Below are 43,326 nucleotides of genomic sequence, written 5' to 3'. Positions count from 1 at the left end.
ACGTGAGCCGGTAACGGGCCTCGCGGACGTGGAACGCGAGTCCTCATGGCCCTCACGAGGGTTCTCAACCGGAGCATCCGTTCGAGCTGCTGTTCGGCCTCGTCGTCCTCATGGCCCTCACGAGGGTTCTCAACCTTCGAGGTCCTCCATCCAGGTGCCCCACGCGGTCCTCATGGCCCTCACGAGGGTTCTCAACTTGTCCGGGAAGAGCACCACGCGGTTGGTCCGCTCCAGGTCCTCATGGCCCTCACGAGGGTTCTCAACTGAAGATCTTGAACGCGCGGCTTGAGGAAGAGAACCGGTCCTCATGGCCCTCACGAGGGTTCTCAACACGGGTTCGTCGGCACGATCGTCGCCCCTCACAAAGTCCTCATGGCCCTCACGAGGGTTCTCAACCTGACCGTCCGCAAGACGCTCAAGATCAAGTCGCCGGTCCTCATGGCCCTCACGAGGGTTCTCAACTGGACGTCTTCCAGGGTGGTTTCGGTCCCCTTGGCGGTCCTCATGGCCCTCACGAGGGTTCTCAACCCTATCCCCAGTTCGAGCCGGTGCCGCTTTTCTTCAGTCCTCATGGCCCTCACGAGGGTTCTCAACTTTCATCCTGGCCGTGCCCGCGGCCGGCGACGCCGGTCCTCATGGCCCTCACGAGGGTTCTCAACATCGCGAACTCCTTGATCGCGTCCGCGGCCACGTCCGGTCCTCATGACCCTCAAGAGGGGTCTCAACTTCGGCGCCTCGGTGTACGCCGTCAGCTTCTTGGCGGTCCTCATGGCCCTCACGAGGGGTCTCAACACAGGTACGCCCGGGTGGCGAGCGCCCACGGCCGTCCAGTCCTCATGGACCTCAAGAGGGTCGCAACGCCATGCACCACTCGCCGAGCACGTACCGGCGGTACCACAAGTCCACATGGTCCTTGAGAAGGGTCGCAACTAGACGGGACGCAGATCGTCGGTGACGAGGAGCTAGCGTTCTCATCACCCCTGTGAGGGGTCTCTCCGCGCGGCCACAACGATGTCCTTGTGGCGATTGGGAGGATGTCAGCCCAAACACACTCGTCGATGGGTACCTCGGGACCGTCGCCGAGCGCAATGGCGTTGGAGCGCCAACTCACCCGAAGCCCTCTCCCGTCGTCCATCTGTAACTAGTGAAAGGACGAGAACGGGAGGAAACACAAATGGCGTTGCCCAGAGGGCCTGGGAACCTCTTGGAGAAGGCGTCGAGTTGGCTGATGGCGGCCCTTGCGGGTGTGGCCGCCGCTGTTGCCGCCGGCACGTTGCCAGATGTGATCAAGGGATGGCTGGGGGAGCAACGGTGGTTGCTGACGATCCTGTGCCTGGGAGCGGCCGGGATCTTCACCGCCATCAACCTCTGGCAACAACGTACGAAGGGCGTGGGCATCGTCATCACGTTGCCCAGGACGCGCTGGCGGGACCCGTGGAACACCCAGTGGACCAGGGCGGCGATCGATCACGCGAGACGGCACAACGACTCCTGCTTCACCGTCGAGCGGGACATCGCGAGCCCTTCGCCAGAAGACGACGCTGAGAACCGCTCCGCCGCGCGGCGGCAGCGCGCGGACACGCTGGAGTTGGTCCGTAGCCTGGTGATCGCCCGTCTTACGGAGCTGTCCGAGTCCGACCCGTCCACGCCGGTCTCGATCTACATCAACGCGGCGCTTCCCGACGCCTTCGAGATAGGCACCAAGCTCAAGTTCCACGTACATCGGGAAGTTCGGGGGCTCGGTGCTGATCCGGACGGACAAGACAGCAAGACGACCGCCCCTGTCGTCCCGCAACGCTCGGAGAGCATTGATGCGGACTTCTTCCCTGCCATTCGCCTGAGCAGCCGGTTGAAGGATCCGCTGACTCCTGAGGAGGCGGCACGCGCGGCGAGGCTGGCAACGGTGGTCGAGGAGCCGGCTTTCGAGGCGGATCCCGACGGTCAGGCGATCGCGCTCATCGTGCATCTGTCGGACAACCCGCAGATGGTGGCTGAGTCTCTGCTGGCCGCTCAGCATGGCTGTGTAGATGCTGATGGCCGCGCGGAGAAGTGCCGAGCCGCGCTGGTCATAGACGGTGGCTCGGCGAACATCCCGGAGACCACGCGCGAATTCGAGTTGGCGGTGCGTCTGGTCTACGCGACCTGGCGAGCATGGAACGCGGCCCACCCCGAGTACGCCCCCTTGCGGCCACGGCTGTTCATCGCCGCTCCGGCCAGCGTCGCCCTGGCTCTCGGTTGGCTGCTCGGCCACAAGGTGGCAGCCGTCCCCTATCCGTTTCAGAGATTCGAGGCAGAAGAGTCGTGTACCTCGTCGTGATGGCCACAGCGGGCAACCAGCGCTACATCTTCTCCTCAGGCAAACGCCAGGAGATCGTCGGAGCGTCCGACCTGATCGCGAGGGTGAACGGCATCTGGGTGCACGAGGCGCTGGCCCAGGTGTTCCAGGGATTCGACCGGCACACGTGGCGCATCGAAACTCACGACGCGGAACTGCTCGTAGCCGCTGCCGGTCGGGTCTCTGTCCTGGTCAAGGACCGTGTCGCCGGACAGAGCCTGGTCACGATGCTGACTTGCCGGGCGCTGGAGGAAGCTCCTGGACTGGACCTCTGCGGGGCGGTGTTCGAGTACGAGGAAGGCGAATTGGGGAAGCTGCTGAGCACCGCCCAGCCACAGCTCGCCGCCGTGAGGCATCTGCGACCGGGTACGGCGGGGCGGTTCCTGCGGCTGCCGTTGGTCGCCGACTGCGCGTCCAGCGGGTTGCCCGCGGAGGGGCTTCGACGAGAAGGGGATGAAGGGCCCGCGCCCAGGTCGGCCGAGGCGATGAAGAAGCTGGCCGCCTACCCCGGGGCGCTGAATCGGCTGAGCGGGAGTGTGCCTCCTGATCCGCAGAGGATGCGAAAGACGGTGGATCGGCTCGGCTTGGAGGCCGACTGGGTGGCGATCGTTCATGCCGATGGGAACGGCCTGGGCGAGGTCTTCCGCAGTGTGGTTGAGTCCGAGAACGGCCATGATGACCGTACCCGGGCGGACGCACTTCGGAGCCTGTCGCTGGGCGTGGACGAATGCGCCGCACGTGCGCTGGCCACGGCCCTGGTGGAGACGAACAGGGAGATGGGCCCCTACGACGTGGTTCCCGTACTGCCGCTGGTGGTGGGAGGCGATGACCTCACAGTGGTCTGTGAGGGTGAGGTGGCGCTGTCCTTCACCCGCCACTATCTGGAGGCGTTCGAGGACGAGACGGCGCAGAACGAACGGCTCAGACCCTTGCTCGACGCATTGGAGCGCCCCTACCTGGGAGCCGGCGCCGGTGTGGCGATCGTCAAGCGAAACTACCCGTTCCACTTCGCATATGAGCTGGCCGAGCAACTGGCCACCGAGGAAGCGAAAAAGGTCAAGCAGTGGAGCTCCGCACTCGCCTTCGTGGCGCTCTACGAGAGCTCGGCGCCGGATTTGACGCGCATCCGGACGAGCGTCTCCTTGTCCGGCGGATCGAGCCGCTCACCCTCGCCGTACCTGGTCGGGATGGGATCACGGGATGAACGCGCCCGCGGACGTACGTGGGACGACCTGCTTCGGCGAGTGAGGGCTCTGCGACGGCGGGACGAGCAGGGCGAGTTGCTCATCGCCCGCGGGGCGGCGCACGACCTTCGAGAAGGAGTGTGCCTGGGCCGTAAGGCGGCGGCCTCCCGGTTCGAACTCCTCCGCACCCGCTACTCCGGTGACCGCTTCAGAGCCGAAGCCCTTGAGCACCTCACGTACGACGGCGATCTGGTGTGGACGGTCGGCGACGGAAGCGAGAGCAAAGAGGTGACAGGCCTGCTGGATGCGATGGCCGCGTTGCCGTTCGTCCCGGAGGTGACCCGATGAAGCACCAGGGAGAGTTCACCATCTCGCTGCTCATGTTGAGCGACTGGCACGTCGGCACGGGGACGGGGCTCCACGGCTATGTCGATCGCGTCGTGCAGCGGGACACCGAGAACGGCTCTGGTCTCCTTGCCGCGCCCGTCATCCCTGCCAAGACTCTGATCGGCGTGTGGCGCGACTCCTGCGAGATCGCGGCGCGGGCACTCGACAGTGGACCCTCCGGGGTGTGGCACGAGTGGCTGGAATTCCTGTTCGGCGGCCAGTACGCCACAGGCGGCTCCGTCTTGCGGCCGGCGAGCCTGACGATCGAGGGGCCGCTCCGCCTTCCGGAGAGACTGATTCGGCTGCTACGGGACAAACCACGGCTTGCTTGGGCGGTCACCTTCCGCAAGCCGGGCGTGGCCATCGACTCGGCTTCGGGGACGGCGAGTGACAAGAAGCTGTGGTTCGACGAGATGAGCAGAGCGGGTCTGCGGCTGGAAGGCCATGGCCGCGTCGAAGGCTTCGCCGATCTGGACGACGAGCAACGTCGGGCCGCAGTTCTGCTGCTGGCGGCGGGAGCACGACTGCTGGAGGGCATCGGTGGCAAGCGACGGCGAGGCGCGGGCCGCTGCGTGATGTCTCTCGAGGGACCGGGCTTTGTGCCGGACTGGTCGTCCATGACGGTCGTGGACGTGCCCAGCCCACCGTCGACTTCACCGGATTCCGTCCCCGTTCAGGTTTCGGCGCCGCGCCCGCAGCAGCGAGGCTGGGAGCGGGCGGAACTGGTGATCGCCGTGGAGCAGCCGATCTTGGCCGCTACCACGGTCCTGGGCAACGTCACGATCGGTGAGGGCCATGTCCCCGGCTGGTGTCTGATGCCCGAGGTGGTGCGCCGCCTCGGGCGAAAAGCCCATGCCCTGGTACGGACGGGCGATCTCGTCGTCACAGCGGCGACTCCCCAGGCGTCGGACGGCTCTCGTACGCTGCCCGCACCGCGCGCACTCATCTGCGCGAAGGGCGGCCACGAAGTCATCGGGAACCGAATGGCCGGTCCTGTCGGGCCGGGAAAGCCGTGCAGGGACGGCTATGCCGTGCCCGAGACAGCGGAGATCGTCAAGCCCCGCACCACGGTACGGATGCACAACAGCATCGACGACCGCACGCAGCGGCCCACCCGTGAGATCGGCGGGATCTACGTCTACCGAGCGCTGGCCGCCGACACGGTCCTGCGTGCAGAGGTACGCGTACGAACCGGGCTCCTGGAGCCAGGCTGGGAACAGCGGCTGCCGGGCCGGTGGCGCATCGGTCGTTCCTCCAAGGACGACTATGGTCAGGCGCGGGTGACCGTGCGCCGGCTCGTTGATCAGCACCACGGAAGTGCAGCCGGTGATCGGCTCACGGTGTGGCTCCTCTCGGACCTCCTGGTTCGAGATGTTCGGCTACGGCCCAGCACGAACCTCGATGACGTGGCCCGCGCCTTGCAGCAGGCTCTGTCCCGGGCAGGCGCACCCGATGTTCGCCTGGAACCGGTGGTTGACCATCAACTCGACGGTCCCGCGACGTTCGCGGCCGGCGAGCGCCGCACCGAGAGCTGGCATCGGGGCTGGCGGATGCCCCGTGCCACGTTGTACGGCCTGGCCGCCGGTAGTTGTCTCACCTTCAAGGTGATCGGTGGCCTCATCGACGCCGACGTCCTGGCGGAGGTGCGTGCCGCCGGCGTCGGAGATCGCCGCAGCGAAGGCTTCGGCCAGGTCGAGCTGGACCACGATCTCCTGACGCGTCCTGTCACCGCGGGAGGGGCAGGTGGTGGGCGTGCGGAATCCGCCGCCGTCCGGGAACCTCTTCTGTCTCCCGGCGAAGAAGGGTACGAAGAAGCACGGATCTTCGAGCGTGCGGCATGGCGTACCGAGATCCGGCGCCGCTGTGACGGCATTCGCGGCGACCAAGACCTCCGCGCTGAGATCATCCCTCAAGGCGTGACGAACACCCAGCTCAATGCCCTCCGCGCGATCGTACGCGAGCCGACTCCCGAACGGGCGCTCGCTCGTTTCCAATGGCTCACCAGGAACAAGGCCGGTCGCGCCGACTGGCCGGCCGCAGCGGTCTCGACCTTCCGCCGGCTGCTCGATGATCCGAACGCGGTCTGGAACCTGCTCCAACTCCCCGAGGAGAAACTGGTCGCCACGACCGACGGAGGAGAAATCCTGCGGGCCGACCTACGCGCGGAGGCGCTCAGAATCCTCGTCGACTCCTGTCTCGCCGCGCATGGCCGGGCGGAAGCGGCCAAGAACCTCGAAGGAGGCAGGCGTTGACCGCCGTGGGCCGTCCGGTGAGCAGCCGGATCAGAGTACGCGGGTGGCTGCGTACCGAATCACCCCTCCACGTCGGTGGTCTCGAACACGAACCGTCGGAACCTTTGCCGATCGCCATGGACGGAAGGGGGCACCTGTACGTGCCCGCCACCACCCTGGCCGGCGTGCTCCGCGCCTGGTGCCTTGGCTCGGGCGAGATCCCCTCGGCCATGGACGAGGTATGGGGATACGAAGCCGATGGAGGGGCCGGCGGGCAGGCCAGCCGCGTGGTCGTCGCGGACGCGCTGGTGACACGGACGACGGTGACCGACGAACGTGGCGTTCCGGCCCATCCGCTTGAGCATGACGTCCTGGAGTACCGGCCCTCGGTAGCCATCGATCGGGTGACCGGAGCAGCCGTTCCGGAGTTCCTGCACGGCAGAGAGGTCATCCCGATCGGCTGCTATCTGCGGCTGGAGTTCCATATCGAATCGAACGAGCAGCCCGATCGTGACGAAGCCCTGATGGGCGCCTTGCTGGCCGCGTTGAGCGGCCGGCAGGTACGCCTCGGCGCCGCTACCGGCAAGGGTCTGGGCCTGGTCAGGCTGCTGGACGAACCTCTTGACGTGATCGTGGATCGGTTCGACTCGCCCGAAGGACTCTTGGCCCTACTCAGGAACGACCCCTCCAGGAATCGGACGGTCGTCTCCCTGCGTGCGGGAGAGGCGGCGCTGCCGCCTCGACGTGAGGTGCTCGACGTACGCATCACCTGGAAGCCCACCGCGCCCGTCATGGTGCGATCGGGAGCGGCTGGGCTGCTCGCCGACACGCTCCCTCTGGTCACCCGGATCGATGGAAGGCACCTCACGCTGGTCCTGCCAGGGTCTTCGATCAAAGGGATGCTGCGTACTCATGCCGAACTGATCGAACGCACGGCCCGTGACCTGCCCGCACCCGCGGCCCCGCCTGGAGAGCCGGCTGCCAGGCATGGCGCGGCGTTCCGGGCTCAACTCGCCCAGCTGCCCGCGGTACGGGCGCTGTTCGGCGCGGCACGCGACGAGGCCGCCGGCCACCAGGCCGGAGCGTTGCGCGCAGAGGAGTGCCTGGCGAGCTTGAGCATCCCTCATGAGCTGTGGGATTCAGTGACCGGTTCCGGGGAGACGCTGAGCCCACCCGAAGACGGTCGGCCGTTCCAGGTGCCGGAGCCGATTCGTGACCGTCTGGCCGATGTGGGGCTGGAACGTGCGGATCACGTCGCGCTCGATCGGTGGACCGGTGGTGCCGCGGACGGACGGCTGTTCAGCGTGCTCGAACCCTACGACGTGTGCTGGGAGCCCATCCGCCTGTCGGTGGACCTCACGCGCCTCGATCGCGCAGTCGAGCGAGACGTCGGTCTCGGCTTGTTGCTGCTCGTCCTGCGCGATCTGGCGGAGGGCCGGATCCCGGTGGGCGCGGCGACCAACCGTGGATTCGGCGACGTCGACATCAGTGACATCGCGTTGTCCGGGGGCCACTGGGCGGAGGAGACGTCGCTCACCGACGTTCTCCTCGGCCCCGAGGCGTCGAGCGTGTCCGAAGCATGGACCAGATATCTGGACCAGGGAGCATCATGACGACTCTCTACACCGCATACGCGGATGACCTCACCCTCGCTGAGGCGCTGGGAATGGCGGATGTCGAAGGAGGCTGCGCCCTGTTGACCGGCCCCACGGCATTCACCGTTGCCAAAGTGAGCGCCGGAAGCTGCCAGGTCCCCGGGCGCGACATCGACCTGCGTTCCGTGTACGAGGCACGAGTGTTCACCCCACGGCTCGAACTCCGCTGGAGGGAGGAGGACAAGGCCGTGGCACTGACGGAAGAGGAGAACCTGCTCCCACCGAGCTTCCCGGAGCGCCTGGACCCGCTGCAGGCAGTGGCCACCCTGCCGGCCCGCTATCTGATTTGGGGCGATGTCACCGGCTCGACACCGGAATGGACGACCCTCCGATCCAGACAGGTGGGCACGGTCACGCTCCCCATGGCGGGCGTGACGACAAGAAGAGTCCGGTTGACGGCTCGCGAGTACATCACCGCTGATGATCTCCATGGCAACGCGTATGTCGCTGAGGAGCGACTGATCGGTTTCGAGCCTTATGCAGTGGAAGGAGCGGAATGATGGCCGAAGGGTTCCTCAATCCCTACACGTTCGTCCCGGCCTTTCCCCGAGACACCTTGCCGAAGCCGCTTCGGGACAACCCGCCGCCCTCGCGAGACCAACGACATCCGGACCGCTGGAGCGGGCGCATCCACGTGAGCCTGACCACCGAAACCCCGCTCCTGCTTCTGGACCCGACCCGAAGTCGTGCGCCATCGGACGGTGAGAACGACCACAGCGTCTATCCCGTCCGGGTGCGCAACGGCCGACCGCACCTGGCAACCACCGCCGTCAAGGGCTTGCTCCGATCCGCCTTCGAGGCGGCCACGAACTCACGCTTCGGAATATTCGAGGGCCACCAGGAACCGCTGGGCTTCCGGCGCGACGCAGGATTCGCGCTCAAGCTGGTGCCTGTCCGCGTGGCGGGAAACGGCAGGCTGGAGCGGTTCAAAACCGCGCCTCTTGAGATGTACGACGTGCACGGGAACCTGCTGCCCGGGCGTTCGGTCGCCCACATGCAGAAGACCAAGGCGTTCCTTCAACGTACCGGGAAGAATCGCCTGGAAGCCATCGTGGCCCGGCCCGGAGAAGCACCTAGAGGGCGTCGCGTCGACGGCATCGCCTATGTAACCGGGCCGACGATCGAAGGTAAGAGGTTCGAGAGATTCTTCTACCGGGACTCGGGTGAGTGCATGCAGCTGGCCCGTGACTGGAAAGAGATCGAAGCCGACTGGCACCGCCTTATCGCCAACTACCGGAACGCGCACAACGATGAGGAACTCTACGAACGGCCGGCAGGCGAAGGCCGGGTCGCCATGCCTGGGGAACGGATCGGAGGCAGCCCGGGAAAGCTCGCTTGGAGCCCGCACATCTACGATGCCGACCACCAGAACCTTGCGGTCGGCACCTTGTGCTACGCCCACGTGAACGGGGGCAAGGTGGAACGGCTGTATCCCGTACTGATCCCACGGGATGTCTACCCGGTGTCTCCCGCCGACCTGCTGCATCCATCCCTGCATCCCGCTCGCTGCTACGGCGAACTGTCCCCGGCGGATCGCCTCTTCGGCTGGGTCGCCCCTTCCGGCGGGGACGCGAGACCCTCCTCTTATCGAGGGCGTCTGCGGGTCGGTCCCGTGACATGCTCCGGCGATGCCGACGCCGCCGTACGCACATTCACGGGGAACGGCCTTCCGCTGGCCATCTTGAGCGCACCAAAGCCACAGCAAGGTCGCTTCTACGTCGCCGAAAGCACAGATCGCCCCGATGAACCGATCAAAGACCGGACCCAGAAGGCGGATATCTATCGCCGTGGGCGAGGGCTGCGCGGGCGAAAGGCGTACTGGCATCATGCGGGGCTGGACACGAAGCGCCACTGGGAAGTGCCAGCCGGTGGCTCCGACCCAGCACAAGACCTGGTAGGTGGGCGCTATCGCGAATATCTACGACCCCGCACCATCGCCAGTGAAACCGACCCTTTGACGCGAGACAGAAAACACTTCGCCACCGCATATCCCGAACAGCGGGACTCGCAGAACCAGTCCATCGGTGGATGGGTGAATCCTGGCACCACGTTCTACTTCGCCGTCGAGGTCCGCGATGTCGACGCCTGTGAACTGGGAGCTCTTGTCTGGCTCCTTACGCTTCCTGCCGGCCATTTCCACAAGCTCGGCCACGGGCGTCCGCTCGGGTTCGGCAGCGTCCGCCTGAACATCGAAAACGCCGAACTGCACAACGGAAACGAGTACAAGTCTTACTACCGCACGCTGTCCGGTTCCCTCCCGGACCGGGATTGGCGCGCGATCACCGACGCGGCTCGTGAGCAGTTCGACACCATCGTGGAATCCTCGCCGGCCCTGAGAACGGTTCGCCAGGCAATGCTCGCCGTGACACGAGGTGCGCCCGACCTGCCCGTCCACTACCCCCGGGTCCGGGACCAGGGTTTGGACGACACCGTTCCCACGCCACCTGACCCGCGGGGACTCCAGTACAAATGGTTCACCGCAAACGAACAGATGAGCGATAGAGCCATCACCCGCGGGCGGGGACGCTCACTGCCGCCAGTCGACTCTCGACGCTCGCTGGAGATCTACAGGGACGAGGAAAAGGAGGATTCTCTGTCAAAAGGTGCAAATGGTCGCAAGCAATCAACAAGCGGGAGTTCTCGGCATCGTGCGCGAAGGCCCGGCGGCAAGCGACAGTAATCGCTCCCGATCTTCGGAAAATGTCGGTGCCCGGGATTATGGTCGGCTGCATCTGATCCGGCATGCCGTCCCGGGAGGTCGACATTCCACAGAACGACGTGCTCCTGGTACACGCGATCGGCGACGGTGACCTGGGTTTCGCTCCGCCCGGGTCCCCCGCTGACATCGAAGGCGACCCGCAGGAGGTGGGCAGAGAACGTCGCCCCCTACGGAAGATCTTCGACGCGATGGCCGCCGGGCTCCGAATCACCCGCATCGTCCTGCTGGGCACCACCAACAGCCGCGAAGGGCATGCGAAGACGTTCGCCGACCACGCCACCGACGTCAAAACGGCCTTGTCCTCGAACAAAGGGCTCTGCGGCGCGCGCTTCCCCGCCTCGGCCGTCTCGGTGGTCGAGGTCGCCAGCCCCACCATCCGTGATGCATCAGCAGCCCTCGGCGGCTGGCTGGACGGGAATCCGGCTGCCGAAATCCTGGTCACCTGCGGGTCGGGGGCCTTCGCCCTGAGTGCCGGTGCGGTTTGTGCGGCGCTGGAGACTCGGCAGGCTGTTCGTATCGTCTCCATCGATGCCCCGACGGAGTCATACACGCTGAACCAGCCGACCGATCCAGACCTGCACCTTCGATCCTGGCTGCAACGGCACCGGTTCTGGGACGCCCTGGTCGAGGTCGATCCCGTCCATGCGGATCTGTGGCGAGTCCTGGCGGCCCGCCAGGCCGCCGACCATGGCCTGATGCAACGTCTCGCCGCCGGCCAGGCGGAATGGGCTTCTATGGCCAAGCCATGGCCGGCCGTACAGGCAGCAGTGTCCGAACGCATCGGCCGCGGCGAGGCCGCCGACTACGGCCTCGTACGAGCCTGGTACAGCGAGCAACTGAGCCGGGCCTACGAGAAGGAAGAAGGCAGGCTCTCCCCACGTTCCCGCGACGAGATCAAAGGCCTCATCGACGCGCTGCGAACGCGTCCCGACGGACGCTTGTCCGCACATATCCGGCAGGTCGCCCGCTTTCTCGACAACGACCTGGACTCACTCTGCGTCCGCATGATCCGTGACGCCGACCTCACTGCGCTCTACACCAATGCCGCCACGCATCAAGCACATCTCAAACCGAGTCCTCAGACCCCCGGACCGCTCCCGCCCACCTTGCTCGCCGCGATCGACGGCTGGGAGAACGGGGATCCCGCTGTTCGGCTCGTCACCCGCGCTGGAGAGGCGCCGTGGCCCGTCGCGGGCAGCGGCGACGTCCTGGCCCTCCTGGCCGTTGGTCTCGATCGCCCAGGCGTGGAGACCGAAGATCGGCAGACCGCCGAGGCCATACTGGCCGAGATGTGGGAGCGGCGAGAGCGGCTCCTTCGCCGCGGCGCCCTGCGCTTGCGCCTTCTCGCCAGCCCCGAGAGCCTGGAACGAGCCCGCCGCATCGCCCACGACGTCAAGGCCGTCCACACCAACGTGGACATCCGCGTGGTGCAGGAAATAGCAGGAGGGCTCAACCAGGTTCGGGACGCCGTCATCGCCGGCCTGAGGTCGGAAGCGCAGCCCACCGGCCGTACCGGATCGGGCAGTCTCCGAGACGCGGACGAGATCGTCCTATTCCTCAACCCCGGTCCACCCCTGACCAACTACGGCATGATCGCAGCAGGAGTGGCATGGTCCCTGATCGCCGGATGCCCCCTGTCGATGATGGAACTCACCCGCGTCAACTCCACCACCCAGGTGAGGGGCGGTCGGCCGGTCCTGGCCCGGCTCGGCGCCGATCGCATGCTCGCGCGCCTCGCCATCAGCGCGATCGATCGGCTGGACCTCCGGACCGCACGCCGTCTGCTGGAAAGAGGCTCCACCCGGTTGCAGGCCCTGCTGCCCTCTGTCGAACGGCTGGAATCCCACCTGTACGGCCCCTGCCCTCGCAACTCCACGCAGATCGACCGGCTTGCGCTCGCCCGGCAGCGCATCCTCCTCATCGCTCACGTGCACCGGGACCATCCTGACCTGGCGGCCTACCTGACGGTGACGGCTTTACGGCCTGCACTGTTCTCATGGGATGCCTGGACGGAGATGTGCAAGGAATACCCGGCGCTCGGTCGGATCTCACAGCTGGCCAACCGTTCAGCTCACGGCCATGCTCTCGACCGGCAGCAACGGGGACGCGGCCGCCGACGTGCTGGCGACGGATCGTTTCCCGAGGTCCACCAGATCATGCGCGAGGCTGTACGTGAACTCGCAGAATCGCCTGAGACGGATACAGAGCTAATAAAACACCACAATGCAGCCCTAGTAGCCATTGAATCCATAATTCGGGAACCTGGTTGACGAGCCGGGAACGTTCCTGCCAATCTCATCTTGTCCAACGGCCAGCGCCAGCGGACCCCGAGCGATTCATGCCGCTCCATCTGAGGGTTTCCGGACTTCGGAGGCCGATACCGCAACGAGCGTCGATTTCGACGTCTCCATTGCCGTACTCGGAGGGGCATCGTCATGCACATCGTCAACGAGGCGAACAAGCAGATCGACTTCGACTCGTACGCCGCTTTCGTCGCGCCGGCCCTTCGCGCTGCCGCGGCCCCGTCGCTGCGCCGAGCGCGTCATCGTGGTCAGGCGTGTCAGGGCGTACATGCCGACCGCTGGTGCGACGAGTGCGAGCAGACGATCTGCGACCTGCTCCTGAACGGGTACAACAGGTTGTCCAACGCCATGCGCGGCGATCACCCCAAGACGAAGTCCGGCGAACCCATCCGAGAAGTGCAAACCATCGTGCAGTGGCTGACCACGCCGTTGAGCTTCGAAGACTTCCAGCGCGCCGGGCGCAGGCTCCGTCAGCGTCCAGCGCCGCACGACCCGCCGCACATCCGCGCCGCCCGGGCGCAGCTGGTGTTCCACGAGTTGCGGAGCCTCGAAGCCAAAGTGGCCCGAGCCGACGCCCAGGCCGGCGGCGCTTCGGCTCAACCGGCTCGGGACCTCAAGACGGCGGACTGGGCGGAGCCGCTCCGGGCGGATGGCTACGCCTTCGAGCTGCTGCTCAACGCCATCCTCCGCCTGAGGAGGGGAGCCAGCGACCCGTTGGCCATCCCCGACGATCTCATCGACCGAGCACCCAGTGCCTGCCGCGCCCAGGCCGAGCGCCTGCTCCGGAACCACATGGAGATGCTTCGACAGGCACGTCCGGACTTCTACTGCGCCAACGTGATCAAGTTTCTGTACGCCACGGAGGAGATCTCTGAAACGATCCAGAGCACCGCGCCATCTCCAGAAGAGGTGATCATCCGTTTCGACGACGCCTGGTTCGCTCGCCGAAAGCTTGCGGCGTTGATCGGTGACGATGGAGTCCATCGGTCTCGCGAGCACTACCGCGCATTCTTGAGGGACATCTCAACCACCGCCCTTCCGAACGGGCCGCAACTCGTCGCGAGAGTGGCCCGATGGCTCGACATCGACGCGAACGTTGCCGAAATCTTCATCCGCAGGATGATCAGTCTCGCGGTCTGCGCGGGATTGGACTGGGTCGCTGAAAACTGTGCGTGACCTATCGAGATGCGGGGCGCCGCAGTCCTGGCTGCCGGGACTTGGTGGCCCGCCTCTCCGCTGTTTCTGCAGCGAACCGCCGGGGTCATCTGCACTACCGGAGGTTTGCTGCAGAACTCCTTGTTTCGGGAAGCGTCTTGCAGGTCGTGACCTGGGACTTTACATTGGGGTCCTCAGCGCCCCTACGAGGGGTCTCAACATGCCCAGCTCGTAACGCAGGCGTTGCAGCCGCTCCGGGTCCTCAGAGTGCAGTTTGCGAGTCTATGCCTGTGATATCGCAGTGTGATCGTAGGGATTTGTAGCGTTACCGCCGGTTGGCGAGCGAGGTCGTGCTGTGATGGTTGAGTGACTGAGCGCAAGTCCTATCCCAGCGACTTAACCGACGCGCAGTGGGCCCTGATTGAACCGGTGCTCACCGCGTGGAAGGCCGCGCATCCGTCGGTCAGTGGTCACGAGGGCGGCTACGAGTTGCGCGAGATCGTCAACGCCATCCGCTACCAGGGCCGGACCGGCGTGCAATGGGACTACCTGCCGCACGACCTGCCGCCCAAGAGCGCGGCGTACTACTACTTCGCCAAGTGGCGCGACGACGGCACGGACAAGACGATCCACGACCTGCTGCGCTGGCATCTGCGGGAGAAGAAGAAACGATTAGCCGACCCGAGCCTGGTCGTGCTGGACACCCAGAGCGTCCGCGTCGCGGCCGGCGTCCCCGCCTCCACCACCGGGAAAGACGCTGCCAAGCGCGTGCCGGGCAGGAAACGCGGCCTGGCCGTGGACGTGCTGGGCCTGGTCATCGCCGTGGTCATGCTGGCCGCCTCGGCCCACGAGAACACCGCCGGGATCGCGCTGCTTGACCGAGTCGCCGCCGGCACCGAGGGCACCGTGGCCAAGGCGCTGGTCGACCAGGGCTTCAAACAGGCCGTCGTCACGCATGGCGCCGGCCTGGGCATCGATGTGGAGATCGTCGAGCGTAACTCCGCCGGCAAGGGGTTCGTCCCCCAGCGCACGAGATGGGTTGTCGAGCAGACTTACGGCATTCTGATGTTCCACCGCCGCCTAGTCCGCGACTACGAGCACCTGCCGGCCAGCTCCGAATCACGGGTGTACTGGGCGATGACCGATGTGATGTCCCGCCGCCTGACCCGCGGCACGGCGCCGCCGTGGCGGTGGACATGACCGCACCCGACGGGCACCCGGCCGACCCCGGCAGCTGGCTCCTGAGTCGGATCGACGCCCGCGAGCACCGGCTGACCTGCCAGATCGAGCAGACCCAGATGGAGATCGACACTCTCACCGCACGCCTGGGCGAACTCAGCGAACAGGTCGAGCACCTGCGGATCACCCGCAAGACCCTCATCTCCCTGGCCGAGGAGGACCCCGCCCCGGCCGAACCGCTCGCAGCGCCAGCGGTCCCCGGCCACCCGGCCTACCAGCAGATCCTCACCGTCTTCGGCGAAGCCGGCGGCTCCCTGCGCGCCCGTGACGTGGCCGTGGCCCTGGACCTGCCCCTGACACGCAACGACATCCAGAACCTCCGCGCCAAGCTCAAACGCCTCGCCGACCGCGGCATCCTCATCGAGACCGAACCGGGATTGTTCACCCAACCGCGCCCATAGCCCGAATGACGAGCCTCTGACCGGGCGACCTAAGCCAACTCCTCCGACAAAAGGGGTATCAGCTCGCGAAACGCACTCTCAGCGCCCCTACGAGGGGTCTCAACCGAGCGGATCGCCGAGTGGGAGGCGCTGCCGACCCGGTCCTCAGCGCCCCTACGAGGGGTCTCAACCCCGACACCACACCGGAAGGCAGGGAGATCGAGTAGGTCCTCAGCGCCCCTACGAGGGGTCTCAACGTGGTGATGGCGCCGTCGATGGCGGCGAGGCCGCGGTCCTCAGCGCCCCTACGAGGGGTCTCAACTTCTTGCCGTCCTTGACGAGCATCGGCCCGGCGAGAGTCCTCAGCGCCCCTACGAGGGGTCTCAACGCAGGGATGACCACGGTGAGCGGGCCGTAGCGGTGGGTCCTCAGCGCCCCTACGAGGGGTCTCAACACGCGCGACTACCTGCGCTGCCGCCCGTTCGCGCCCTTGTCCTCAGCGCCCCTACGAGGGGTCTCAACAGGACTTTAAGGGCTCGCCCGGCAGCCGTTCACTGAAGTCCTCAGCGCCCCTACGAGGGGTCTCAACCGAGCATGGCCCGCAGTAAGCAGGTGAACCTGTTCGGTCCTCAGCGCCCCTACGAGGGGTCTCAACAGCTCCAGGCAGCCGTACGGCCAGGCCGCCCACCGGTCCTCAGCGCCCCTACGAGGGGTCTCAACTCGTCCAAGGACGTCGTTTCTGTGTCGAGGAAGACGAGTCCTCAGCGCCCCTACGAGGGGTCTCAACTCAGCTCGACGGCGGGGCTGCCCGCCGCGTAGGAGTCCTCAGCGCCCCTACGAGGGGTCTCAACGCGTTCAGCTCCACAGCGAGGCCTCGCCGGCGCAGGTCCTCAGCGCCCCTACGAGGGGTCTCAACCTCTCCAGCCCTCAGGCGTGGACGTGGCGGCCGGAGGTCCTCAGCGCCCCTACGAGGGGTCTCAACACGGGTTCGGGGAACGGCACGCAGTCGGCGACCGCCTGGTCCTCAGCGCCCCTACGAGGGGTCTCAACAGGCCACGCGCGACGCCTGGGGGCATCTGGCCGACGTCCTCAGCGCCCCTACGAGGGGTCTCAACATCGCATCCTTCGTCGACGCGGCGACCGTGCGCCGGTCCTCAGCGCCCCTACGAGGGGTCTCAACCGCGGGCCATCCTCGGGAGGCGGCGATGAGCCGCAAGTCCTCAGCGCCCCTACGAGGGGTCTCAACCCTTGCCCGCGCGGTTCTGCTTGCCCCACACGTCCAGTCCTCAGCGCCCCTACGAGGGGTCTCAACCCTCTCTCAAAACCCACATGCGCAAGCACCATGGGGGTCCTCAGCGCCCCTACGAGGGGTCTCAACGTGCTCGCGCTCATCGTCCATCCGCCCATCGTGGCCCCGTCCTCAGCGCCCCTACGAGGGGTCTCAACATCAGCACCAGGTCAACGACGTCGCCGGCGGCGTCCACGTCCTCGGCGCCCCTACGAGGGGTCTCAACTTCGCCATGTGCTGCATGGCCAGCGCCAGGCATTCGCCGTCCTCAGCGCCCCTACGAGGGGTCTCAACTCCTCGGCTGGCGGCTGGCCATCATCATCCGCACGTGGTCCTCAGCGCCCCTACGAGGGGTCTCAACAGCGCTACCAGGTGGTGTACGGCACGAGCATCTGGGAGTCCTCAGCGCCCCTACGAGGGGTCTCAACGCAGCGGCGTCGACGAGCCGACCGGCATGGTGACCGCGGTCCTCAGCGCCCCTACGAGGGGTCTCAACTCCTCCTCGGGTCGGGGTGCGCCCTTGAGCACCCAGTCCTCAGCGCCCCTACGAGGGGTCTCAACTCCTCCTCGGGTCGGGGTGCGCCCTTGAGCACCCAGTCCTCAGCGCCCCTACGAGGGGTCTCAACCATGCACTGGCCAGTACGGTCACGGCCGCGTGAAGTCCTCAGCGCCCCTACGAGGGGTCTCAACGCGACGCGCCTGTTGGGGACCGGGATGACGGCGCCGAAGTCCTCAGCGCCCCTACGAGGGGTCTCAACCGGAAGGTGTGGCCGTTGCCGACGCCGGGCACGTTCGTCCTCAGCGCCCCTACGAGGGGTCTCAACAGGTCAGAGGGGGAGCCGTGCTCGTACTCGGCAGTCCTCAGCGCCCCTACGAGAGATCTCAACCTAATGCCGTCCAGGGTGTACTGGCCGTGGGCCCCGGTCCTCGTAGCCCTTGCGAGGGCCGCCACCAAGGTCCGCTTTGATGGCTACAGCGCCTGTCGTGAGCCTGGAGATCGCGTGCTGAGTTGTTGCAGTATGGCTTGGGTTTCCGGGGATGGGGCGACGCCTAGCGTGTTGAGTCGGGTTCTGAGGTGGCGTGCGCGTTGGCGGGCTTCGTCGGTGCGGCCGAGGGTGGCCAGGAGGCGGATGGTGGAACGGGCGGCGCTTTCCATGTCGGGGTCGAGGGCGTAGGCTTGGTCGTAGACCTCAAGGGCTCGTTCGTTGTGTCCTGCCTGTTCGTGCAGGGCGCCGAGCTGGAGCAGGGCTTTGACGCTGGCGATGGTGAGTGGCCAGCGGTGGTCTTGGTCGAGCCAGTCGTATTTGAGGCCCTGACCGAGCTGTCCCAGGCATAGGGATGCCGCGGCTTCCAGAGCCATGAGCTTGTTCTGCTGGCTGGTGGCGGTACGGGCGTCGGCGAGAGCTTGGTGGAACGCCCAGAGGTCGACGTTGATGTGCTGGGGGTCGACGCGGTACGTTCTGCCGCTGCGTTCGATGAAGTGAGCTGTCTTGCCGTCGGAGGTAGAGACCTCACGCAGGGCGGTGCGCAGGTCTTTGAGTGCGGCGTGGAAGCGGTAGCCGGCCAGGGTCTCTTCCAGGTCGGGCCAGAGATGCTCGCAGATTTCCTCGCGGTCGAGCCCTTTCGGGCGTAGGGCGAGGAGGACGAACAGTTCGAGTGCCTTGGTGCGTCGGGACAGGTCGACGGGTGTGCCGCTCACGTCGATGGAGGGTTCTCCCAGGAGGACGAACCGTACGGGCCGGGGCGTCGCGCTGGACGGGGGGATGGGGAGGTCGGCCGGCTGTTCCGGGTGTTCGGTGGGCATGCCGTTGCCGGTGGCGAGCGTGTGGAGCATCGATGCTGCGGCGTCCGGCGGCAGGTGGAAGAGCGTGACGTCGCGGAGTTCGGTGGCAAGGGGGCCGGTCGCTTCGGTGACGTGGTGTGCCTGGTTGATGGCGCAGCTGGTTCCTGCTGTTGTGCGGCCGGTCAGGACGGCTCCGAGCCCGAGGTCGGCGGCATTGGTCAGGAGGTTGTCCAGGTAGGGGTGGCCGTCGGGGCAGGAGGCTGCTAGCAGCAGGGCAGGGAGGGGTTCGCCGGGTTCGGCCTGGCGGAGTTGATGGATGTCATCGACCTCGTAGTCCTGGAGAAGGCCACGGCGACCGACGAGTTGTTCTTCCAGCTGGTGGATGGCTTCGTCGAGTGTGGCGATCAATTGCAGTTCGGGCAGGTGGTCGGTGAGGGCGAAGATGGTGTTCCCGAACCAGCGCTCGGCGTCGTGGGTGGGGATGAGGATGCTGGTGCGGTAGGCGTCGGCCTGGGTGAGTAGGTCGAGCACGATAGCGCGGATACCGTCGTCGGCTCCTGGGCCGGTGAGGGCCAGGTTCAACCCGGACAAGGGCAGGTGTACCGGGTCCTCGCCCCGAATACCGGCCTTGAGTGTGATGGGTGGGTCGATTTCGAAGGCTGAGCTGACGACTTCGAGATCGTTCAGAGGCTCCGCGTCGACGTCTCTGCTGCGGTGTGCGCGTTCGAGTGCTCGTACGGCTGGAGGCTGGGGTTCCGGGGCGAGCACACTGATGGGTTCGTCGGTGGTCGGAGCGGGCAGGCGTCGCCTGCGGTGGAGCCGGGTGGCGGCGAGCGCGACGGTGATGCCCGCGGCGAAGGAGAGCGCCATCATCCCGCCTTGGGGCAGGACGATCACTTCGGAAGGTGACGCTACCGCATCGGATGGCGGGGTTTGCGGTGCCGTTGGGGCGGGAGGCGAGGGCGCGTGGGAGCTGGTGACGGGCTGGAGCGAGACTGCCCTGGCGCCTGGACCAGGCGAGGAGATGTTCTCGCCGGATGCCAGCCGCGAGGAAGCGATGCTGGGTGGCGAGTCCGAAGGGTGCGGCGAGGAGAAGCGATAGGCCGGTTCGGCTGTGTGTCGCGAAAGCGTACGGCGCTGGACCGGTTCGGCCTTGCGGGCGTCACGTTCGTGCTTGGGCAGGATTAGCCGCCATCCTGGTTCCAGCACGTCCGGGTCTCTCAACTTTCCGCCGTCCGGCTGCGGGCGTCCCTTGTTCAGCTTGAAGATCTTCTTGTAGCGGTCGCCCTTGCCGAGATGTTCTTTCGAGATGCCCCAGAGGGTTTGGCCAGGAGCGACCGTGTGCGTGCGTGGTCGTGTGTGCTGCGGCTTTCTGGCGTCCGCGGGGAGGTGCAGGGTGCAGCCGGGCTGCAGCCATTCGCCGTGGGTGAAGGGGCGGCCGTCGTTCATGGTGCGGCCCTGGTTCAGGGCGATGATGTCCCGGTAACGCATGGGGTCGCCGAGCTGCTTCTCGGCGATCGTCCACAGGGTGTCTCGCTGCTGGACCACGTACGACACGTACGCTTCGGTGATCTCCGTCTGGTGCGGCCCAGCCGCGGTCTGGCCGGGCGTCTCGGCGGATGTGGCGGCGATCGCCGCGGCCGGGATCAGGGCGCGGGGTGCGGCGACGGGGACGGTCGCTGCGACGGTGATCGACGTGATCAGGTACGCGGCGAGCCGTTGGAACGGCAGACGTACGTGGCTGCGCCTGGCGCGGGCGACGCCTGCGAGCTCCACTGCCACTGCGGCGGCGAACAGAGCCCAGCAGGTCCACACCGTGGCCAGCAGCAGTGTCTTGATGACGACCGGTTCACCGGGAGTGGCCAGGTCGTCGAGGGTCGGCAGGACGATGGGCCAGAAGAAGATCAGCAGAATAGCCGGGATGCCGGCCAGCAGAGCGATCAATCCCGCGCCGGCGGCGGTTCTGGCCAGCAGCGGATGACGTAGCCCGTACAGCGTCATGTTCGTCCTTGTTCGATGCCGTGGAACATTCGGGCGGTGGCGGCGGCCGTGGCGGTGATGGAGCCGATGCCGATCAGGGAGATCAGTACGGTGGGTTTGGACACCGTGACGGTGACCCGTACCTGGTTGCCGGTCGTGGAGACGGTTCCGGTGTGGCCGGCGGCGGACAGGTAGGCGCGGGCGGCGGTCATGGCTTGGGCAGCGTCGATTTCGAATCGGCCGCTGGTGTAGGCGTGGCCGATGTCCATCTGCCCGGCGCCCGCGCGGGCGGCTTCCTCGGCTGTGGCGTAGGCCTCGCGGTACGCCTGGATCTTGGCGCCGCCGTCCACCATGAGCCCGGCGCACAGCAGCAGCGCGAAGGCGATCACCGCGGCGAACACTGTGACCGAGCCACGTTCCGCGTTCGCAGCCGATCCCCTGAACTGAAGCACCGTCGTGGCGGGCATCATGGACCCGTGTTGCGCTTGTTTCGCGCCCATTGGGATGAAGAGGACATCTGGTTCTATTTCGAGGTGGACGCCGAGGGCTGGGTGACCCGGCAGATCGAGCTGCGCGGACCGGAGCTGGTACCGATTGCCGCGGCGTCTCTGACCGAATGGCAGGAGGCGCAGAAGGCGGGCAAGCTGAGCCGCTACGAGGAGACGTACGGCATGACAGCCGACTCCCCGGTCCATGAATGGGAGGGCTATGACCCTCAGCCGTTGACCTTGAGCGACTTCGAAAGCGTCTGGCGGCAGGCTCGCAGGCACCTCGAACTCACCCGATGAGCACCGGCCGCTGCGCCGAGTTCCAGGAAAGCAGGTCACGTGTCTATCCACGGCTGGACCTTCTGGCGCGGTAGGGGTCGACCGGACTCTTGAAGCTGCTGGTGATGGTCTTGCTCCCAGGGATCCCTGGGAGAGCCAGGTCTGCCAGCCGCAGCCGGCAGGAGACGTGCGCGACCACCGTGGCCGGTCTTCCCAGCGGGGCCGAGAGCCCCGCGGTGTCCACGGTCACTGACGGCGTGCAGGACAGTGCTTCACGAGCCAGCGCCGCCCGTGCGCTGCTCGTGGCCGTCGAGCGAGCCTCCGCCGGATCACGGGCGATGGACGCCTGCCGGGCGGCGTCGCGCGCGGCGGCGTCGAGGGCGCTGTGAGCCAGGGTGATGCGACCCAGCCCGATGACCATCAGCAGCAGGGCGATCAGCGCTGGCGCGATGATCGCCATCTCCAGGGCTATCGACCCACGCTCATGGTTCATCCCGTGGTCCATTTCTCGACAGGCGCGCGGGCGACCTGGGTCACCGCGAGGGGCAGCAGCGGGACCAGGCTGATGGCCTGGCCGCTGACCGACACTTCGAGCGTGTCCGCGTCGCGGGTGACAGTGACCTCCGGCCGGGTGAGGAACGATCCGCCCGCCTGCCGAATGAAGTGTTCCGCTGTCGTCTGGCCGGCCGATGGGCTGGAGCCGTGGGATCGGCCGGCGCGGAGCCCTTCCTGCGCGGCGGCCATGGCCAGATTTCTGGCGTGAAACCACAGCGCGGTGTTCATGGTGAGCAGGACGAGCAGGAGCACCGCCGGATAGACCAGGGCGGTCTCCAGTGTCGCGGACCCTCGCTCTCGCTCGCTCATTTGATCTTGGCGAGCTGTTCGTCAACGACAGATGTGATCTTCGCGCCCACGGTGATGGCCAGCAGGAACACCACGGCCGCGATGATCACCCATTCCACGGTCGAGGCACCGCGTTGGGGGTCCAGGCCGCGCCGTACCGCACAGCGGTTGAGCAGCAGTTCCAGCCGTACGGCGACGGCGAGCACACGGTCACGGATCATCGGTCGGGTACCTCCGGGAAGCGGGTCAGCCGCCGGTCATCCGCGCGAAGGCGGGAAAGCCGAGCAGCAGCAGGAAGCCGAGAACGGACAGCGCCATCGGCACGGTCATGGTCTCGGTACGGGATCTGGCCTTGGAGACCTCGGCTGACAGGTCGGCCTCACGGAGGGACTGGGCCTTGGCCATCAGAGTGTCGAGGATGCTCGCTCCTCTGGTGCCGGCGAGCTGGGCGATGGCGGCCATGTCCGCCAGTTCAGGGGCTCCGATCTCCTTCGAAAGGCGGGTGAGTTCGTCCCATGCGCTGCCGGTGCCTCGGCGTGCGGGATCCAGAGCTTGGGCCAGCCGCTGGAAGGTCCACCCCTGGCCGATCTTCGCCGCGGATTCAAGAGCCTCAGCCGGTCCCGCTCCCGCGGCACGAGCGAGCGCGACCAGGTCGAGGTAGGCGACGATGGCCTGCCGGAACGCCGTACGTGCCTCGGCGGCCTGGCCGCGGATCGCGGCATCGGGAGCGAAGAACACCGCGACGGCGAAGGCCAGGCACGCCGCCCAGGAGACGAGCCAGGGCAGTGTGACATCGAGCAGCGCGCACCAGGCCCAGAAGACGAACGGCCCCGCCACTCCCATGGCGATCATCAACGCCTTCTGGGCGAGGTAGTCGTGGCTGGTCTTGCCCAGCAGCGCCAGGTCGGTGTGTGGGATCCGGGCGCCGATCGCCGTGTCGGCGAGCCGTCTGACCAGGCGTGACTTCCAGTCCTGCTCAGGTTCGGCCCGCGCGCCTGGCTGAAGGCGTTCCATCGCCGGGCCGAGCTTGACTGGGGCAGGGAAGGCAGTGGAAAGGGCGAGGGCGATCCCGAACCCACTCACCGCGCCAGACGCCAACACGATCCCGATCACGATGACTCACCGGCGTTGAGGAAACGGTGCCCCTTCGGCGGCCGGGCGAGGCGGTGCAGCCAGACGAACGCGCCCGCGTACAGGCCGATCACGATGGCGAGCACGAGCTGCCCGCCAAGCGTGCCGAAGGGAGAGACATAGGTGGTGTTGAGCAGAGCGAAGCCGGTGTAGCCGAGCAGCGCGCCGACGACCCAGCGCGCGGTGACGCGGTGGGTGGCGCGCTCGGCGTCGATTTCGCGCCGGGCGGCGACGTCCTTGGCGACCGTACGGGCCAGGCGCTGCAGGACCTCGCGCAGTCCCTGCCCGCGGGCCCGGCAGGCCAAGATGAGCGCGCCCGCGATCGTGTCGCCTGTCGGGTCGGCCAGGTCATCGGCGAACGCGCGCAGCGCCTGTTCGGTCGGAGTCCGGTAGCTGAGCCGCCGGGCCAGCGCCCGTACCTCGGTGGCGATCGGTGCGGGCGGGTGGTCGGCACTGGAACGCAGCGCCTCTTCGATGCCCGCGCTGCCGCCGAGCACGTCGGCCAAATGACGGATCCAGGCCTCAAGCGCTTCGAGTCGCTCGATGCGTCGTACGGTGTCGCGGTTGGTCAGCATGCGGGGCAGCGTTATCGCGCCCGCCGCTACTCCGGCGGCGGCGACCGGCCAGCCCGTCAGCCACCACGTCACGCAGAAGCCGGTCATACCGTAGGCGAACGGCATGACGGCGGCTCTGGGTATCCGGCGTCGAGGCGGTCTGGGCGGCCGCTCGGGAATCTGGCGTGATCCGGCGACGGCGAGCAGCGGTCCCGCGATCAGGGCCGCCCCGGCGAGGGCCGCCAGCCAGCCGCTCATGCCCATCCTCCGGTGAGCAAGTTGGGGTCGAATCCGGCTGCGACCAGCTCGTTCATGCACTGGGGGATGGTGTTCGGCACCGCGCGCCCGTTCTGGCCGGGGATGTAGACGCGGTTGACCGCCGGCTCCAGTCCGTCCGCCGGCGGCAGGACCTCGTGGATCTCGGCGACGTAGCGGTGATTGACCAGGCCGTCCAGGTCGTGACGGAGCTCGTGCCGCAGATGGACCACGAAGTCCACGGCCATGCCGATGGTCCTAAACAGCGTCTCGGGCGCGATCGTCAGGCCGCCAGATCCGGCCAGGATGAGCATCCGCGAGAACACCTGGTCGGCCGAGTCGGCGTGCATGGTGCAGATGGAGCCCGCGCCGCCGGTGTTCATCGCCTCCAGCATGGGGACCAGTTCGTCCCCGCGGACCTCGCCGACGATGATGCGGCGGGCGTTGAAGCGCAGGGCGTCCTCGATCAGCTGGTGCAGGGTGATCGCGCCGAAGCCTTCAGTGTTGCCCTCGCGGGCCTCCAGCGCGAGCACGTCCCGGTGCCGGTCGGGCTGGGCGTGGAGGAAGAGTTCGTACTCCTTCTCCACGGTGGCGATCCGCTCGTCGGGGTCGATCTCGGCGGCCAGGGCACGGGCGAAGGTGGTCTTACCGTCGCCCATTCCACCGGTGACCACGATGTCCTTGTGGGCTCGTACGGCGGCGGCCAGGAATGCGCGGCAGCCCTTGTCCAGGGTGTCGGCCGCCATCAGGTCGTCCAGGTCGGCGTGGAGCATGCCGTGCCGGCGAATCGACAGGCTGGGGCGTGGCGTGACCCCCATGATGGCGGCGATCCGCGTGCGGCCGACCGACAGGTGCAGGCGGGGACGGGCGATCGAGAAGTCCCGAGCGGTCTGGCCCTGATAGGCGGCCCACCGGCGGATGTTGCCCACCAGCTCCTCGTCGCTCTCGGCGATCGGCGGGCCGAGCACCTTGCTGCCGTCCCGATAGGTGATCCACACCTGGTCGCATCCGTTGACGTCGATGTTCTCCACCTCGGGGTCATCGACGAACGGCTGCAGCCGCCCCAGGGCGAAGATCTCGTTGTAGACCGCTTCGGCCAGCAGCCGCTCCTCCGCCAGAGTAGGTACGTTCCGGCCGGTCAACGTCCTGCCGTCGGCGTACTCGCGGACGAGGTCGATGATGACCGCTCGCGCGTACTCCCGGACGGCTTCGTCTCCGGTCACCGTCGCGTTGTCGAGCGCCTCTGTGACCTGGGGCAGGATCCCCTGCACCGCCCGCTGCACGTCGAAGCTCACACGGCCACCTGCTCACACAGCTTGGCGCCGAGCGAGCGTGCGGCTCGCAGGAGTAGGGAGCGCGACAGATGCCGCTCACTGCCGAGCCCATGTGTCAGGATCGCCGCGGCCTTCGGATCGTGCGGCAGATGGCCGGTGACCTCGGCGCCCAGACTCCTGGCCACTTCCCTGCGTCCATAGGGCCCATTGCCGGTGAGCAGCACGCGCGGGGCCGGTCGCGCACCCCGCGCCGCGGTGATCTCCGCGAAACGGGGAGCGAGCGCGGACAGATCCCTCAGCGTGGGCTGGACGATGACAAGTACCTGATCAGCCCCGGCCAGCAGCGGAAGAGGAGTCTCCGTGCCGCCAGTTCGCCCGATGTCGGCGATCACGTCGCCGACCATCCTGGCGAAGGTCCCGGCGATGTCCTGCCACAGCGGCTGCACCGATGCCACCTGGGAAGGACTGGCGAGCCCCGGTAGGACCCGGCGGTTCTCCGGATCGTTCAGGCGCAGGACCTGCTCAGTCAACGTGGCCGTCGCATCGGCGCCGCGCCGCAGCTGAACCGCCCATTCGCCGAGGCCGCGCTCCTGCCGTTGCCCGACCAGATATCCGGACAGGACGCTGCCGCCGGCGGGATCGCACTCGGCGAACAGGATCTCGCGTGGCCAGGTCAGGGTCAGGGCAAGTCCGGCCGTCGTCACGCCAGGGCTGTGCCCGCCCGAACACAGAACCGTCAACATGGACTGCTCACCCTGCCCGCGACTGCAAGACGATCGCCACCGCGCCGTCAGCCGCCTGGCGGGCCAGCGCCGGGCCGGCCGCTGCGGGGACGATCAGGTCGATCACCACCAGGCCGTCGGCGTCCGGCGGCCCGACGCGATCCACTCGTGCGGGCTGCTCCTGGGCCGGACCCGCGCCGGTCGCTCCTGTGGAGAGGGCCGTCGCCACGACGCGATCACCGGGTTGAATTCCTCTGGCCGGCAACCGGCTGGACTTCAGTGCCACCGGCACCACGACCTCACCCGGAGCGGGTGCCAGCGTCTCCGTCACCTGCGTCGGGGAGAGCAGGCTGCCCGCCCTCAGGTCCACCGCGGCTCGCCTGCCGATCACCGTGCTCTTGCCGGCCGCGTCGACACTCTGGACCGTCGCGTCCAGGCCGAGCGCGACGGTACGCAGATCCTGCGCCTGGAGCTGCTGGCCGATCGGGACGTCACGAGCCATGACCAGCACGGGGACCCGCTCGCTCGCGACTCCGTACACTTGCCAGGCCACCAGCGCCCCCAGTGCGGTCAACGCGACGCCCGCCACGAGCATCATCGGGCTGCGCCGGCTGGGCAGCGGACGCACCTGGCCCGTGTCCCTGGACGGCGAGAGCCGCTGAAGCAGCATCAACGTCTATCCCTTCGTGACAAGCGCCTGGGCTTCCACCACTCGGACCGGGAACGTGACCGACCTGGTGATCGGCGGCAATGCGCCTCCTGCGCCGCCTGAGCCGTGCCACGTACCTCGCCAGGTCACCGACACGGTGACCCGGTGGGCATGGGTCGGTTGTACGTACCGGTGCGAGCAGGTGGAGCGCTGCAGCGCGGACGGACGTGAAGAGTCGTAGGTGGTTCCCGGGCCCGCGCAGACGAGGGTGTGGCCGTCGCCCGTCGCGACGGTCATCCGCTGCGGGATGGCGGTTGCCTCGGCCCAGACGCCCCCGGCGTGGAGCCTCTTGGACTTCGAGACCCACTCCCCTTGGGCAAGGTAGAACCAGTGCGGGAGGCCGACCAGCGCCTCCCGTCCGCGTGGTGGAGCGGTCAGCACTTTTGGCGCGGAAATCGGGATGCGTTCGTATGCCCGGTGGGCGAGACGTTCGCGAACGGCCGCCGTTGATTTCCGGTTCTTGATCCAGACGATGTTCCGGTAGCCGTCGGAGCACCTGACCTCGTACCAGGCGCCTTCCTTGGGCTGCTCGGTGCTGAGGGGGCGATCTGGGTCGGGTGCGTTCGCGCCTTCCTTCTTCAGATCGTTCACGTACCACCACCGCCGGTAGGAACAGGTGACCTTGGGTTTCCTGGAGGCAGGGACAGCGGATGCCCGACGGGGCTTTTCGTGAGCCCATATGAGGTAGTTGAAGGGCTGAGCCGAGACACCGACACCATCCCCGTCGTCCTTCATCAGGGGGAACGCGGCGAGCCCGGCGACCAGGAGACGGGTCATGCCGCTGGTGAGCAAGGCTCTTCCAACTGCTCGACCTTCGCGACCCGCCAGGCGCCGTCCATTCCCTTGATAAGGGCGGCGACCATGTGAGTGGCGGGCATGCCGTGAGTGAGGCGCTTTCCTGTCCGGTCGTCAGCCTGGCCGGCCTTGCGGGCGTCCTGGCAGTCATGCAGGGCCGCCCGGTCGCCCTGGACACGTACGTCGAAGGTGTACAGGACGGGCTGCCCCCAGGTGACCCGGCCGCTTGCCCGAAGTGCGGTGATGCCTTTTAGCATCGTGTCCAGGAGCGGCGGCGCCGCGACCCGCTCAAGGATCGCTCTCCGCTCAGCGGAAGGAGCGTGTTCGGCGCGGGGGCCGGCGAAATAGAGCTCGCGATACACGGCCAGGACGGCGTCCTCGTCCGTGGGAGTACTGGGCGTTGAGGTGGCTGACGCTGTGGGTTTCGCTGCTGCGGTCGTCGGCGCCGGAGCGGGGCTGCCGGTGCATGCGGTCACGGAAGCCGTCGTGGCGAAAAGTGCTGTCGCCAGAGGGATGGCCGATCTGAAACCCGCCGACTCCGCTCTCACCGACCACAACCCTTCACCTAAAGCAGTTGGTTAACTACATTCAGTTGCCAGGCCAGAGTAGTCGCCACCGTCCGATCGCCAACCGCGTCGGAGGCCGATCATTACTCGATATTTGTCCGCCGCTTCTCTGAGAGCCTGCTGTCAGGACTTCGGTGGCGAGGCTCGAGTCGGGAGAGTGTTGGGGCGCGGTCATGGCTGACCGGTGATCGGCCACAAACTCACCCAGCATCTGGTCGTGTGCTTTGAGATCATGTCTGTACTCGCTGCGGCGGACCAAGCCGTTGGCCTCTACCCCCCAGGGAACATGAGCTCTCTCATCTACGTCGAGTCATCTGAATCCCATCCCGAGATCCCGCTCGTCGGCGGTGACGTCACCGAGGGGGTCGTGCGGGTCGGCGACACCGTGCGCCGTTCGATCGGCCCCAGTGCACCGCTTGTCCACGCGTTACTGCTCCATCTGGAGGAGGTCGGATTCCCGGGCGCGCCGCGATTCCTCGGCATCGACGCGGTCGGGCGCGAGGTGTTGACCTTCGTTCGCGGTGAGGTTGCCGGACGGCCGAGGCCGCCATGGATCGCCGACGAGGAACGGCTGGCCTCCGTCGGGCACCTCGTCCGCGACTACCACGCCGCTGTTGTGGGTTTCGTCGTGCCCGACGGGGTGCGGCCCGGCCTCGGGGTGTCGGTGCCGCCGGACATGCCGCCGGCGCCGCCGTACCCGGTCGAACTGGTCGGGCACATGGACTACACGCCGGACAACATCGTGTTCCGCGACGGTAAGGCAGCCGCGTTGATCGACTTCGACCTCGCCAGGCCGGCCACACGGGTGGATGAGGTGGCCAACGCGATGATGTACTGGGCGCCGCTGTGCGACCCCATCGATGCCGACCCGCTGCTGCGGGAAGTGGACGTGCCGCGCCGCTGCCGGATCCTGGCCGACGCCTACGGGATGTCGGACGTCGACCGTTCCCGGCTCGTCGAGGTGTTCACGCTGCGGACCCGGAGGGCGTGGTTCTCGATGAAACAGATCGCAGAGGAGCGGGGCGGTGGCTGGGCAAGGATGTGGGATGAGGGTGTCGGCGACCAGATCAAGCGACGCGAGGCTTGGCTGGATCGCCACGGCGCGGCCATAGACGCGGCGCTGAAAACGCCGTAAACCCCGGCCGAGCCGCGGCTACCGTGGGCTGGGTCTTTCCTCGGCGCGATGGTTCGGCGGGGAAGGCTGCGTGTGTTGTGGCCGGAGTCCCCTCGGCGGGTTTGGTCGTAGCAGCGCCGATACCACTTACCGTTCGTTCCGTGTCAGCCGTCCGGCTCTGGCCCTGTTACAGGTCGCCGATCATGGCTCTTGTCTGGTACGCGCAGCCCCAGGAAAGTGTGACGCCTGCGCCGCCGTGGCCGTAGTTGTGGAGCAACGTACGGCCCGCGATCGGATCCGCTTCGACGCGGACCTGGTCGCGAGTGGGGCGCAGCCCGACGCGGTTGCCGAGGATCTGGACCTGCGCCAGTCGCGGTTCGACCGCACGGCAACGGGCGAGGATCGCTTCGGCGGCCTGATGATCGACTTCGAGGGATTCGTCGCCGTCGATGGCGGTGCCGCCGAGGACGGCGATGTCGCCGTGGGGGTAGATGCAGAGCAGTTCGGGCGATGTGCCGGTGTCTTCTGAGAAGAACACTGTCAGGCCGGGGTTGGTCACCACCAGCTGCTGTCCGCGGATGGCGCGCACGCCAGGGTCGTGGGCGAGGGAGCGAGCCGACAGTCCTGTGCAGTTGACGATGGTGGCGGCCGGCTGCGCGTCCTCCAGGGAGGACAACGTACGAAGCTCGATGCTCACGCCGGCTGCATCGAGTCGACGCCGCAGGTAGTCGAGGTAGGTGGGCATGTTGATGAGCGGAACCGTGAACCGGTAGCCCGTCGTGAACCCCTCAGGGAGCTCGGCGGGGGCGCATGGCTGGAAGCCGGGAAGGGTGGTGGCCCAGTCGGGCGGATTCTGGGCGGTGCGGGATGCCTCGATGCCGCTGGTGAGGCGGACGCCGGTGGCTGGGTCGGTGGCGAGTTCCTGGAAGGTCAGCAGTGACTCATGGCTCCACTGGTCGACCTTGTCCTTGGGCTCGACCAGGTAAGGACCCCACATCGCGCCGGCGGCCAGCGACGTGACCCCCGGGAGCTCGGCGGTGATGACGTGCACGTTGTGGCCGGCTTCGGCCAGGACCACAGCGGTGGTCAAGCCCGAGACGCCGGCCCCGACTACGACAACGCGGTCAGAGGTCATATTCGGTGACCCTAACTCCGATTCGTCGCCTGCAAGGCATGCTCCAGCCGGGGGAGAAAGCTGCGAACGTAAGGGTTACGCTGGCGGCGGCGCAGGTCCACGGCCAGGCGCCGGAGCAGTTCCGTGCTGCGAGGTGAGCGGACGGTGCTCAGCCGTTCGGCGGCTGTCTCCCCGACGTGGCAGGCGGCTTCGAGTTCGCCCCGTGCGCTGTTGCCGAGGGCGAGCCAGGCGCCCTCGTACAGGGCGCGCCGCTGATGGGCCGCTTCCTGGCTCCGGTCGTGCGCACCGGTCTGCAGCAGCTCGATCCCCTGGCCGAGCAGAGTGCGTGCCTTGGTGGTAGTGCCGTCGTCGTTGCGGGACATGCCCAGGTGGATGAGGGCATAGCCCGCCTGGCAGTCCAGGTGGTTGGGAGTGAGGAAGTACATCCAGCGCGGCTCGTGACCGGTGGGCGGCTGGTCCACGAGTTCGCGAGCCATGGTGCGGCTTCTCTCGAAGTCCGTGTGGCGGCCCGCCGTGGCGTACGCGAACGAGAGGCGGGAGAGGACCGAGGCCCGGACGGCGGGCGGGGCGGCGTCGCCTGCGCGGCGGGCCGCCTCACCGAGGGTGATGGCGTCAGCGGGGTGATCGCGGCTGGCGGCCTGGAAGGACATGTCGGCGAGGATGTGGGCGCAGAGCGGCAGATCGTTGACCTGATGAGCGGCGCGCAGGGCGGTGACGAAGTAGCGCTGGGCCAGGCCGTGGTGCGTCGCGTCGAAGGCCATCCACCCGGCGAGCTGGCCGACTTCGGCCAATGCTTGGACGAGTCTGGCCGTCACGGCAGAGGAGCGGCCTCCCTCGTGGAGCAACAGGGCGATGCTGCGGAACTGGGCGCCGATGTAGCCGAGGTGGCGTGCGCCTCCGTGCTCGTCGTCGAGTGCTTGGAGCCGTGGCAGCTGGCTCTCGATCTGTTCGAGGAGGAACGCCTCGCTGGTGTCGGCAGGGGACTGTGAAAGGAAGCTGCCACGTCCGGCGGTGCCGTCGAGGTAGTCGGTGACGACGGCGGCCAGACCCGACCCGGAAATGGCAAGGAACTGGCGGCGGTCGACAAGCCCTCCAAGCACCCAATCCTCCACGATCTTCCATAGAGCTTGCGCGGTCCACGGCAGTTCCAGGCCGCCGCTCGCGGGGACGAGCATCGGCGAGTCCGGGGCACGTCCCTGCCACAGCTCGCCGACGGATATGACCCTCCCCGTTTCCTGGGAGAGCACGTACGCCGTCATCATCGGCAGGGGAGAGCGGGGTACGCGGGCGTGATCCCGCCAGTGGTAGGGAGCGGAGTCGGCGACGGTTCCCGGTCCGAAGACCTTGTTCAGCTTACGAGCCAGGGACTTCGGGCTCCACCCCAGTTCCTCCAGGCACGCGGCGAGCACTGGGTTCGAGTGCTTGGGCTGCGGTGTCATGGCCGCTCACCTCGCTGTGGTGGGGGTGGCTCGGGTTCTGAACCCCTTCATCATGTGCCCAGCCTGCAGTTTCGCGATGCGTCGCGCACGAAGTTGACCCAGTTGACCGGTTGACCACCTCGTTTCCCGCCTCCGTCCTGGGCTGTCGTAGAGGCAGCCAGAACGAGGCCACCGAGGAGGGATACGTGACAGTGATCGAGTCGACCGTGGCGACGAAACCGACGTACCGAGTTGTCGTCGCTCTGCAGGACGGGTTCTACGGGGCGAGGTCGGGATCGGGGTTCAGCAACAGGGACTTCCTCATAGCGCTCACCCGGCTGCTTCCTCCCGGGTGCCTTGTCGTGATGCCCGTGCAGGGGCCGTCCGACACGGTTGATCCTTGCTGGGCCGACCGGCTGCTGAGGAGGTTGAGGCAGGCACAGGCCCAGATCGTCCCGATCAACGACAGCAGCGAGGACCCGTCCCACGTACGTCGCCGGATCGTCGAGACGGTCGCACACCTCGCTACCGGAACAGAGCGGTGCCTGCTGATCAGCTTGAGCAGATCTCTGCTGAGCCTCGGCGACCACGCCATCGACAACGTCGATCTCATGCTCGTGCCTCGAACCACAGCTGCTCTCAGCTGTCCCGATGACGTGTCCGAGATCGGCCGGGAGCGAGACTGCCTGCACACCGCCGTCAAGCAGGGCGGACGTGTCGCGGCGATCTCGGTCTTCATGCGCCAGCACCTCAGGGACGACTACGGCCTGCCCGCCGACGGGCTGGTGGACCTGCCCAACGGCCTCCTCCTCGGCGAGGAGCCACCAGAGGAGGAGGCGCTTCCTCTTCCCGGCCCGGCTGAAAGAGGCTTTCTCTTCGCGCTCGGCCGCCCGGTTCCGGAGAAGGGCTTCGAAGACCTGCTGGCGGCCCTGGACGTCCTGCGCAGCCGTCGTGTGCCCGTTCCGCACCTGGTCCTGGCGGCGACCACGCCGGACGCACCGAACGGGTACCAGCGTCGCCTCGCGAAAGTCATCGAGGACGGCGGCGCCGACGCGACACTGATCACCGGCTTCGACCCTCGGATCAGGGCCTGGATGAGTAGCCCCGCCCTGCTCGGGATCATCGTGCCCTCTCGCGTCGAGCCCTTCGGAAGAATTCCGCTGGAGGCGTTCGCGGCCGAAGCCGGTCCGGTCATCGCCACCCGCGTCGGAGGCTTGCGCGAGACGATCGTGGACGGCTTCACGGGCTTCACGGCCGAACCACATGACCCGGCCCTGCTGGCGGACGCCGTTCACCGCGCCCTCACGATCAGCTCTCGTGATCGTTCTCGCTTCATTGAGACCGGTGTGGCGCTCCTGCGCAGACGTCACGACTACCTCCGGACCATTCGCGCCGCGCTCACAGAAGTCGCCCCCAGGGCCCTGTCTCCCACGGTGAGGAGCGGAACCCGGTGAAAGTCACGATGTGCCTGACGTCCGATCAGGACTTCTGGCAGCCGTCACAGGAGCAGGTGAACGCTCTCCGTTCGGCCTTCCCCGACGTGGAGTTCCACGTCGCCGCACCCTTCACTGCGCCAGGCGCTCTTCAGGAGAGCGAGGTCTATTTCGGCTGGCGCTTCGCTCCTACCTGGTTCTCGCACGCACCGTCTCTGCGGTGGATCGCGTCCCCGGCGGCTGGTACCGATCACCTTCCCGTACGACGGGCGAGTGAGGCCGGGGTGATGCTGACCCGTTCGTACGGATTCCACGGCCGTCCCATGGCAGAACACGCGATGGGGCTGGTCCTCGGTTTCTCCCGTGGGCTGTTCACCAGCAGCCGCCTTCAGCAGACCCAGCTCTGGTGGAAGGACGAGCTCGCCACCGAGTTCTTCGACCTGGCCGGCGCCACCATGGCCATCGTCGGCTGCGGAAGTATCGGCGCTCACCTGGCTCGGGCCGCCGGTGCGTTCAAGATGAACGTCATCGGCGTACGCCGCACGCCCCCGGCCGATGCCCAGGACGGCATCCGCTGGATGCGGACCTCCGCAATCCGCCGAGCGGTGGCCGACGCCGATGTCGTCGTGGACCTGCTCCCGGCGACCGCGGAGACCATCGGCTATTTCGGCCAGCGGGTGTTCAACTCCTGCAAGCCGGGCGCGATCTTCATCAACCTGGGGCGCGCCAGCACGGTCGACCATGCGGCTCTGCTCCAAGCGCTGAACTACGGCCCGCTGGGCGGCGCGGCCCTGGACGTCACGACCCCGCGACCGCTGCCCATGCATGACTCCCTCCGCCTGCACCCTCGCGTGATCCTCACCCCCAAGAGCGCCACGTTCTCACGCTCCTACATGGACGAGGCCATCGCGTTCTTCGCCGACAACCTGCGCCGCTACCTGGACGGCGTGCCGCTTCACGGTCTGGCCACCCTCACCACGGAAGGCTGCTCCGATGCCTGAAACCGATCGCAGCGCGCTGCTCGCGGAGTTCGCCGCGTCCGGCCGCAACCATCCCTACCTCGCGTTCACCCTCAACTCGCTGTGCAACCTCGACTGCGTCTTCTGCAAGCCGCGGTGCATGCCCGACTACGGGCACAAGGATCGTCCGCTGAGCGCGGGCGGCTATGCCGCGATCGCCCGCGAAGCCGGCGCCTGGAAAGTATCGAAGGCGCACTGCTCCGGCGGGGAGCCGACGCTGCGGCGCGACATCGTCCAGGTGATCGCCGCCCTCGCCGACGGGCTCGGTACGGGAGCCTCGATCGGCCTGACCACCCACGGGAACCTCCGTCGCGGATTGACCGTCGACCAGCTGGCCGGCGCCGGGCTGACGTACCTCAACGTCTCACTCCACAGCCTCGACCGCGCCCGCTCAGCGGAGATCATGGGCGGTGGCGACCCGAATCGGGCCCGCGACACCATCGACGCGGCCCTTGCCCGCCACCTCAAGGTGAAGATCAACTGTGTGGTCCAGCGCTCCTACCTGCGGGACGCCCTCCAGGTCGTCCACCTCGCCAAGGACCTGCCGGTGGCGGTCCGGCTGATCGAGCTGCAGAACATCGGCCCGGCCTCGGCGATCTTCGGCAAGGAGTACATCCCCGAGGCCGAAGTCCGCCCTCACCTGGAGGACTGGCTGGCCGGAGCTGGCCACGTCTCCCGGACGGAGCTCGGAGTCCGTAGCCCGGGAGACTACCTCCAGCCGGACGGATGGGCGGGATCCATCGGATTCATCTCCAACTCCAGCTGCGCCACCTGCTCGGACGCCAACCGCATCAAGATCACCCCGAGCGGGGTGGCCAGACCGTGCATCCTCCACAACCGCGATATCGCGCTGAAACAGCATCTCGCGGACGGAACGCTGAACGAGGCTTTCGCCCATTTCTTCCGGGCCATGCTCGACCGCGACAGCAATCCCGCCTGGCAGGGCTTCCACTACGTGGATTACGACCTTCGCTGGGATCGGATGCGACGTCCCCAGGGCGCATCCGTCACACTCCCCGTTCTCTCCACCGGCTCATGCGGCCGGACTAGCGCGGGGGAGGCGCGGTGACGGCGATCCTGTCCGCGGAGACCTCACCGTACGTCCAGCTCGGCACCGAGTACGAGCGGGAGCTGGACCACCGGGGGATACCGGCGGCGATGCTCGCCCACAAATGGCAGCCGGCGGACCTCCAGGCCCCGCACTCGGACCTCGACCTCCGGATCGTCCTCGCTCAGCCGCCCCAGGACTGGTGGGAGTGGAACCACCGCCTCGCCGAGGCTCACTCGGCGGTCGTGGCCAGGGACATCGTCAACCGGCGTCTGCTGGAACATCCACCAGGATTCGCCTTCACCCTCCAGGAAGTCGATCAGCGCCGTGTCGCCCCGGCGGAACTCGCCACGTGGAACATGATCAGTGGGCATGCGCAGGCCTTCCACCGCTGGAAGTCCCAAGCCCAGATGGCTCCCTGGAGCCGGGCCGACGAGCTGTTCTACCGGGGAATCCTCGACGCCCGGGCTGGCGGGCGCTATCGGCTGTCGGCCGACAGCACCGACAACGTCCACATCGACCTGCCCGGCTACCGCCGTCACTGCGTCCTGTGGCACTACCTCGCGCCCTGCTGGTTCGCCATCGCGTCGCTGGCCACCCGTACCCGCTGTCCTGGAAAGTTCGCAGCCCTGGCCCAATGGCACCCTCCGGGCCTTGAGCACTACGGGCAGGCGTTCGCCCGGCAGATCCGTGACCGGCACGACCACCCCATCGCGAGCCTGATCCGTACGGCACACGCGGCGGTGAAGGCGGCCATCCGGCACCTTCCGGCCACCGCGGAGCACGACGAGGCGCCGCGCCCGACCTCCACGATGACGGCCGGCATGCTGCGCGTCCGGGTCGCCCGGTGGTTGTACTACCTCGACCCGCCGCCCGCTACGGCGACCGCCTACCTCGTCCGGCGGGAGGCCCGCGAGTTGCGAGCGGCCGCCGGAGCCCTGCGTATGTTCGCGTCCGAGCAGGAAACAAAGCAGCAGCGGCTGGCGGCTCGCATGGCCGATCTGCTGCCCACCGGTCCCACCACCGAACGCGTCCTTCGCGACACCCTCGCCACGTGGCGTCGCCACCGCGACCTGGTGGAGGACTTCCTCAACGCGGGCGGTTGCTCATGACGGCCCGGATGCTGAAGACCGCGAAGATCAAGATCACCACCAAGTGCAACCGCGACTGCGCGTTCTGCATCTTCGCCAACGGCGCGCGCGGCGACAACATGCCACTCGACCTGTTCTCCACCATCCTGGAGAGGCTGCGGTCGATCCCGTTCCAGCAACTGCACCTCAACGGTGGCGAGCCGACCGTCCACCGTGACTTCCCCGCGCTGAGCCGGCTGGCCCGCACCCGCCTGCCGGAGACGGTGATGGTGCTCGGCACCAACGCCATCCCCTTGGCCCGGAACCAGCGCCTCATGGCGACCACTGTCGAGTGCTACGACCAGATCCTCATCGGGTGCGACGACGAGCACGGCAACTACGAGCAGGTCGAGGCCGTCGTCCCCGAGCTGCGCCGGGCCGGGAAGACCGTCGTCGTCAACAGCGTCCTCGAAGCGATCGATGATCCCCGCCGCAGCTGGCTGGCGCGGCTGTGCGCCCGCTACGGGGCCGTCCACGTCACCAACCACGTCCACCACATCGACGTCGGCCAGCCCCTCAACCGGCTCGGCGGTCTGTGCGCCCGCTACCTCGATCAGCACCTCATGATCGAGCTCGACGGCTCCTGCTACCGCTGTTTCAACGCCATGGCCAAGGAGGACAGCGAGTTCAGCGTCTGGGACCGCGACTTCGCCGCCAAGGTCTTCGCGCCTCGGAGTGAGCACTACAACTTCTGCCTGCGGTGCCACGAGTACACCGACTCCGGCGCACCTGTCGTCCCCGTCGAAAGGTGACTCCGACATGCCCGCCGTACTCGGCCTGAACTTCCACCACGACACCTCAGCCGCCCTGATCGTCGACGGTCGTCTGTACGCGGCCGAGGAGGAACGCTGGAGCGGCATCAAGCACCATCGGCAACACCAGTGGAAGACCGTGCTGACCGCGCCCACCCAGGCGCTCACCTGGTGCCTCGATTCCGCGGGCGTCGGCCCCCACGACATCGACGCGGTGTGGGTTCCGTCGATGCGGCCCACCCCAGCGGCCGGCAGCTGGTTGAGCGCCGAGCGGGAAGAACTCGCGGCCGACCTGCCCGAGCCTCTCGGCTCTCGGCTCCACCTCATGTCCCACCACACCGCGCACGTGATGTCCGGCTATCTCCTGTCGGGCCCGGAGCACGCCGCAGGGCTCGTCATCGACGCCGGGGGCTCCACGCTCGGTGCCGACTTCGGCCCGGGACGCGAGCGAATCACTGGGTACGAGCTGACCCCCAACCGCATCGACCGCGTCTACCAGGCCATGCCCACCGTGCTGCCCGGCCCGCGCCGGGCGCATCACTCTCTCGGGCACTTCTATCGCAACTTCGCGATGAGGATCATCCCGCCCGGCGACGAAGCGGAGGGCAGCTTGATGGCGCTGGCCGCCTTCGGTGATCCCGGCCGGTACCGGTACGACCTCCAGCAGCTCCTCCATCTGGAAGACGAAGGCATCGTCCACATCGAGCCGCTTCTTGGATCGGCCGACGCCACCACGCCCGTACGGATCGGAAGCCGAAACTGGACCGCTGGATCGGCGGCGGATGCCTCATTCGAGGAGCGAGCCGACCTCGCCGCGGCCGTACAGGAGACCTTCTGCCGAGCCGTCATCCACGTCGCTCGCCATTTGCGCCGCATCACCGAAGCGACCAGCCTCGTCTTCTCCGGTGGTTGCGCGCTCAACTCCCAGTTGAACGGGCGTCTCGCCGAAGAAGTGGATTTCGACACGCTGTTCATCGGCCCAGCCCCGCACGATGCCGGAACGGCGCTCGGGGCTGCCCTGTACGGCTGGCCCCACCAGCTGCGCCAGCCACCTCTCCCCGTGCCGGTGGACGCGGCGTGGGGCCCCAGCCCAGGACTGATCACGAACACCGCTGTTCCGGCTGGGTATCGGCTGATCACCGGCCTGGGAGACCGGCTGGTCCCGACCGTGGCCGCCCTGCTCGCCGGCGACCACGTGGTGGGCTGGGTCGAAGGCGGAATGGAGTTCGGCCCACGTGCCCTCGGCCACCGCTCCATCCTGGCTCACCCCGGCCGTACGGAAACACGAGATCGGCTCAACGTCATCAAGCAACGTGCCGCCTACCGGCCGTTCGCTCCCGCGATCCTCGCCGAGCGCGCCCATGAGTGGTTCGTGACCGGCGGCGATCCGTTCATGAACCGCGTCGCCCGAGCACGGCGCTGCCGGTCCTCCCAGATCGGCGCGGTCGTCCACCACGACGGCACCACCCGGCTGCAGACCGTCGGCGAACAGCACTCCGGCCTGCGCCCGCTACTGGAGGAGTTCCACCGCCGGGCCGGCCTGCCGCTGCTGCTCAACACCTCGTTCAATACCAAGGGCGCTCCCATTCTGAGGGATGCCGAGTCGGCCGTTCACGCCGCCGCCGACCTCGGGCTCGACGCGGTCGCCATCAACGACTCCCTGCTCGTTTCCGACAAGCTCTCCATCTGAGGTGATCTGCCATGCACGACCGCGACCGCATCATCGCTGCTCTGGGAGCGGATGACTGGCCCGCCGAACTCCACGCCCGCGCTCTGAACGCGGCCACCGTGTCGCTCGCCGTCTACGGGAATCGCGTACGCGACCAGGGAACCCCGTACATCGAGCATCCACTGGCGGTGGTTGCGATTCTTCGGTGCGAACTGGGTGTCACCGATCCAGAGACGCTGATCCTCGGCCTGCTGCACGACGCACTGGAGGTCTCAGCCGGTTCCGAGCCCGAATTGGCCCCTTACCTGAATCGCTTCCTCATCGCGGAGTTGCGCGCGATGACGCCCGACCACCGCCTCGAAGATCGTCCCAGGAGGGCTACGGACGAGGTCGCCTGGCGTGCCAAGGTGCGGGGCTTGAGCGTGGGCGGGCTGCTCATCCGGTTCGCCGACCGCATCCACAACCTCCGCGACCTGCGCCATTCGCCTGACGTATCACGCCATCGGCCGTTCATCGCGTCTCTGGTCGACTTCTACCTCCCGCTCGCCAAGGAGGCCCAGACGGAGAGTCCTCAGCTGAAGGCGGCGTACGAGCTGCTGCTGAAGGAGTGCGACCACTATCGGAGCAGCGGGATGGCGCTCGCACACAGCCCGATACCCCTTCCCTGGATCCCACCGGCTGTGCCGGGGGACGCGTCCGCCTGCGAGTGCTCTGGCAACTGACGGATCAGGGATGGCCCGCGGAATCCCTCCACATCATCTCCGTCGCTTGGTCGCCGATTTGAGGACAGGTAACGTGTTCGACACTTAGCCTCCCGCTCTCGCTGGTGGGGGAGCACTCTGGAGGCATGTCGAAGATGCCTGGGGTCCAGCGTGTGGCAGGTTCGCGGCTGTGGCGCATCGTGGCGATCACCGGGAGCATCGTGCTGGTGGTCTGTCTGGCGGTAGTGCTGGTCTGGTTCTTCGCCAATCCGCTGCACCTGCCTGACGAGGTGCTCCAGGTGCTGGATCAGCGGGCCAGTGTGATCGGCATATTCACCGGCATGGCGCTGGGCGCGGCCGCCCTGGTGGTCTCCGTAGCGGCATTGCGCGCCCAGCTGCGCGCCGAGCACGCTCCAGCACGAGCTGCGCCAAGCACGCCGCCCGCGGTCTCCGCTTCCGGCGACGGGGCGGGCGCTCTCGGCGGCGACAACTTCGGCATCGTCTCGACCGGCGACGGAGCACGGAACGTACAGATGCGAGCCAAGACCTCCGGTCCGGGCCCGGTGTATCAGGCCGCTGGCGAACAGAGCATCAACGAGGGCGACGACCGGCGCTCCTACGGCGGCGACCACATCGAGTTCCACCACAACACCTTCCCGGGCACTGTCGTGGGCAAGCAGGTGAACGGCCCGAAGCCCGCCTCACCGGACGGAAGCGACGATGCGCGCTGACGGCGGCGACCACATCGAATTCCACGACAACGTCATCAAAAAGGCTGTTGGCGCCGAATATCATGAGCATCACCATGCCAGGGCACTACCGCAGGTCACGGAGATCAAGGCGCCGCCGGCGACGGTGAACGTGCCCGGACACCACCGGGTGTTCGTCGGACGCGACGACGACCTGGCCGCCCTGCACACAGCTCTGACCGCCAGCAAGCCGATGGTGGTGGCTGCGGTGCACGGACTGGGCGGCATCGGCAAGTCCACCCTGGCTGCCCACTACGCCGCCGCACACGCCGCAACGTTCAACCCGGTGTGGTGGATCACCGCCGACACTCCGACCGCGGTGCAGGCGGGACTGGCAGCCCTCGCCATCGCGCTGCAACCCGACCTGGCCGCAGCGCCGCTGGAGACGCTGAGCGAATGGGCCGCCTCCTGGCTGGCCACCCACCAGGGCTGGCTGCTGATCCTGGACAACGTCACCCACCCCTCCGATGTGGCACCTCTGCTGGCCCGTACGCTGACCGGACGGGTGCTGATCACCAGCCGGCTCGGTCAGGGCTGGCACACGCTCGGCGCCCAGGTGCAGCGGCTGGACGTGCTGGATGGTGCCAAGGCCCTTGACCTGCTCAACCGAATCGCCACCCCACCCCCACCTCTCTCCGCCCCTGCTCCCGGGGTTTCGAAGCAGGAGCCGGAGGGAGCGACGGAACTGGTCGAGGAACTGGGCGGGCTGCCGCTGGCGATCGAGCAGGCCGGCGCCTATTTGCGGCAGAACGAGCTCACCCCCCGCGCCTACCTGGACCTGCTCACCGCATACCCGGCCGAGATGCTGGACCAGACCGCCGAAGGCGGCGACGCCCGGCGCACCATCGCCCGCATCTGGCGGCTCACCCTCGACCGGCTCGCCGACATCCCGCAGGCGGTGGACCTGCTGCGCATCCTGGCCTGGTACGCGCCCGAAAGCATCCCCCGCGACATCCTGGACGGCCTGGCCGACCCGCCACAGCTGCAGCGCGCGCTGGGCGCCCTGGCCGCCTACAACATGATCACCCTGGACAGGTCAGGCATCATCGTGCACCGCCTGGTCCAGGCCATCGCCCGCACCCCCGACCCGGCCGACCCCCATCGCCAGCCCGGCGACATCGACACCGCCCGTACCTACGCCGTCCAGCTGCTGGACCGGGCCCGCCCTGCCGATTACGACGTACCCGCCGTGTGGGCACAGTGGCGAGCGCTGCTGCCCCACATCGACGCCGCCTTCGAGCGCACGCCCCCCGAGGCCGACACCGCAGACGCTCATGAACTACTCCGCACCATCGGACTGTTCTTGAACGACCAGGGGGCCATCGACCCCTCGCTGGCATACCTCAAGCGCTGCATGACCTTGGCCCAACGCGTCTTCAACGCCGGCCACCCCGCCGTACTCAACACGCGCGCCAGCCTGGCCTACGCCTACGCCACAGCGGGGGATCTGCGTCAAGCGATCCCACTGATGGAGCACAATCTGGCAGAAGGAGAACGCGTCCTAGGCCCTGACCACGTCAACACCCTGACCTTCCGCAACAACCTCGCCTACGCTTTCGAGTCGGCGGGGGATCTAGGCAGGGCCGTCCCGCTGTATGAGGCCACGCTCGCTGAGCGGGAGCGGGCGCTGGGCGGCGACCACCCCTCTACCCTGACCTCCCGCAACAATCTCGCCCACGCCTACCAGGCGGCGGGGGATCTAGGCAGGGCCGTCTCGTTGTATGAGGTCACGCTCGCCGAGCGGGAGCGGGTACTGGGCTCCGACCACGCCGACACCCTGGCCTCCCGCAACAACCTCGCCTACGCTTTCGAGTCGGCGGGGGATGTGGGCAGGGCCGTCCCGCTGTATGAGGCCACGCTTGCCGACTGCGAGCGGGTGCTGGGCGGCGATCACCCTTCTACCCTGACCTCCCGTAACAACCTGGCCGGCGCGTATGAGTCGGCGGGGGATGTGGGCAGGGCCATTTCGCTGTATGAGGCCACGCTCGCCGACAGTGAGCGGGTGCTGGGCGGCGATCACCCTTCTACCCTGGCCTCTCGCAACAATCTCGCCCACGCCTACCAGGCGTCGGGAGACCTGGCCAGCGCCGTCTTGCTGTATGAGGCCACGCTTGCCGAGCGGGAGCGGGTGCTGGGCGGCGATCACCCTTCTACCCTGACCTCCCGTAACAACCTGGCCGGCGCGTATGAGTCGGCGGGGGATGTGGGCAGGGCCGTCTCGTTGTATGAGGCCACGCTCGCCGACTGCGTGCGGGTGCTGGGCGGCGATCACCCTTCTACCCTGGCCTCTCGCAACAATCTCGCCCACGCTTACCAGGCGTCGGGGGATCTGGTCCGGGCCGTCCCGTTGTTGGAGGCCACGCTCGCCGATTACGAGCGGGTGCTGGGCGGCGATCACCCTTCTACCCTGACCTCCCGCAACAATCTCGCCCACGCCTACCAGGCGTCGGGGGATCTGGGGCGGGCCGTTCCGTTGTTGGAGGCCACGCTCGCCGACTGCGTGCGGGTGCTGGGCGCTGACCATCCCTCCACCTTGATTTCCCGTAACAACCTTGCTTCTGCCTACCGGTCGTCGGGAGATATGGTCCGGGCCGTCTGGTTGTTGGAGGCCACGCTCGCCGACTGCGTGCGGGTGCTGGGCGGCGATCACCCTTCTACCCTGACCTCCCGCAACAATCTCGCCGACGCCTATCAGTCGGCGGGGGATCTGGGGCGGGCCGTCCCGTTGTTGGAGGCCACGCTCGCCGACTGCGTGCGGGTGCTGGGCGGCGATCACCCTTCTACCCTGATCACCCGCAACAACCTGGCCGACGCCTATCAGTCGGCGGGGGATCTGGGGCGGGCCGTCCCGTTGTTGGAGGCCACGCTCGCCGACTGCGTGCGGGTGCTGGGCGGCGATCAAC

The 43,326-nt window shown here is 67.5% G+C and carries 35 protein-coding genes and 2 CRISPR repeat arrays; of the genes, 21 read left to right on the top strand and 14 right to left on the bottom strand.

Annotated features, from left to right (window positions below; genetic code table 11):
• Positions 1–39 precede the first annotated feature (39 nt).
• Positions 40–930: direct repeats of the CRISPR family, unit length 30 nt; unit sequence GTCCTCATGGCCCTCACGAGGGTTCTCAAC.
• Positions 931–1,228: 298 nt separating this feature from the next.
• The 10 genes from AB0C28_RS00790 to AB0C28_RS00745 all read left to right on the top strand — a co-directional run bounded on the left by AB0C28_RS00790 (position 1,229) and on the right by AB0C28_RS00745 (position 15,609).
• A complete protein-coding gene (locus tag AB0C28_RS00790; RefSeq protein WP_358072504.1) occupies positions 1,229–2,317 on the top strand; it encodes a hypothetical protein in 1,089 nt (362 codons plus the stop codon).
• Between the two features lie 98 nt (positions 2,318–2,415).
• Positions 2,416–3,867, top strand: a complete 1,452-nt coding sequence (locus AB0C28_RS00785) for a hypothetical protein (protein WP_358072502.1) — start codon at positions 2,416–2,418, stop codon at positions 3,865–3,867.
• Positions 3,864–6,158: an RAMP superfamily CRISPR-associated protein gene (locus tag AB0C28_RS00780; RefSeq protein ID WP_358072500.1), complete on the top strand. Its 2,295-nt coding sequence runs from the start codon at positions 3,864–3,866 to the stop codon at positions 6,156–6,158. Before AB0C28_RS00785 ends, AB0C28_RS00780 begins: the two co-directional genes overlap by 4 nt.
• Before the next feature lie 5 nt (positions 6,159–6,163).
• The gene (locus AB0C28_RS00775) at positions 6,164–7,750 is read left to right on the top strand and encodes an RAMP superfamily CRISPR-associated protein (RefSeq protein ID WP_358073171.1); all 1,587 of its coding nucleotides are present in this window, start codon (positions 6,164–6,166) and stop codon (positions 7,748–7,750) included.
• A complete protein-coding gene (csx19, locus tag AB0C28_RS00770) occupies positions 7,747–8,292 on the top strand; it encodes a CRISPR-associated protein Csx19 (protein ID WP_358072498.1) in 546 nt (181 codons plus the stop codon). Before AB0C28_RS00775 ends, csx19 begins: the two co-directional genes overlap by 4 nt.
• On the top strand, positions 8,289–10,472 hold the full coding sequence (locus AB0C28_RS00765) for a TIGR03986 family CRISPR-associated RAMP protein (protein ID WP_358072496.1): 2,184 nt from the start codon (positions 8,289–8,291) through the stop codon (positions 10,470–10,472). The genes csx19 and AB0C28_RS00765 overlap by 4 nt, the downstream gene beginning before the upstream one ends.
• Before the next feature lie 62 nt (positions 10,473–10,534).
• Positions 10,535–12,781, top strand: coding sequence for a hypothetical protein (locus AB0C28_RS00760; RefSeq protein WP_358072493.1), 2,247 nt, complete (start codon positions 10,535–10,537; stop codon positions 12,779–12,781).
• Between the two features lie 165 nt (positions 12,782–12,946).
• The gene (locus tag AB0C28_RS00755; protein ID WP_358072491.1) at positions 12,947–13,990 is read left to right on the top strand and encodes a hypothetical protein; all 1,044 of its coding nucleotides are present in this window, start codon (positions 12,947–12,949) and stop codon (positions 13,988–13,990) included.
• Positions 13,991–14,335: 345 nt separating this feature from the next.
• Positions 14,336–15,169 carry an IS5 family transposase gene (locus tag AB0C28_RS00750; protein WP_358072489.1) on the top strand — a complete coding sequence of 278 codons (834 nt, stop codon included), beginning with the start codon at positions 14,336–14,338 and terminating at the stop codon, positions 15,167–15,169.
• The gene (locus AB0C28_RS00745) at positions 15,166–15,609 is read left to right on the top strand and encodes a hypothetical protein (RefSeq protein ID WP_358072487.1); all 444 of its coding nucleotides are present in this window, start codon (positions 15,166–15,168) and stop codon (positions 15,607–15,609) included. Before AB0C28_RS00750 ends, AB0C28_RS00745 begins: the two co-directional genes overlap by 4 nt.
• A gap of 74 nt (positions 15,610–15,683) precedes the next feature.
• Positions 15,684–17,763: direct repeats of the CRISPR family, unit length 30 nt; unit sequence GTCCTCAGCGCCCCTACGAGGGGTCTCAAC.
• An 83-nt stretch (positions 17,764–17,846) separates the two neighbouring features.
• On the opposite strand, the gene AB0C28_RS00740 is transcribed toward AB0C28_RS00745, so the two are convergent.
• Both AB0C28_RS00740 and AB0C28_RS00735 read right to left on the bottom strand, forming a co-directional pair.
• Complete coding sequence (locus AB0C28_RS00740; RefSeq protein ID WP_358072485.1) at positions 17,847–20,660, bottom strand: LysM peptidoglycan-binding domain-containing protein; 2,814 nt, start codon at positions 20,658–20,660, stop codon at positions 17,847–17,849.
• Positions 20,657–21,109, bottom strand: coding sequence for a pilus assembly protein TadG-related protein (locus tag AB0C28_RS00735; protein WP_358072483.1), 453 nt, complete (start codon positions 21,107–21,109; stop codon positions 20,657–20,659). The genes AB0C28_RS00740 and AB0C28_RS00735 overlap by 4 nt, the downstream gene beginning before the upstream one ends.
• Before the next feature lie 6 nt (positions 21,110–21,115).
• On the opposite strand from AB0C28_RS00735, the gene AB0C28_RS00730 reads away from it, so the two are divergent.
• Complete coding sequence (locus tag AB0C28_RS00730; protein ID WP_358072481.1) at positions 21,116–21,427, top strand: hypothetical protein; 312 nt, start codon at positions 21,116–21,118, stop codon at positions 21,425–21,427.
• A 43-nt stretch (positions 21,428–21,470) separates the two neighbouring features.
• Here AB0C28_RS00730 and AB0C28_RS00725 read toward each other — a convergent pair whose 3' ends face one another.
• The 10 genes from AB0C28_RS00725 to AB0C28_RS00680 form a co-directional block, all read right to left on the bottom strand.
• Entirely contained in the window at positions 21,471–21,899 is a 429-nt protein-coding gene (locus AB0C28_RS00725) for a TadE family protein (protein ID WP_358072479.1), read from the bottom strand.
• Complete coding sequence (locus AB0C28_RS00720) at positions 21,896–22,270, bottom strand: TadE family protein (RefSeq protein WP_358072477.1); 375 nt, start codon at positions 22,268–22,270, stop codon at positions 21,896–21,898. The genes AB0C28_RS00725 and AB0C28_RS00720 overlap by 4 nt, the downstream gene beginning before the upstream one ends.
• Complete coding sequence (locus AB0C28_RS00715; RefSeq protein ID WP_358072475.1) at positions 22,267–22,470, bottom strand: hypothetical protein; 204 nt, start codon at positions 22,468–22,470, stop codon at positions 22,267–22,269. Before AB0C28_RS00715 ends, AB0C28_RS00720 begins: the two co-directional genes overlap by 4 nt.
• Positions 22,471–22,495: 25 nt before the next feature.
• Positions 22,496–23,263, bottom strand: coding sequence for a type II secretion system F family protein (locus tag AB0C28_RS00710; protein ID WP_358072473.1), 768 nt, complete (start codon positions 23,261–23,263; stop codon positions 22,496–22,498).
• Between the two features lie 95 nt (positions 23,264–23,358).
• The gene (locus AB0C28_RS00705; protein WP_358072471.1) at positions 23,359–24,192 is read right to left on the bottom strand and encodes a type II secretion system F family protein; all 834 of its coding nucleotides are present in this window, start codon (positions 24,190–24,192) and stop codon (positions 23,359–23,361) included.
• Complete coding sequence (locus tag AB0C28_RS00700) at positions 24,189–25,484, bottom strand: CpaF/VirB11 family protein (protein ID WP_358072469.1); 1,296 nt, start codon at positions 25,482–25,484, stop codon at positions 24,189–24,191. The genes AB0C28_RS00705 and AB0C28_RS00700 overlap by 4 nt, the downstream gene beginning before the upstream one ends.
• The gene (locus AB0C28_RS00695; RefSeq protein ID WP_358072467.1) at positions 25,481–26,206 is read right to left on the bottom strand and encodes a hypothetical protein; all 726 of its coding nucleotides are present in this window, start codon (positions 26,204–26,206) and stop codon (positions 25,481–25,483) included. The genes AB0C28_RS00700 and AB0C28_RS00695 overlap by 4 nt, the downstream gene beginning before the upstream one ends.
• 7 nt (positions 26,207–26,213) lie before the next feature.
• The gene (locus tag AB0C28_RS00690; protein ID WP_358072465.1) at positions 26,214–26,855 is read right to left on the bottom strand and encodes an SAF domain-containing protein; all 642 of its coding nucleotides are present in this window, start codon (positions 26,853–26,855) and stop codon (positions 26,214–26,216) included.
• 6 nt (positions 26,856–26,861) lie between these two features.
• A complete protein-coding gene (locus tag AB0C28_RS00685; RefSeq protein WP_358072463.1) occupies positions 26,862–27,485 on the bottom strand; it encodes a hypothetical protein in 624 nt (207 codons plus the stop codon).
• Positions 27,486–27,667: 182 nt separating this feature from the next.
• Positions 27,668–28,051, bottom strand: a complete 384-nt coding sequence (locus AB0C28_RS00680; RefSeq protein WP_358072461.1) for a hypothetical protein — start codon at positions 28,049–28,051, stop codon at positions 27,668–27,670.
• A 490-nt stretch (positions 28,052–28,541) separates the two neighbouring features.
• Here AB0C28_RS00680 and AB0C28_RS00675 point away from each other — a divergent pair, with 490 nt between their 5' ends.
• Complete coding sequence (locus tag AB0C28_RS00675) at positions 28,542–29,390, top strand: phosphotransferase (protein ID WP_358072459.1); 849 nt, start codon at positions 28,542–28,544, stop codon at positions 29,388–29,390.
• A 166-nt stretch (positions 29,391–29,556) separates the two neighbouring features.
• Here the strand turns inward: AB0C28_RS00675 and AB0C28_RS00670 are convergent, their stop codons facing one another.
• Positions 29,557–30,504, bottom strand: coding sequence for an FAD-dependent oxidoreductase (locus AB0C28_RS00670; protein WP_358072457.1), 948 nt, complete (start codon positions 30,502–30,504; stop codon positions 29,557–29,559).
• 11 nt (positions 30,505–30,515) lie between these two features.
• Positions 30,516–31,943, bottom strand: a complete 1,428-nt coding sequence (locus AB0C28_RS00665) for a carph-isopro domain-containing protein (RefSeq protein ID WP_358072455.1) — start codon at positions 31,941–31,943, stop codon at positions 30,516–30,518.
• Between the two features lie 407 nt (positions 31,944–32,350).
• Between AB0C28_RS00665 and AB0C28_RS00660 the strand changes: the two genes are divergently transcribed.
• The 9 genes from AB0C28_RS00660 to AB0C28_RS00620 all read left to right on the top strand — a co-directional run.
• Positions 32,351–33,376 (top strand): glycosyltransferase family 4 protein, encoded by a 1,026-nt coding sequence (locus AB0C28_RS00660; RefSeq protein WP_358072453.1) that lies wholly within the window; start codon positions 32,351–32,353, stop codon positions 33,374–33,376.
• Entirely contained in the window at positions 33,373–34,356 is a 984-nt protein-coding gene (locus AB0C28_RS00655; protein WP_358072451.1) for a D-2-hydroxyacid dehydrogenase, read from the top strand. Before AB0C28_RS00660 ends, AB0C28_RS00655 begins: the two co-directional genes overlap by 4 nt.
• Positions 34,349–35,443 carry a radical SAM protein gene (locus tag AB0C28_RS00650; protein ID WP_358072449.1) on the top strand — a complete coding sequence of 365 codons (1,095 nt, stop codon included), beginning with the start codon at positions 34,349–34,351 and terminating at the stop codon, positions 35,441–35,443. The genes AB0C28_RS00655 and AB0C28_RS00650 overlap by 8 nt, the downstream gene beginning before the upstream one ends.
• A complete protein-coding gene (locus AB0C28_RS00645) occupies positions 35,440–36,534 on the top strand; it encodes a hypothetical protein (protein ID WP_358072447.1) in 1,095 nt (364 codons plus the stop codon). Before AB0C28_RS00650 ends, AB0C28_RS00645 begins: the two co-directional genes overlap by 4 nt.
• Positions 36,535–36,542: 8 nt before the next feature.
• On the top strand, positions 36,543–37,304 hold the full coding sequence (locus tag AB0C28_RS00640; RefSeq protein ID WP_358072445.1) for a radical SAM protein: 762 nt from the start codon (positions 36,543–36,545) through the stop codon (positions 37,302–37,304).
• A gap of 7 nt (positions 37,305–37,311) precedes the next feature.
• A complete protein-coding gene (locus AB0C28_RS00635; RefSeq protein ID WP_358072443.1) occupies positions 37,312–38,994 on the top strand; it encodes a carbamoyltransferase C-terminal domain-containing protein in 1,683 nt (560 codons plus the stop codon).
• Between the two features lie 11 nt (positions 38,995–39,005).
• Positions 39,006–39,695, top strand: a complete 690-nt coding sequence (locus AB0C28_RS00630; protein ID WP_358072441.1) for an HD domain-containing protein — start codon at positions 39,006–39,008, stop codon at positions 39,693–39,695.
• A gap of 125 nt (positions 39,696–39,820) precedes the next feature.
• A complete protein-coding gene (locus AB0C28_RS00625) occupies positions 39,821–40,405 on the top strand; it encodes a hypothetical protein (protein ID WP_358072439.1) in 585 nt (194 codons plus the stop codon).
• On the top strand, positions 40,395–43,326 hold a 2,932-nt coding region (locus AB0C28_RS00620), incomplete at its 3' end, for a tetratricopeptide repeat protein (RefSeq protein ID WP_358072437.1). The genes AB0C28_RS00625 and AB0C28_RS00620, both read left to right, overlap by 11 nt.

The sequence above is a fragment of the Nonomuraea sp. NPDC048892 genome (assembly GCF_040649735.1).
Taxonomy (GTDB): Bacteria; Actinomycetota; Actinomycetes; order Streptosporangiales; family Streptosporangiaceae; genus Nonomuraea; species Nonomuraea maheshkhaliensis.
Note: the sequence above shows the minus strand (reverse complement) of the source record. Positions and strands in the feature narration are given on the sequence as shown.

What these genes read in the sequence shown, in the direction of transcription:
- AB0C28_RS00790 (WP_358072504.1), top strand. Translation starts at nt 1,229, where the DNA reads ATGGCGGCCCTTGCGGGTGTGGCCGCCGCTGTTGCCGCCGGCACGTTG.
- AB0C28_RS00780 (WP_358072500.1), top strand. Translation starts at nt 3,864, where the DNA reads ATGAAGCACCAGGGAGAGTTCACCATCTCGCTGCTCATGTTGAGCGAC.
- csx19 (WP_358072498.1), top strand. Translation starts at nt 7,747, where the DNA reads ATGACGACTCTCTACACCGCATACGCGGATGACCTCACCCTCGCTGAG.
- AB0C28_RS00765 (WP_358072496.1), top strand. Translation starts at nt 8,289, where the DNA reads ATGATGGCCGAAGGGTTCCTCAATCCCTACACGTTCGTCCCGGCCTTT.
- AB0C28_RS00760 (WP_358072493.1), top strand. Translation starts at nt 10,535, where the DNA reads ATGCCGTCCCGGGAGGTCGACATTCCACAGAACGACGTGCTCCTGGTA.
- AB0C28_RS00755 (WP_358072491.1), top strand. Translation starts at nt 12,947, where the DNA reads ATGCACATCGTCAACGAGGCGAACAAGCAGATCGACTTCGACTCGTAC.
- AB0C28_RS00745 (WP_358072487.1), top strand. Translation starts at nt 15,166, where the DNA reads ATGACCGCACCCGACGGGCACCCGGCCGACCCCGGCAGCTGGCTCCTG.
- AB0C28_RS00740 (WP_358072485.1), bottom strand. Translation starts at nt 20,660, where the DNA reads ATGACGCTGTACGGGCTACGTCATCCGCTGCTGGCCAGAACCGCCGCC.
- AB0C28_RS00735 (WP_358072483.1), bottom strand. Translation starts at nt 21,109, where the DNA reads ATGATGCCCGCCACGACGGTGCTTCAGTTCAGGGGATCGGCTGCGAAC.
- AB0C28_RS00725 (WP_358072479.1), bottom strand. Translation starts at nt 21,899, where the DNA reads ATGAACCATGAGCGTGGGTCGATAGCCCTGGAGATGGCGATCATCGCG.
- AB0C28_RS00720 (WP_358072477.1), bottom strand. Translation starts at nt 22,270, where the DNA reads ATGAGCGAGCGAGAGCGAGGGTCCGCGACACTGGAGACCGCCCTGGTC.
- AB0C28_RS00715 (WP_358072475.1), bottom strand. Translation starts at nt 22,470, where the DNA reads ATGATCCGTGACCGTGTGCTCGCCGTCGCCGTACGGCTGGAACTGCTG.
- AB0C28_RS00710 (WP_358072473.1), bottom strand. Translation starts at nt 23,263, where the DNA reads ATGGAACGCCTTCAGCCAGGCGCGCGGGCCGAACCTGAGCAGGACTGG.
- AB0C28_RS00705 (WP_358072471.1), bottom strand. Translation starts at nt 24,192, where the DNA reads ATGAGCGGCTGGCTGGCGGCCCTCGCCGGGGCGGCCCTGATCGCGGGA.
- AB0C28_RS00695 (WP_358072467.1), bottom strand. Translation starts at nt 26,206, where the DNA reads ATGTTGACGGTTCTGTGTTCGGGCGGGCACAGCCCTGGCGTGACGACG.
- AB0C28_RS00690 (WP_358072465.1), bottom strand. Translation starts at nt 26,855, where the DNA reads ATGCTGCTTCAGCGGCTCTCGCCGTCCAGGGACACGGGCCAGGTGCGT.
- AB0C28_RS00675 (WP_358072459.1), top strand. Translation starts at nt 28,542, where the DNA reads ATGAGCTCTCTCATCTACGTCGAGTCATCTGAATCCCATCCCGAGATC.
- AB0C28_RS00670 (WP_358072457.1), bottom strand. Translation starts at nt 30,504, where the DNA reads ATGACCTCTGACCGCGTTGTCGTAGTCGGGGCCGGCGTCTCGGGCTTG.
- AB0C28_RS00665 (WP_358072455.1), bottom strand. Translation starts at nt 31,943, where the DNA reads ATGACACCGCAGCCCAAGCACTCGAACCCAGTGCTCGCCGCGTGCCTG.
- AB0C28_RS00650 (WP_358072449.1), top strand. Translation starts at nt 34,349, where the DNA reads ATGCCTGAAACCGATCGCAGCGCGCTGCTCGCGGAGTTCGCCGCGTCC.
- AB0C28_RS00640 (WP_358072445.1), top strand. Translation starts at nt 36,543, where the DNA reads ATGCTGAAGACCGCGAAGATCAAGATCACCACCAAGTGCAACCGCGAC.
- AB0C28_RS00635 (WP_358072443.1), top strand. Translation starts at nt 37,312, where the DNA reads ATGCCCGCCGTACTCGGCCTGAACTTCCACCACGACACCTCAGCCGCC.
- AB0C28_RS00630 (WP_358072441.1), top strand. Translation starts at nt 39,006, where the DNA reads ATGCACGACCGCGACCGCATCATCGCTGCTCTGGGAGCGGATGACTGG.
- AB0C28_RS00625 (WP_358072439.1), top strand. Translation starts at nt 39,821, where the DNA reads ATGTCGAAGATGCCTGGGGTCCAGCGTGTGGCAGGTTCGCGGCTGTGG.